Raw genomic sequence first — 46,159 nt, 5'->3', positions numbered from 1 at the left:
GATTGTCCTCTCAGGCACCATAACCGCCCCCGCGGCCCAAGGATTAAGGAATAAGAAATAAAAGCTAAGGTGCGGTGCAAACAGCGTAACCACTGTCGGAAGCGCTGAAGCTGCGAACGGCGCCGTTGCGCGAGTAGACAAAGAAGCCAGTGCTACCTGTTGCGTCGCTCGTCCACCAGTCGTCGCCGACGGAGCCCGCACCAGCGTAGTAGGAAATGGTGCCCCACTCCGTGAAAAAACCTGCACCTATGTGACGCTGATACCAATTGCCTGATGAACTAGGTACTGCGCCAGAAATAGGATAACTATCAGTTCTGACTGCATTGGTTAAATCCCTTACCCTAACAAGACGATAACCCAAACGACTACACCAAGTGGATTGGCTGGACTGATTATAGATATAATTACCCCGATGGACGAACCACTGCCTCAACACAAATCCATAACGAACCTCATTACCATTACTATCCCTACCGACCAACTCAAATGTCTGTGGCAAAGATGGCAACGGAGTAAGCCGACTAGGATTACTTGAGTTTATTTGAGCACTACTCGCCCTAGGACCCCTTAATGTTACCCGTGTGACATAACTAGATTTATCAGTAATCCATTTATCTTTGTCTGTGCCTTGGTTTGGCCGTCTCCAACTCACCGTTGCCCTTAAACGACCACTTGTATCAACTGTCCAACTCAACTGACTTGCATCTACCCCACCAACATCCAAATCAAAATACAATCCATCAGCACCTGTAGTTGGAAAGTTTAACTCGTAAGACGATGGACTTGTTGACTGAACCAAAAAGCCCTTTGTAGGACTCCATATGTTAGCAGGGCCGGCAAAGCGAGGATTATCATAAGAATCGATGCCAGTAGTGCCACCCAACAACAAATTCGGCCTGACCGAACAAATAACCGGCTGTGACGACAAAGTGATATAATACTCCGCCGTCCCTCCGTAAAATCGACTACCTCTTGGCACACCATAACGAGTCTCTAAAGTCCCCCCTGTACTACTTAAAGTTACCTTATAAGGCGCTTTACATAGACTTAATGTATCACTACGACTAACGGTAGTGCCATTTTTATCCTTTATTGTTAAATCTATACGCCCTGATGCTGTTACTCCATTAACCCCCTGTCCATCTCCATCATCATCTCCCCACTTCCCTTGGCTAACCAAATTATTTATATCTATTTTATACTCACCATTTACTAATGGGACCGATGCGGGAACCACCGTGTGTATATCATTAAATGTATAATTACCACTAGGTAACATTATCGGATTAGTAGCACTTGATGTGTTAGCTGACTGAGTGATACGTCTTCCATCTGGCAACTCAATTGCCAAGAAGGTGTCTGTATTGGTTGCCTTTGTCTGTCCCCCATCAAATGTTAAATATGGCGCACTTCCCTCTATTACCCTTGATGTCTGGGCCGTTAATGCCACAGAACCCTGTGAATACGACAACAAGAACAACAACGCGAAGAACAATGCCGATTTAGATAACAATGAAGGTCTAAACCATAATGGAGGTTTGGATAGCAATGGCGGCCCTAATAACCACTTGGATATCGACGATAATTTTACCGAACATGTGGCCGATGACCTGACCAAAGCGGTTTCCGACGATGTTTCCAAAGATGTTGCCGAAGTACCCGCCGAAAACATCGCCAGTAAAGACCTCGATGACGGCGTCCATTTCGCTACGCGAAATGACTTCGCTGATGAAAATAAGAACTGTGTCTGTTTTAGACTACGGTGAAATTGAAAAAGATTTTGAGCATAGGTTTGGCAGGCCAGATGCCAGATGCCAGATGCCAAGTATGATAGCGCATTTCGATCATCCTGTCAAGTAATTTTTTGTTTTATTTGAATTTTTTATAACTGACTGCTCGACTAATGAGCACTCCCTTGCTTTGAAAGCGCTTAAATTATAACCGTTTGAGTAATAATTCGCTACCTTTTTTGTTAAAAATTTGTAAAGTTTTGTTAAAGGATGAGTCAGCTTATGTTGGTGTGCTTTGGGAGGAGGGGGTTGGGGGGTGGTTTTTAGCTAAAAACCAATAAACAAAAACTTTAATAAAATCAATACCTTTCCTGACCGATTTTTACTATGTTATTTTTATAGATTGCCGTGGTTTTTTTTAACTTTGTTTTGAGGGCCAAGTCAGTTGGTGTTTTTTGATATAACTAAAATCAAAAACCATTCGCACCCCAGTCGGGAAGTTGCAACCTAAGACGCGTATGTCGCTGATTTAGCCATATCCCCCTAACTTTCTTCCTTTTTATTAGCAAGCTTGCATGACAATTTTAGGTTGAAAGTCTTGGGTGATGAATAAGTGCTGTGCTAGTAGTGCTAATTTTACTGTTAGGCATATTATGCCAAGTTTTAATTGATTCCATTCGTTAAATTAACACCACTATTTCAAAGTACACAACAAACACTTATCCACCAACTGCTTGGTTATTCTTATTTATTTCCCCCTGCCCCCACGCCAGCCACGCTTTTAGTGTGGGTGGTGGGGGCGCCGATTGTGGCTTCGCCGCAACAGCGCAACTCTAAGGGAAAATGCCCCAACTTACGGGGGGCTTTATTCTTTTTTATATTGTCCTCTCAGGCACCATCCCCCCCGCGGCCCAAGGATTAAGGACTAAGAAATAAAAGCTAAGGTGTGGTGCAAACAGCATAGAAGTTGGTTCTAACACTGGAGCCGAAGACCATGCCGTAGGACGATAAGATATAGAAGCCATTGCTACCTTTGACGTCGCTTGACCAGAAGTAGGTGATGAAGAAGCCCGCATCAGCGTAGGAGGACACTAAGCCCCACTCCGTTAAAAATCCTGCACCTATGTGACGCATGTAATAATTACCTGATGAACTAGGTGCTGCGCCAGAAATAGGAGGATTACTTGTTTTGACTGCATTGGTTAAATCCTTAACCTGTGGCAAACGATAACCCAAACTATTACACCATGCTGTTTGATCTGAAACGGTACCACCTTTATTACCCCGATTGACGAACCACTGCCTCAACACAAATCCATAACGAATCTCATTACCACTACTACTATCCCTTCCGACCAACTCAAAGGTCTGTGGCAAAGATGGACGTGCTAATGAACCTGGACTACTTGAACTTATTTGAGCACTATCAACTTTAGGACCATGCAACGTTACCCGTGTTACATTCTTGGATTTATCAGTAATCCATTGATCGGCTTGGACAGTATTTCCCAAAGGGTCTGTGAATGTCCCTGTTAGCGGCCTTGTCCAACTCACCGTTGCACCTAGACTGCCACTTGTGTTAACTGTCCAATTCAACTGACTTGCGTCAATACCTTCTATATCCAAATCAAAATACAATCCATCAGCACCCGTTGTAGGAAAATTTCGATCGTAAGATGATGGATTTGTAGACTGAACTAAAAAGCCCTTAGTAGAACTCCATATGTTAGATGGACCAGCATAGACGCCTATGCCATAGTTTAGATTCGGCCTGACCGATTGCACAAAGTAACAACCACCAGAAGAATCCGGCTTGATGTAATACTCTACACTGCCTCCAATAAATGTACTAATATTTGGTACACCATACTGTGTAGTTAAACTACCCCCTGTACTACTTAAGGTTATCTTATAAGGGGCACTACATTTACTTAATGTATCACCACGACTAACCGTAGTGCCATCTTTATCCTTTATTGCTAACGATATACTCCCTGATGCTGTTACTCCACCTGCTCCCTGTCCATCTCCATCATCATCTCCCCACTTCCCTTGTGTTATTAGACTATTTAAACTAATAGATGTTGTTCCCGACGGCAATACCGTATGAATATCATTAAATGTATAATTACCACTAGGTAACCTTATCGGATTTGTAGCACTTGATGTGTTAGTTGAAGGCGTGATAACTCTACCATCCGGCAACTCTATTGACAAAAAGCTGTCTGTATCCGTTGCCTTTGTCTGCCCACCATCAAACGTTAAATACGGTGCACTACCTTCTATTTCCTTTGATGTATTTGCCGTCAATGCCATAGAACACTGCGCATACGACAATAAGAGTAGCAACACAAAAAACAACGGCAATTTAGGTAATCTAAATAATTTAAGTAAGTCTGGTAATTTAGATAGAAAAGATAAGTGTCTCGGCCTTGGCGATAACCCTGCCGATAAACACGGCGACTTCGCTAAGTGCAATGATTTTGATAATTTAGGTGATAAAAATAAGAACTGAGTCTGATTTAGACTACAGCAAAAATGAAAAAGATTTAGGGCGTAGGTTTGGCAGGCCAGATGCCAGATGCCAGATGCCATACATGGTAACGCATTTCGATCATCCTGTCAAGTAAATTTTTGTTTTATTTGAATTTTTATAACTAATTGCTCAACTAACGAGCTTCCCCCTTTGCTTTGAAAGCGTTTAAATTATAACCGTTTGATTGATGGTGCGCTACTTTTTTATTAAATATTTGTAAAATTTTGTTAGATGTATAAGGTTAAGCTTTTGTCGGTGTTTTTTGGCTAAAACCACCAAACGAAAACTTTAATAAAATCAATACCTTTTCTGACCGATTTTTGGGTGGTAATTGTGTTGTTTTTTAACAAAAAAACTCACCAAAAAACACCCAAGGTTATGTTGTTTGCCTTGCTCCGGCATCAGAATATGCCGACAGCAAAGTGAGTTTGGCCATTGGCCACATTTGCAACCCAAGCATGAGTCGTTAGGGAGTTCGTTTTAATTCCCTGATTCGGTCAGGCCTTTGTCGCCATTTTGAGCACTTAATAATAAACATCCGAAACCACTCCCCCTAAACTAAACCGTCCCCTTTTGTTTAAAGATTCTTAATTAAGTTTCGGGTATAATTAGTGTTATTTTTCGATTATGGATGCAATACTTATGCCTAATGTCGCTAAACCATTAAATATTATTTTTGCCGGTACCCCTGATTTTGCCGCCACTCATTTAAAGGCGCTTGTTGGTTCTGAACATAATGTGATTGCCGTTTTTACCCAACCCGATCGTCCAGCGGGGCGTGGCAATAAGCTGACGGCTAGCCCTGTTAAGCAACTCGCGATGGAATATAATCTGCCCGTTTATCAACCTGTAACCCTTAAAAAAGAAGAAAATCAAAAAATCATTGCTGATCTCAATGCCGATATTATGATTGTGGTTGCCTATGGGTTGATTTTGCCACAAGCAGTATTGGATATGCCTAGATTAGGCTGTCTAAATGTGCACGGTTCGTTATTACCCCGTTGGCGTGGTGCAGCACCAATTCAGCGTGCATGTTGGGCAGGCGATGAGCAAACAGGTATTACCATTATGCAGATGGATGCTGGGCTTGATACGGGCGATATGTTATATAAGCTGACCTGTCCAATCGAGAAAACCGATACCAGTGCATCACTATACGATAAACTGGCAAAATTAGGACCGCAAGCGTTGCTCGATACGTTGGCGCTCATCAATGAACAAAAAATCCAACCCGAAAAGCAAGATCCGTTACAAGCAACTTATGCCGAAAAATTATCAAAGCAAGAAGCTAAACTCGATTGGAATTTGCCTGCCGAGCAACTTGAGCGTTGCGTTCGGGCTTTTAACCCATGGCCTGTTAGTTTTTTTGATGTTAACGGTGAATCGGTTAAGGTGTGGCAAGCTCATGTTGTGAAAATGGACTCAAAACAGCCGGTAGGGACGATTTTGCAAGCCAATAAAAATGGTATTTGTATTGCCACTAGCCAACATGCTTTGAATATGACGCTTTTACAACCTGCAGGTAAAAAACCGATGTCGGCACAAGATTTGTTAAACTCACGTCAATCTTGGTTTTCTGTTGGCAAAAAACTTAATACCGATTAGGCACGGCAATCTAACGGTGATAGTTGGTTATTGAGGTTGTAAACGATCGTTGATCACTTTGTTTTCAATTGAAAGCAATTTGCTAAAATTGAATTTATTGTGGCGAAGTTGACTTGATCAACATATAATCGTCACCATCCTAGACTATATAGTGAAAACATTAGAGGAATAATTTATGGGATTTTTAACAGGTAAACGTATACTCGTTACTGGTGTTGCAAGTAACCGTTCAATCGCTTACGGTATTGCACAAGCAATGCATCGTGAAGGTGCTGAACTTGCTTTTACTTACCAAAACGATAAATTAAAAGGTCGTGTTGAGGAGTTTGCCGCTGATTTCGGTTCAAAAATCGTGCTACCTTGTGATGTAGCGCACGATGAAAGCATTACTGAACTATTTACTGAACTTGCAAAAACATGGGATAAATTCGATGGTTTTGTTCATGCTATCGCTTTCGCACCAGGTGATCAATTAGATGGCGATTATGTTAATGCCGTTACCCGTGAAGGTTTTGCTATTGCTCACGATATTAGCTCTTATAGCTTTGTGGCTATGGCTAAGGCATGTCGTTCAATGCTAAATCCAAATTCAGCGTTAGTAACACTTTCTTACCTTGGTGCTGAACGTGCAATCCCTAACTATAATGTGATGGGTCTTGCTAAAGCATCATTAGAAGCCAATGTGCGCTATATGGCAAATGCAATGGGGCCTGAGGGTGTTCGTGTTAATGGTATTTCTGCTGGCCCAATCCGTACGCTTGCAGCATCTGGCATTAAGGACTTTAAAAAGATGCTATCTCACTGCGAATCAGTCACGCCAATTCGTCGCACTGTGACAACCGAAGATGTGGGTAATTCAGCGGCATTTTTATGTTCTAATTTAGCTTCAGGTATTACTGGTGAAGTCATTCATGTCGACGGTGGGTTTAGCATTGCGGCAATGAATGAGTTAGAACTTAAATAAGATTAATTTTTAAAACTCAAAAAAGGCATCAACCATTATTTTGATGCCTTTTTTAATGATAATAAATAACCAATTATTATCTTACTGCGTTATGTTATTCTTTTGTTAGTTTTGGGCAAAATAGAAAATTTAGAATACATAACTTCTTTTTTCCGCTAAAATCTAAAATAATTTGCTCAATACAAGTCTGTTGGAGAAAAAATGAAAATAGCAAAAAATAAAGTAGTCAGTTTAGCATACCAAGTGCGCACTAAAGATGGTGTGTTAGTTGATGAAGCTACAGCTGCTGCACCACTTGAATATTTACAAGGTGCCGGTAATTTATTACAAGATTTAGAAAAAGCATTAGAAGGCCATCAAGTTGGCGATAAATTTGATGTCGAAATCATTAACGCTTATGGCGATTTTAATGATGCACTGGTCCAAAATGTTCCACGCGATGTGTTTGTTGGTGTTGATGAGCTAGAAGTCGGTATGCGATTTTTTGCTGATACCGATCAGGGCTCTTTACCCGTTGAAATCACCGCTATTGATGGCGATACGGTGACTGTTGACGGTAATCATATGTTGGCAGGACAAGATTTGCAATTTAATGTTGAAGTGCTGGCTATTCGTGATGCAACCGAAGAAGAAATCGCACATGGTCATATTCATGGTGCTCACGGTCACGATCATGGACACGGTGGTTGCGGTTGTGGCGGTCATGATCACGATGATGATGATGAAGATCACGGTTGTTGTGGCGGTGGCCATGGCGGATGTGGCTGTCACTAGTTTTTATCATTTATTGATATTAAAAAGCGCTATACAGCGCTTTTTCTTTTTGTGCAAAACTGGTTAGTTTTTTGTGAAATAAGTCGTAATATTTTCTTTATTAGGTTTATAAATTAGCCATTCTATTAATAATTTACTTTTAGTCATTAAATAAAATAAAAGTACAATGTCATTAGAACATGCCCAATTAATGCCGCGTGAAAAGCTTTTGAAATTTGGTGTCGAAACATTAAGTGATGCTGAACTGTTGGCTTTATTTTTACGAACAGGCACTCATAATTCGCCTGTTTTGGAATTATCACAAAATCTATTAAATGATTTTGGCTCTTTGTATAATTTAATTAATGCAAGTCATCGTGATTTTTGCCAAAAGCATGGCCTAGGCACAGCTAAATATACACAGCTAAAAGCAGTTGTTGAACTCTCATCTCGTTATTTGAAAGTGAAAATGACGCACGAAAATTCACTTTCTTCACCATCTGTCACACACCACTATTTAGCAAGTCGATTAGCCAATAAAGATCGTGAAATTTTTATGGTGATTTTTTTAGATAATCAGCATCATGTCATTTCGTCAGAAGAGATGTTTGTCGGTACCTATAATTGTGTAGAAGTACACCCACGCGAAGTAGCAAGACGAGCATTACAACATAATGCAGCCGCATTAATTTTAGCCCATAATCATCCATCAGGTATGGCGGAGCCCAGTCAAGCAGATCGTCATCTTACTCAAAAAATAGAAGAAGTTTGTGAATTGATTGATATTCGAGTTATAGATCATATTGTTATTGGTAAGGGCGAATATGTCTCTTTTGCTGAACGCGGATGGATTTCGTAGCTGTTTTTACTTACAATGTAACTTGCTCGGCTAACTTATATATGAATCTATACTATGAACAAACAATTAGAATTACTTGAAACCAAAGTCGCTTTTCAAGAAGTCACCATTGAAGAACTTAATCAGATGGTTACCAATCTTCAAGCTGATGTGAGTAAATTAAAAGAACAATTGGTTTTATTGTCCCAAAAGTTACAAGCAACTCAACCATCAAATATTGCTAATTTATCTGAAGAAACACCACCGCCTCATTATTAATAACATTTGAATCGTCCATTATCACTGCTATTTAATAATTTGACTATCCAATAGCTAATCGTACCATGGTATTGCCATTGATAATAGCAAGTGGATGGATTGATAGCCTATCTTATGTAAGCTTATCAATCAGTCGATCAAGGTATAATAAATATAAATTTAGAAAATAAAAAACCGGCACAAAGCCGGTTTTAGTACACAATGATTTAAAACTATTCAGCTGCTGCTTCTGCTTCTACTGCAGGACGATCAACTAATTCGATATAAGCCATTGGAGCATTATCTCCATCACGGAAACCACATTTTAAAATACGTACATAACCACCAGGACGGGTAGCAAAACGTGGACCTAAATCTGAAAATAATTTTTTAACTGTATCTTTATCACGGATACGAGCAAAAGCCAGACGGCGATTAGCTACGCTATCGCTTTTGGCTAGCGTAATTAACGGTTCAACAACACGACGCAACTCTTTTGCTTTAGGCAATGTAGTTTTGATGATTTCATGTTCAACAAGTGAACTAGTCATGTTACGAAACATTGCTTGACGATGGCTGCTATTTCGGTTCAGTTGACGACCACTTTTACGATGGCGCATAACTTTATCCTTCTTATATAAATTTTATCTTAGTCTTCAACAATACTTGCTGGTGGCCAGTTCTCAAGACGCATGCCTAAAGATAAACCACGAGATGCGAGTACGTCCTTAATTTCAGTAAGTGATTTCTTACCAAGATTAGGGGTTTTAAGTAACTCAACTTCAGTACGTTGTACTAAATCACCAATATAATGAACTGCTTCTGCTTTTAAGCAATTAGCAGACCGAACAGTTAATTCCAAATCATCTACTGGACGTAATAGAATTGGATCAAATTCCGGTTTATCTTCTTTAACTTCTGGTTGACGTACATCTCGTAAATCAACGAAAGCTTCAAGTTGTTCAGCCAAAATAGTCGATGCACGACGAATAGATTCTTCTGGATCGATAGTACCATTGGTTTCCATATCAATAACCAGTTTATCTAAATCCGTACGTTGTTCCACACGAGCAGCATCAACAGAATATGCAATGCGCTCTACAGGACTATAACATGCATCAACTAACAGACGACCAATTGGTCGATCTTCATCTTCTGACTTAACGCGAGCAGAAGCAGGGACATAACCACGTCCTCGTTGTACACGAATACGCATACTAATTGAAGCATTGGCATCAGTAAGATGACAAATTACTAAATCAGGATTAACAATTTCAACATCACCATCATGAGTGATATCTGATGCGGTTACGGCACCAATACCTGATTTATTTAAAGTCAGCATAACATCATCTTTAGTATGTACACGCACTGCTAATTTTTTCAAATTAAGCAGGATATCAAGTACATCTTCTTGAACGCCTTCTTTAGTACTGTACTCATGCAGAACACCGTCAATTTCAACTTCGGTTACTGCATATCCCGGCATAGATGATAATAAAATGCGGCGTAGTGCATTACCTAAAGTATGGCCAAAACCACGCTCAAGCGGCTCTAAAGTCACTTTGGCATGTGTCTGACTGTATTGAACAACATCAACTAGGTGAGGTTTTAAAAACTCTGTTACAGAACCCTGCATTATGTCCTCTCTTAAGTGCTAAACTTTACTTAGAGTAAAGTTCGACGATCAAATGTTCGTTGATGTCAGCAGATAAATCTGAACGTTCTGGTAAGCGTTTAAATACACCTTCCATTTTGCTAGCATCAACTTCTAACCATGTTGGTTTTTCACGTTGTTCAGCTAGCTCTAAAGCGGCTTTAATACGTGCTTGTTTTTTTGATTTTTCGCGAACACTAATCACATCTTCAGGTGAAACTTGATAAGATGCAATGTTCACAACGCGACCATTAACAAGAACAGCTTTATGACTAACTAATTGACGAGCTTCAGCGCGAGTTGCACCAAATCCCATGCGATAAACAACGTTATCTAAGCGACGTTCTAAAAGACCAAGTAGGTTTTCACCAGTGTTGCCTTTAATACGCGCTGCACTTTTGTAGTAATTACGGAATTGACGTTCTAAAATTCCATAAATACGTCTAACTTTTTGTTTTTCACGTAACTGAACACCATAATCGGATAAACGCGGTTTACGCGCACCATGCTGTCCAGGAGCTTGTTCTAATTTACATTTACTATCAACCGCTCGGACGCCAGATTTAAGGAATAAATCTGTACCTTCACGACGACTTAATTTGAGCTTTGGTCCCAAATATCTTGCCATTTTATTTCTCCAATAATCCTAAACATTCAATGTTTAATAAAAAATTAAACACGACGTTTCTTTGGTGGACGACAACCGTTATGAGGAATCGGAGTAACATCAGTAATGTTAGTGATGCGATAACCCGCCGCATTTAATGCACGAATTGTTGACTCACGACCAGGACCAGGTCCTTTAACCATAACTTCCAGATTCTTAATTCCGTAATCTTTGACGGCTTCAGCACAACGTTCTGCGGCCACTTGAGCTGCAAAAGGTGTTGATTTACGAGAGCCACGGAAACCAGAACCACCAGCGGTTGCCCAACCTAACGCATTACCTTGACGATCGGTAATAGTTACGATTGTATTGTTGAATGATGCATGAATATGAGCTATACCATCAGAAACTTGCTTTTTTACACGTTTACGTGTACGAACAGGTGTCTTTGCCATTTAATTATACCTCAATTATTTCTTGATTGGCTTACGCGGTCCCTTGCGGGTACGAGCGTTAGTCTTTGTGCGTTGACCACGGACTGGAAGTCCACGACGGTGACGCATGCCACGATAACAACCAAGGTCTAATAAACGCTTGATACTCATAGTTACTTCACGACGTAAATCACCTTCAACTGTGAATTTAGCGACTTGTTCACGTAACTTTTCAATCTGATCTTCAGATAGTTCTCTGATCTTCACATGTTCAGCAATACCCGCTTCAGCACAAATTGTCTTAGCGCGAGTACTTCCGATACCATAAATCGCTTGTAAAGCAATTACAGCATGTTGTTGATCAGGAATGTTAATGCCTGCTATACGGGCCACTATGCACTCCTTTATTGTTAATGTTTAGTGAATTCACCATACTGAAAAGCCCGTTTTCAGGATACTCAAACAGTGAATTCACAAATAAATCTAGGCTGGCTATTCTAGCCAGCTTTACTATACTTTGGCAAGTAAAATATGCAAAAGCACAACTTTTCAGTTAAATAAATTAACCTTGACGTTGCTTGTGTTTACCTTCAACGCAAATAACACGAACGATGCCATTACGTTTGATGATTTTACAATTTCTGCATAATTTCTTGACTGAAGCACGAACTTTCATGTTTTTCTCCGTAACTTCTGGCTAACTTATCGGCCGTAGCCTTTAAGGTTCGCTTTCTTTAACACTGACTCATAACGATTTGGCATCATTAAAGTCTGTACTTGTGCCATAAAATCCATGATTACAACAACAACGATTAATAAAGATGTTCCGCCAAACTGAACAGGAACTTTCATCGCGCTTGTCATAAACATTGGAACCAAACATACAAAAGTAATGTAGATTGCGCCAATTAGCGTTAAACGAGTCATTACTTTGTCAATATACTTAGATGTTTGTTCACCTGGACGAATACCTGGAATAAATGCACCAGATTTTTTAAGCTGATCCGCTGTTTCTCTAGGATTGAAAACCAATGCTGTATAGAAGAAACAGAAGAAAATAATCGCTACTGCAAAAAAGATTATGTATAACGGTTGATCATGAGAGAAATATTGATTGATAAGTACCATAATATATCTCCATCCTTCACCATCTCCTTGGAACCAAGCAGCCATCATTGATGGTAACATAGCAATTGTTGAAGCAAATATTGCAGGAATAACGCCTGCCATATTGATCTTTAATGGTAAATGCGTACTTTGTGCAGCGTAAACACGACGACCTTGTTGTCGTTGCGCATAGTTAACAACAATACGTCGTTGACCACGCTCAACAAACACAACAAAATAAGTTACACCGGCCACTAATGCAGCAACAACTAATAATAAAATCGGATGCAATGAACCAGAGCGAGCTTGTTCAATTGTTTCATAAATAGCATGAGGAAGACTTGCCACGATACCTGCAAAGATAATGATTGAAATACCATTACCTACACCTCGTTCAGTGATCTGCTCACCCAACCACATAAGAAACATAGTGCCAGTAACTAAGCTAACCGATGCAATAAAATAGAAAGAAAATCCTGGATTAATCACAACTTTACCATAATCAGGAATATTCGGTAAACTAGTCGCAATACCAACAGCCTGTATAATCGCTAAAGCTAATGTGCCATAACGAGTATACTGACTAATTTTTTTACGACCAGATTCACCTTCTTTCTTTAATTCTGCTAATTTAGGGCTAATCGCTGTTAATAACTGCACAATGATTGATGCAGAAATATACGGCATTATCCCTAAAGCAAAAATTGAAGCACGGCTTAAAGCACCACCAGAGAACATATTGAATATACCCACAAGACCATTTGATGATGCTCGTGTTAGTAAATCCGATAACGCTTTAGTATCAATACCAGGAACAGGAATGTAAGAACCAAGACGAAAAACAATAAGCGCTAAAAGCACAAACATCAAACGCCTTTTGAGTTCACCACTGCCACCTCGTGCACTTTGAAAATCTAATCCTGGTTGCTTTGCCATCTTTCTAATTATTCCTCAATTTTTCCGCCAGCAGCTTCAATTGCAGCTTTAGCACCTTTAGTTACACGAATACCACGAACAGTTACTGGTTTAGTTACTTCGCCAGATAACATGATTTTTGCATATTCAATTTGTGAATTGATCACATTTGCAACTTTTAAGCTATTTAGGTCAACAATATCGCCTTCAACTTTCATTAAATCTGAAAGACGAACTTGAGCTGTAACTAGAGCTTTACGAGAGGTAAAACCAAATTTAGGTAAACGACGATATAAAGGCATTTGACCACCTTCAAAGCCGCGACGAACGCCACCGCCTGAACGAGATTTTTGACCTTTAACACCACGAGTACCTGTTTTACCTAGACCAGAACCGATTCCTCGGCCTAGACGTTTTGGTGCATGCTTTGAACCTTCAGCAGGAGATAAAGTATTTAAACGCATTACTATTACTCCTCTACTTTAACCATGTAATAAACTTGGTTTACCATACCACGAATCGCAGGAGTATCCTCACGCTCAACAGTATGACCAATACGACGTAATCCAAGACCAACTAACGTCGCTTTATGCTTCGGTAGACGACCAATAGAACTACGAGTTTGTGTAATTTTAATTGTTTTTGCCATGGCTAATTACCCCAAAATTTCTTCGACGGTTTTACCACGCTTAGCAGCAACCATTTCAGGTGATTTCATATTACCTAAGCCATCAATTGTTGCACGAACCACGTTAATTGGGTTAGTAGAACCATATGCCTTAGCTAAAACGTTACGAACACCTGCAACTTCTAAAACAGCACGCATTGCACCACCGGCGATAATACCAGTACCTTCTGACGCTGGTTGCATATAAACACGAGAACCTGTGTGAGCACCTTTAACAGGATGCTGTAAAGTATCGTTATTTAAAGCAACGTTAATCATGTTGCGACGTGCTTTTTCCATTGCTTTTTGAATTGCTGCTGGCACTTCACGTGCTTTACCATATCCAAAACCTACGCGGCCATTACCGTCACCAACAACTGTTAGTGCAGAAAAACTAAAAATACGACCACCTTTTACGGTTTTAGAAACTCGGTTAACTGCGATTAGTTTTTCCTGCAGTTCACCAGCTTGTTTTTCGATGTTTGACATCTTTAACTCCTACCTTAGAACTGTAGGCCAGCTTCGCGAGCAGCATCTGCTAGCGCCTGAACTCGACCATGATATTGGAAACCCGAACGATCAAATGAAACTTCTTTGATATCTTTCTCTAATGCACGTTCAGCAATTGCTTTACCAACCGCTGCTGCTGCATCTTTGTTTCCGGTGTATTTTAAACTTTCACTGATAGCTTTTTCTAATGTAGAAGCGGCTGCCAGTACTTCTGATCCGTTTGGTGCGATAATCTGCGCATAAATATGACGCGGAGTACGGTGAACCACTAAGCGAGTTGCAAGTAGTTCATGCATCTTGCGACGCGCTTTAGTTGCACGACGGATACGAGCTGATTTCTTATCCATAGTGTTACCTTACTTTTTCTTAGCTTCTTTAGTACGCACAACTTCATCTGCGTAACGAACACCTTTACCTTTATAAGGCTCAGGACGACGATAAGCACGGATATCTGCAGCTACTTGTCCAATTAACTGTTTATCAGCACTTTTTAGTACGATTTCAGTTTGAGAAGGACATTCAGCTGTTACACCTGCAGGTAATTGATGTTCAATTGGATGTGAATATCCAAGAGATAAACCAATTGCATTACCTTTTACTTGTGCACGATAACCGACACCAACTAGCTGAAGTTTTTTAGTAAAACCTTCAGTAACACCAATGACCATTGAATTAATCAATGCACGAGCAGTACCAGCTTGAGCCCAAGCATCTGCAAATCCATCACGAGGAGCAAATTTAATTTGACCTTCTTCTTGATTAATCACAACAGCATTATTTATTGTGCGAGATAACTCGCCATTTTTACCTTTAATCGTAATTACCTGACCATTGAGTTTTACCTCTACGCCAGCAGGAACAACGACAGGTGCTTTTGCAACACGAGACATCTTCTTCTCCCTTACGCTACGTAGCAGATAATTTCACCACCAAGACCTGCTTGGCGTGCTGCACGATCAGTCATAACACCTTTAGAAGTAGAAACAACTGCAATACCTAGTCCAGCCATAACTTTTGGCAATTCATCTTTACGTTTATAAATACGTAAACCTGGACGGCTAACACGTTTGATACTTTCTACAACAGCTTTACCTTGGAAATATTTTAAAGTGATTTCCAATTCTGGCTTAGTGTCACCAACAACTTTATAGTCCCCAATATAACCTTCTTCTTTTAGCACATTGGCAATTGCCACTTTTAGCTTAGAGGAAGGCATGGTGACTGCAACTTTATTCGCAGATTGACCGTTACGAATACGGGTCAACATATCTGCTATAGGATCTTGCATGCTCATCTATAACACTCCCCTGATTACCAACTTGCCTTTTTAAGACCAGGAATCTCACCACGCATGGCTGACTCACGAACCTTAATACGGCTTAAACCAAACTTACGAAGGACGCCATGAGGACGACCAGTTTGACGACAACGACGACGTTGACGTGATGGACTAGAATCACGAGGAAGCGTTTGCAATTTAAGCACTGCATTCCAACGATCTTCATCTGATGCATTAAGATCAGAGATAATCGCTTTTAATTCTTGACGCTTTGCAAAATATTTTTCTGCTAGCTTTACGCGTTTCTTATCGCGTTCAATCATTGATTGTTTAGCCATTATGCCCTACCTTACTTACGAAATGGGAAGTTAAAGGCAGATAATAAAGCTCGGCCTTCTTCATCTGATTGTGCACTTGTTGTGATAGTAATATCTAAACCACGAACACGATCAACTTTATCATAATCGATTTCAGGGAAAACGATTTGCTCACGAACACCCATGCTATAGTTACCACGACCATCAAAAGATTTTGCGCTTAAACCACGAAAATCTCGAGTACGAGGAAGAGCAATATAAACTAGACGTTCAAAAAATTCCCACATACGTTCGCCACGTAAAGTGACTTTACAACCAATAGGATACCCTTGACGGATTTTAAAACCAGCAACTGATTTGCGTGCTTTTGTGACAAGCGGTTTTTGACCACTGATTGCAGCTAAATCTGCAACCGCATTATCTAATAATTTCTTATCAGTAATTGCTTCACCCACACCCATATTCAAGGTGATCTTTTCGATCCGAGGGACTTGCATGACAGATTTGTAGCCAAACTGTTCTTGCAGTTTATTTACTACCTGTGCTTTGTAGTAATCATGCAGTTTCGCCATCGTACACTCCAAATTACTTAATTGATTAATTCATTAGTAGACTTATAAAAACGGACTTTTTTGCCGTCTTCAATACGAAAGCCTACGCGATCTGCTTTGCCTGTAGCTGGGTTGAAAATTGCCACGTTAGAAACATTAATTGCTGCTTCTTTTTCAACAATTCCACCTTCTTGATTTAATGCAGGTACTGGTTTTTGATGTTTTTTCACCAAATTAATACCTTCAACAATCACTTTCCCAGTAGACAAAACGCTTTTTACTTTACCGCGTTTACCTTTATCTTTACCGGTTAACACGATAACTTCATCTTCTCGACGGATTTTCGCTGCCATTACCCGCTCCTTACAGTACTTCTGGTGCTAATGAAATGATCTTCATAAACTTCTCAGAACGAAGTTCACGAGTGACCGGTCCAAAAATACGCGTACCAATCGGTTGCTCACTGTTATTGTTTAAAATAACACAAGCGTTACGATCGAAACGAATGACAGATCCATCAGGGCGACGAACACCTTTTCTAGTGCGCACTACAACAGCTTTAAGCACATCACCTTTTTTAACTTTACCACGTGGAATTGCTTCTTTAATGGTAACTTTGATGATATCACCAACCGCTGCATAACGACGGTGCGATCCACCGAGAACTTTGATACACATTACACTACGTGCGCCAGAGTTATCGGCAACATCTAGCCTTGTCTGTTCTTGGATCATTTTAATGCTCCGTATAAATAAATTATTGTCTAATCTACCTTCATCCACCTCAACTACCATGGATAAGAATAGACAACCAAAAACCCACTTACGTGAGGGCGCATAGTATAACACCACTCAAATAAAATGGATAGCATAAAATAAACGGCCGTTGAGCCGTTTATTATATTATGTACAGTTTTTAATCAAAAAAGATTAGATAACTGCTTTTTCAACGATTCGAACAAGAGTCCAAGATTTGGTTTTTGATAATGGACGACACTCTTTAATTTCTACAGTATCACCAATACCACACTCGTTGTTTTCATCATGTACATGCAATTTAGTCGTACGTTTAATGAACTTACCATATAACGGATGCTTCACTTTACGTTCAATAGCAACAGTAATAGATTTATCCATTTTGTCGCTAATAACACGACCTTGCTGAGTACGAATTTTTACTTCAGTAGTCATATTACGCACCCGCCTTCTCAGTTAATAACGTTTTAACACGTGCAATATTACGACGCACTTGTTTTAACATATGAGTCTGTGTTAACTGACCTCCAGCTAATTGCATACGTAAGTTAAATTGCTCACGTAATAAATTAAGAAGTTCAGTATTTAACTCTTCAACGCTTTTTTCGCGTAGCTCTTTTGCTTTCATTTACATCACCGTCTTAATCACAAAGGTGGTTTTAATTGGCAGTTTTGCAGCTGCCAACGCAAATGCTTCACGAGCAACTTCTTCCGGTACACCGTCCATTTCATAAAGGACTTTACCTGGTTGAATCTGAGCAACCCAGTATTCAACGTTACCCTTACCTTTACCCATACGCACTGCAAGTGGTTTTTCGGTAATCGGTTTATCAGGGAAAACTCGAATCCAGATTTTACCTTGACGCTTAACTGCACGAGTCATTGCACGACGTGCTGCTTCGATCTGGCGCGCAGTCAAACGACCACGACCTACAGCCTTAAGACCGAATGTACCGAAACTAACATCAGTACTTACAGCAAGACCACGATTGCGGCCCTTGTGCACTTTACGGAATTTTGTACGCTTTGGTTGTAACATCAGCGACGCTCCTTATTGTTTTCGGCCTTTTCGCTGCTTTTTCGGTTGAGCAGCAGGTTGTTTTTCTGCTTGTTCAACGGCAGCCATACCACCAAGGATCTCACCTTTGAAGATCCACACTTTAACACCAATAATACCATAGGTAGTTAATGCTTCAGACAAACCATAGTCGATGTCCGCTCGTAATGTATGTAAAGGTACACGACCTTCACGATACCATTCGCTACGAGCAATTTCAGCGCCGCCTAAACGACCACTTACTTCAACTTTGATACCTTTAGCACCCGCCTTCATTGCATTTTGAACCGCACGTTTCATAGCACGACGGAACATAACACGGCGTTCTAATTGAGAAGTGATACTATCAGCAACTAATTTTGCATCAAGTTCTGGTTTACGAACTTCAGCAATATTAATTTGGACTGCAACATCACGTTTTTCTCTTTTGTCTTTATATTTATTGACAATAGAAGCTACAGCATTACGTAATTTTTCAACGTCCTCGCCTTTTTTACCAATCACAATACCCGGACGAGCAGTGTGGATAGTAATACGAACGTTAGTTTCTGCTGAACGATCGATCACAATCTTAGAGATTGACGCTTGAGCTAATTCTTTATTCAAGAACTGACGCACTCTAAAATCACTTTCTAAATTATCAGCGAATGTCTTTGTACCCGAATACCATGTAGATGTCCAAGGCTTGACGATGCCTAAACGGATACCATTTGGATTTACTTTTTGACCCATTGCTATTCTCCAGCCTAGCGATCTGAAACGATCACGGTGATGTGACTCGTACGCTTCAAAATTCGATCTGCACGACCTTTCGCACGAGGCATAATACGCTTCATGGTTGGGCCTTCATCTACGAAAATTTTCGCAACTTTTAGATCATCAATATCAGCACCATCGTTATGCTCTGCATTAGCAATAGCAGACTCTAATACTTTTTTAACAAGTACAGCCGCTTTTTTATTGGTGTACGTTAAAATATCTAGTGCCTGAGACACATTCTTACCGCGAACAAGATCTGCAACTAAGCGAACTTTTTGTGCAGAAGAACGAGCGTGGCGGTACTTTGCAATTGTTTCCATCTCTTTCTCCTACTTATTTCTTCTTAGCTTTCTTATCAGCCGCATGGCCGCGATAAGTACGAGTCGGCGCGAATTCACCCAATTTATGACCAACCATTTCGTCGGAAACATAAACTGGAACGTGCTGACGACCATTATGGACAGCGATGGTCAAACCGATCATGTTAGGAAAGATCGTTGAACGACGGGACCAAGTACGAATTGGTTTCTTGTCCCCGCTTTCCACCGCTTTCTCTACCTTCTTCAGCAAGTGTAGGTCAATAAAAGGACCCTTCTTGAGAGAACGTGGCATAGCTAATCCTCTATATTAATTATTTCTTATTGCGACGGCGAACAATATACTTATCAGTACGTTTGTTGCTACGCGTTTTCAATCCTTTGGCTTTTTGACCCCATGGAGACACAGGATGTTTACCAAAGTTACGACCTTCACCACCACCATGTGGATGGTCTACCGGGTTCATTGCTGTACCACGAACAGTAGGACGAATACCACGCCAACGCGATGCACCCGCTTTACCTAATACGCGAAGCATATGCTCTGAATTACCCACTTCACCAACAGTGGCGCGGCAATCAGATAATACTTTACGCATTTCACCTGAACGTAGACGTAATGTTACATAAGCACCATCACGCGCAACGATTTGAACATAACTACCAGCAGAGCGAGCAAGTTGTCCGCCTTTACCTGGTTTCATTTCAATATTATGCACGGTAGAACCGACTGGAATATTGCGCATTGGTAAACAGTTACCTGTTTTAATCGATGCATCAACACCAGATTGGATCTGATCACCTGCTTTTAAGCCTTTAGGCGCTAAAATATAACGACGTTCACCGTCTTTATATAAAACCAATGCAATATTTGCACTACGGTTTGGATCATATTCCAAACGCTCAACAACCGCTGGAATACCATCTTTATTACGCTTAAAATCGACAATACGATAATGTTGTTTATGACCACCACCGATATGACGGGTAGTGATACGACCATTATTATTGCGACCACCAGTTTTGCTTTTTGAATCAAGCAACGGTGCATAAGGCTTACCTTTATGCAACTCTGGGTTAACCACTTTAACAACGTGGCGACGACCCGGAGATGTAGGTTTACACTTAACAACTGCCATTGTTCTTACTCCTCCGAATTACTCAGCGACGCCAGCAAGGTCTAAATTTTGACCTTCTGCTAAAGTAACGTAAGCTTTTTTCCAGTCGCTACGGCGACCGATTTGTTGACCACGACGTTTAACTTTGCCTTTAACAACAAGAGTATTAACGTCATCTACTTTAACTTCAAATAGTTGTTCAACTGCGGCTTTAATCTCTCTCTTAGTAGCATCTTTAGCAACTTTCAATACTAATGTATTTGTTTTTTCCATTGAAATAGATGCTTTTTCAGAAACATGTGGTGCTCGCAGGACTTTAAGCAGACGCTCTTCACGAATCATGCTAACATCTCCTCTACTTGTTTAACGGCATCAACAGTGATAACCACTTTGTCAAATGCAATCAAACTAACTGGATCAATACCTGCCACATCACGCACATCAACTTTATGCAAGTTGCGTGCTGCTAAGAAAAGATTTTCATCAACTTCAGAAGCGATAATAAGAACATCATTCAGGTTCATATCATTTAATTTCTGAGTTAATAATTTAGTCTTAGGTGCTTCAACAGTAAATGTTTCAACCACAACTAAACGTTCTTGACGCACTAATTCAGAGAAAATACTCTTTAATGCACCACGATACATTTTACGGTTAACTTTTTGGCTATGATCTTGTGGTTTTGCTGCAAATGTTACACCACCACTACGCCAAATTGGGCTCTTAACAGAACCTGCACGAGCACGACCTGTGCCTTTTTGACGCCATGGTTTTTTGCCTGAACCAGCGATTTCTGCACGAGTTTTTTGTGCGCGAGAACCTTGACGAGCAGCAGATGCATAAGCAACAACTACTTGATGAACTAACGCTTCATTAAACTCACGTCCGAAGGTAGTTTCGGAAACAGAAAGCGCTTGCGCGTCTTTTACTACTAATTCCATCTCTATCTCCTCGACGTTAAGCCTTGATTGCCGGTTTAACAATTACGTCACTATTGATTGCGCCAGGAACTGCACCTTTAATTAATAAAAGATTACGTTCTGCATCAACACGTACAATATCTAAGTTCTGAACAGTTACACGTTCATTACCTAAGTGACCTGCCATTTTACGACCTTTAAACACTTTACCCGGAGTTTGGTTTTGACCGATAGAGCCATGACCACGGTGTGCCAAAGAGTTACCATGAGTTGCATCTTGAGTACGGAAATTCCAACGCTTAGTTACGCCAGCAAAACCTTTACCTTTAGATGTTCCAGTAACATCAACTTTTTTAACGTCTGCGAAAATATCAACGTTAATACTTTGACCTACAGTAAATTCGCCTTCTTCAAAACGGAATTCCCATAGACCACGACCAGCTTCAACGCCAGCCTTAGCGAAATGACCTGCTTCAGGCTTGTTTACGCGACTTGCTTTTTTGCTGCCAGTAGTAACCTGAATAGCTTGATAACCATCATTCTCAAGTGTTTTAACTTGAGTAACACGGTTGCTTTGAACTTCAACTACGGTGACAGGAATAGAAACACCCTCTTCGGTGAAGATGCGTGTCATTCCTACTTTACGACCGATTAAACCAATCATTGTTTCGACCTCTCAATCATTCAGCTCAGGATTAACCTAAACTGATCTGCACATCAACACCGGCAGCAAGATCTAGACGCATTAAAGCATCAACTGTTTTTTCAGTTGGCTCAACGATATCAACTAGACGTTTATGAGTGCGAATTTCGTATTGATCACGCGCATCTTTATTAACGTGCGGAGAAATCAATACAGTAAAACGCTCTTTGCGTGTCGGTAATGGAATAGGACCACGAACTTGCGCACCAGTGCGCTTCGCAGTTTCTACAATTTCAGCAGTTGATTGATCAATCAAACGATGATCAAACGCTTTTAACCGGATACGGATTCTTTGGTTCGACATGAGACCAGAGCTCCATTATTTAAAAGTTATAACAAAAGACTACTCCTCTTGCTCTGTTTCGATTGACAGGAGAGTGTAATCCGTTCTTTTTCGTAACCCCCAAATCGGGAGTATTGTTGATATAATTAGCTATTTTCTACATAACGATTATATCTTTTCATCATTTGCTTATATAAAGGCAATAAACAAAGTGGATGGATTATACTCCTTTAGTTAACTAACGGCAAGAAATAAATACAGATATTTGGGTTTAAAAATAAAGCGATTTTTCTGGTTAGTGATTTACCGACATCAGATTTCAATCATCTAACCAGATTTAATATTTATTTTATATAGTGAGGTAATCATTCGTCATCATGATAACGAGTTAATGATCTTCTTTGGCGTGATTAAGGCTATATCTCGGGATCTCGACCTCTAGATCTTGATTCGTAACTCGAGCTTGACAACTTAAACGGCTATGTGGTTCAACCCCCCAAGCTTTGTCTAACATGTCGTCTTCTTGCTCATCACTTTCGTCTAAAGAATCGAACCCCTTGCGAACAATACAGTGACATGTAGAACAAGCACATGACATTTCACATGCATGCTCAATTTCAATATCATTGCGCAATGCCACTTCTAAAATAGATTCGCCTTCTTGTGCCTCAACAGTTTTTCCATCTGGGCAAAGATCGGCATTCGGTAAAAAAGTAATTTTTGGCATAATAATCTCGTTAGTTAAATCTCATCAACTCTATGACCAGTTAAAGCATGACGTATTGACCTATCCATTCGCTTAGCAGCAAAATCTTGTGTTACGTTATCAACAATTTTTATTTGCTTTTCAATTGCGTAACTATCATCTGATTCACTTGCTACTTGTAATTGATGCTTAGCTGTTAAAATCTGGCTAAGTTCATTTTCATTTAATAAGTCAGCATCTTTATCTAAGGCGCTTTGTAAGCTTTCAAGCACTCTAGCTGCCTCAACTTTTTGTTCAGCAAGCATTCGAATCTGTTTATCTTGCTCTGCATAACTGATTGAATCTTGAATCATATCAGCAATTTCATTGTCAGTTAATCCATATGAAGGTTTTACTTGGATAGTCGCTTCAATACCCGTTGATTTTTCCATTGCTGTAACATTTAATAAACCATCGGCATCAACTTGAAAAGTTACCCTAATGTGCGCGCCACCGGCCGGCATCGGTGGAATACCTTGCAGTGTAAAACGAGCCAAAGATCGGCAGTCAGCGACACTTTCACGTTCTCCTTGTAAAACATGAATCATCATTGCAGTTTGACCATCTTTAAAAGTAGTAAATTCTTGAGCCCTTGCACACGGGATCGTGCTATTACGTGGAATGATTTTTTCAACCAATTCCCCCATGATTTCAATGCCTAACGACAATGGGATTACATCAAGTAATAGCATCTCTGAATCAGGCTTATTTCCAACCAAAATATCAGCTTGAATAGCTGCACCAATGGCAACCACTTTATCCGGATCAATAGAGGTTAACGGATTCGTTTTGAAATAATGTCCCACTGATTCTCTTACTAATGGCACACGAGTAGAGCCACCAACCATAACAACTTCAACCACTTCATCTACACTAATCTCGGCATCTTTTAACGCTCGGCGACAAACGGCCAAAGTACGTTTAACCAATGGCTCAATTAATTGTTGAAATTGCTGGCGGGTAATAGTCAATGACTGATTATCAAGCGACAATACAACCGAATCTTGACGACTCAGTAAAATCTTTATTTCAGTCGCTTGGTTACTAATTTTTTGATTAATATAAGGGTCTATATTATTAACTAATCCTAATTCCCTCTTTATATAGTCAGCCAGTAACCGATCAAAATCATCACCACCAAGTGCCGAATCACCACTGGTTGCTAGAACTTCAAACACACCTTTATTTAAGCGCAAAATAGAAATATCAAAAGTACCACCACCTAAATCATAAACAGCGATAACCCCTTCCTTTCCTGAATCTAAACCATAGGCAATCGCAGCTGCTGTCGGCTCATTGAGTAAACGCAGTACATGCAAGCCAGCTAATTTTGCAGCATCTTTTGTTGCTTGCCGTTGTGCATCATCAAAATAGGCTGGCACGGTAATAACTACCCCATCAATTTCACCTTGTAAGCTCTCTTTTGCTCGCTCAGCTAAAGCGGTCAAAATTTCTGATGAAACTTGTATTGGATTGACTTGATCATTAGGCAAATTTAATAAAGGAACACCATTTTCAGTTTTTGAAAAACTATAAGGAAAATGTGATAAATCTATATCAGATAAACTTCGCCCCATTAATCGCTTAATAGAGCTGACAGTATTTTGCGGATCATTAACGGCATTGTCTTTGGCATTTTTTCCAATCGTAATAATGGGGTTATCATCATGATCAACACCATAATGCACAACGGATGGCAACAGTGAATTACCTTCTAAATCAGGCAATACCTCTGCTTGTCCGCTTCTAACTGTTGCTACTAATGAATTGGTTGTGCCAAGATCAATCCCCACCGCAAGGCGACGCTGATGTGGTAGTGGAGTTTGCCCTGGTTCACTGATCTGTAATAATGCCATTTAATCTATCTCTATCGATACGTTACTTATTTTAAATTATAAATCAAATTGCTTTTCTTGTAACTTTTCGATTTGTTCAATCAACCTAGCAAGATAGCGGATTTTATAGATCTGGTTAAGTGCAGTTGACCAATCTTGATTAGCAATAAATTGTAATAATTCATTATAAACGGTATTTTGACGCGCAATAATTTCAGCATGAAAATCATCTAATAACTCAAAATTACCTTTGCTTTCGATATCATCAAGTCTTTCACGTAAAACGAATTGCTCCATTAAAAAATCGGCATCATGAATAATATTTTGTTCAGTTGCCACATCAAAACCTTGTAGAGATAAAAAATACTCGGCCGCTTTGATTGGATTTTTTAACGTATGGTAACCATCATTAATGGTTGCAGATTTTTGAACAATTGCCACTTTATCGTTATCGGTTGCAACGGCAAAATTATCTGGATGATATTGCCTTTGCAATTGCTGATAATGATTTGTTAGCTCAGCGATATTCACAGGTAATTGAACCGGCAAATTAAATAGCTCAAAGTAATTAACCATAATTATTGTGTCCAATTACACATTAAAGCTTTCACCACAACCACATTCGTGTTGTACATTGGGATTATTAAACTTGAAACCTTCGTTTAATCCTTCTTTAACAAAATCAAGTTCAGTACCATCAATATAAACTAAGCTCTTTTTGTCCACAATAACTTTGACATGTTTGTCTTCAAAGACACTATCATCATCATTAATCACATCGGCAAACTCTAAAACATACGCCATACCAGAACAACCTGATGTTTTAACACCTAATCGTAACCCAACACCTTTTCCTCGATTGGCAAGGAAAGCTTGGACACGATTAGCTGCGCTATTAGTCAATGTGATTGCCATCAGCGTTGTCCTTTTTTGGTTTTATAGTCTTCAATAGCTGCTTTAATTGCATCTTCCGCTAAAATCGAACAATGAATTTTTACTGGAGGCAAAGCAAGTTCCTTAGCAATATCCGTATTTTTGATCGCTCCTGCTTCGTCTAATGATTTACCTTTTATCCATTCTGTAACCAAGGAACTTGATGCAATTGCACTACCACAACCATAAGTTTTAAACTTAGCATCTTCAATAATTCCATTATCATTCACTTTGATTTGTAGACGCATCACATCCCCACACGCTGGCGCGCCAACCATACCGCTACCGACATTAGGATCATTTTGATCAAATGAACCAACATTACGTGGGTTTTCATAATGATCAACAACTTTTTCACTATATGCCATAATTTACTCCTAATTTTAATGTGCTGACCATTTAATTTTTGTTAAATCAACGCCATCTTTAAACATTTCCCAAAGTGGCGATAAATCTCTTAGTTTATCTATAGAATCTTTAATTAATTTAATGACATAATCAACTTCTTCTTCAGTACTAAATCGCCCAAATGAAAAACGAATTGAACTATGTGCAAGCTCATCATTAAGACCTAATGCTCTAAGTACATAAGAGGGTTCCAAACTTGCAGATGTGCAAGCTGAGCCAGATGAAACAGCTAAATCTTTTAAAGCCATCATCAATGATTCACCTTCAATATAAGCAAAGCTCACATTTAAGATATTTGGCACACTGTGCTCTAAAGATCCATTAAGATAGACTTCTTCGATATCTTTTAAACCATTCCATAAACGATTTTTTAAGGCTAATAAGCGTGGCATTTCGGTTGCCATCTCTTCTTTAGCGATACGGTATGCTTCGCCCATACCCACAATTTGGTGTACTGGTAAAGTGCCTGATCGCATCCCACGTTCATGACCACCACCGTGCATTTGTGCTTCAATGCGCACACGTGGTTTGCGTCTTACATAAAGGCCACCAATACCTTTTGGCCCATAAATCTTATGACCCGAAAATGACATTAAATCAACTTTTAAGTTAGCCACATCAATGGGTAATTTACCAACCGATTGTGTTGCATCAACATGAAAAACAATGCCTCGCTCACGACACATCTCACCAATTTTTTCGATGTCTTGTATTACACCTGTTTCATTATTGACGTGCATAATTGATACAACGGTTGTATCACTACGCATTGCTGCTGCAAGTTTATCTAGATTGATTATACCATTAGATTCTGGTGCTAAATAAGTCACTTCATAGCCTTCCCGCTCAAGTTGGCGACAAGTATCAAGCACAGCTTTATGTTCGGTTTTACAAGTAATAATGTGCTTACCTTTGGCTTGATTAAAATGAGCAGCACCTTTGATTGCTAAATTATCCGCTTCAGTTGCACCTGATGTAAAAACGATTTCGCGAGAATCTGCTCCGATAAGATCAGCTATTTGATTACGTGCAATATCAACTGCTTCTTCAGCTTGCCAACCAAATTTGTGGGAACGAGATGCCGGATTACCAAATATACCGTCTGGCGTTAAATATTGCATCATTTTTTCAGCAACTCTAGGATCTACAGGGGTTGTCGCTGCATAATCCATATAAATAGGTAGTTTCATTAATGACTCCCAATGACAAATTCTGTATTGTATATTGTATTTTATTAATTAATTTGAAGGTGTTGTATATTACTTTGTCGATTAGCTACGGCTTTAACTTCTTTATTATTGACCAATTCGCTCAGTGTAATACTAGTTAAAAAGTCCTCAATTCGTTCACTTAAATCATTCCATAGTGTATGAGTTAAACACCTAACACCGCCTTGGCATCCGTCTTGCCCATGACATTTTGTTGCATGGACTGTCTCATCGACAGCTTTAACAATTGAACTAATAGCAATTTGATCCATAGAACGACTCAGAATATAACCACCGCCAGGACCTCTGACACTTAGAACCAAACCATTTTTTCGTAATCGAGCAAACAATTGTTCCAGATAAGAAAGTGAAATTTCTTGACGCTCTGAAATATCAGCAAGTGATACCGGTCCTGAATCAGCGTGTAGAGCAACATCAAGCATTGCCGTAACCGCATATCGTCCTTTTGATGTCAGTTTCATTGATTATTCCCCTATATTTATTAATACTTATTGTATATATCCTTTTAATTTAGTCAAGTATTTAGTTGAGTGTTTTAGTAGGAATTAGGCCGTAGTTCATCATCGACGAATCATAGCTTAATATGCTAATCTAATAAAATGAGTTCTGATAAGGATTAAAGGATGAAATTAGTTTTACATTATTTTTTAATAATAGGCCTACTGTTTACCAGTAACACTTACGCCGCTGATTCTCAAAAGGCTTTACGAGAACATTATCAAAAATGGCTTAATTCTTATCAATCACTGACTTTTGAAGAACAGCAAACATTGCTCGCGGACATAAAAGATTATCCTTTATACCCTTATGCTGCCATGCAGTTTTTTCAGAATAATATTAGATTAGTTTCACCACAAATGGTAAGTGATTTTGTCAACCAATACAGTGATTTTCCGCTAACGGCTTCATTAACACAATCTTATCTAACGGAATTAAGTAATCGTCAAGATTGGAATGCAATCATTTCGTTTCCCAAAGATAACTCCACACTCTCTAATTGTCGCTATCAATATGCATTACTACAGCAAGGAAATAACGAAGCGGCCTTTAGCGCTATTGAATCACTTTGGATGACCAGCAAAGAACTTCCTTCTGCGTGCGATCCATTACTTGATGCATGGGATCAAGCAGGTAAGCTAACAGCCAATTTAGTACTATCACGTATTGAACTAGCTATTGAAGCAAATAATTTAAAATTAGCCAAACATCTAGCTAACTTACTTGATGACAACTACAAAACAATCAAAAGTAATTTACTAGCTGTACTTGATAATCCTAAAAAATTAGAAAGTTTTTCAAAAAATATTAAAGCTAGCCCTTTCACTAAAAAGATTGTCTTAGCATTATTTCCTCGCTCAGTAAAAGCAGATATGAATTTAGCTGCATCACTATTGCCAAAATTGGTTAAGCAGCAGGCTTTAAATGAAGTGGAGCAAGTTACATTACAAAAAAGTTTGGCTAACAGTTACTTTAATGATTCTGCAACTGATGAACAAATTAAATGGCGTGATAACTATATTGCCAAATATCATGATACAACATTAGTCGAAAAGCGTATCCGCCTTGCTATCGATAACTATAACTTTACTGACATTGCTTATTGGATAGCACAATTATCGCCAGAAGATCAATTAAAAGAAGAATGGCAATATTGGCAAGCCCGAGTATTGCTAAATAATAATCAAAAACAAGAAGCTAACAACATTTTACAAACACTGACAGCCAAACGTGGGTTTTATGGCATGATAAGTGCACAAACACTTAATCAACCTTATTCGCTCAATAACCAATCTAAAACGGTTACACCATCTGAAATATCAACACTAAAGTCTAAATATGATAATCAACCCTATATAAAAAGAATTAACGAGTTATATTATTTTGGTATGGTGTCAGAATCAAGCAACGAATGGCGATATATGTTAAATAAGCAAACCAATAAAAATGAATATTTAGCATTAGCTCAATATGCCTTACAAAAAGGCTGGGGTAATCTTAGTATTCAAGCAACCATTGTTGGCAAGCTTTGGAATAATTGGACTGAACGTTTACCAGTTATGTACAAAGACTTATATAACAACGCATTAAAAGATAAAGCGATCGCATTATCCTATGCTTTAGCTATTTCTCGTCAAGAAAGTGCACTTGATACTACCGTCAAATCACCTGCAGGTGCTCGAGGATTAATGCAATTAATGCCGGCTACAGCTAAAGAAACAGCAAAAAAAGTCAATTCAGTCACTTATGTTTCATCTGCACAATTGTTTGACCCTCAAACGAATATACAGCTAGGTACTTCCTATCTAAACACTGTGTATCTGCAAAACGATAATAATCGTATATTATCTTCAGCAGCTTATAATGCAGGTCCAAATAACGTTAAACGCTGGTTAAAAGCGAGTGACGGAAAACTTGATGCTATCGCATTTATTGATAGTATACCGTTTACTGAAACGCGTAATTATGTCAAAAATGTATTGGTATATGACTATATTTATCAAATAATTTTAGGGCAAAAAAATGTCAGTATTCTTAATTCAAATGAATTTAATAAACAATATTAATGGTGATTCTAATGAAAACTAACGAATGGAAACAAACAGTTGAAATATTACACCAAGCATTTAACGATGGCTATTCACTTGACATATTGAAATTATTAATGACCGCTGATGAGCGCGATGCTTTAATTACTCGTGTTAAAATTGTACATTCACTACTTGATGGTTCAATCAATCAGCGACAACTTAAAGAACAATTGAAAATTGGTATTGCAACAGTCACTAGAGGATCTAATAGCCTTAAAGAAGCGACGCCTGAATTCAAAAAATGGTTAGAAAATATTTTATTAAAATCATAAAATTAAATAAACCAGTCAATATCTATCAACAAGTTGGTATATTTCGTTATAACGATGAATTTGATTGGATATTGACATCATTTTCAGCCACAACCGGCACACAATAATCGCACTCCATATGTGTGATATCCTTAACCGACTCAGCGGTACCATCATGATGGTTATGATGAATTTCAATTACACAACTAGAGCTACGTAAACGTACTTTTAAAGCTGGCATAGCGGCTAAATGCACTTGCGAAATAAAATCACAAAACTCATCAGGAGAGCCAATATATTTAAAACAAAGATACAATCCCCCTTCACTCACAACCTGTTCAATATTTTCAAGATTATTATTATGATCTAAAGCGATGGTATAAAGAAGCTCTTGTTCATTGGCATTATCTTTGCTTTTTAATATCCTGCTAAAAGCATAAATTTTGTCTGGTAGGGTTTCACATGTATGACCACAACGAGATATATAATTATAAAAGAATTGCGATCTTAGTTTATTTTCTTCATCCAATAATTGACTCAAATTGCAGTTATTCTTAAAGGTAATACCCCAAAAAGTTTTTTGAGGCATATTCACAAACTTTGGCTCGGGCAATGAAAGCCGGTTTTTATTAAGTTCAATAGCCGGTGTTAACCCTGTAGGATCCCAAAATTCCCCCCGACGGTAACTTGCTGGAGTTTCATTAAATTGTTTTTTAAAAGATCGGGTAAAAGTTTGTTGGGAATCAAAACGATATTGCATCGCAATATCTAAAATAGGCTTACTTGTCATACGCAAAGCAAGTGCGGCATAAGTTAAACGACGATGGCGAATATAAGTACCAAGAACTTGACCGGTTACATCTTTAAACATACGTTGTAAATGCCACTTAGAATAGCCTGATTTTTGTGCAACATGATCAATAGATAATGGCTGTTCCAAATTTTTTTCAATCCAAACGATAAGATCTGAAATAATACTAACTTGATTCATAAAACTCCATCACAATATCAAATGGCAAACATCTATCGATTATGACTTAATCTTAGTAATAAGCAAGGTTTAAATAAAAATTCTAGCTATTTCTAACAAAAAGAATGCGCTCCTGCTTGATGTTCAGTGATATCTTTTACACCAGCCAGTTCAGGAAACTCTGCCATTAATTGTTTTTCAATACCTTCTTTCAAAGTATAATCGACCATTGAACAACCATTACAACCACCACCAAATTGTAATATAACATAATTATCTTCGGTCAACTCAACTAAACTCACATGCCCACCATGGCTAGCTAATTGTGGGTTAACCTGTGCTTGAATTGCATAATTAACACGCTCAATGAGTGGTGCATCATCTGCCACTTTTTTCATTTTTGAATTTGGTGCTTTTAATGTTAATTGCGAACCTAATTCATCCGTCACATAATCGATAACGGTCTCTTCTAAAAATGGCGCACTAATTTCATCGATATAAACTGAAAAATCAGCATGTTTTTCTTCTATATCGCCATCTTCTACTGTATCAGCCGGACAATACGAAACACCACATTCTGCGCTTGGCGTACCGGGGTTAATAACAAATACCCGAATTTGAGTTCCATCGGGTTGATTAGCAAGCAATTTTTTAAAGTGCTGTTGAGCTGATTCAGAAATAGTGATAATAGACATAACCCCTCACTTCAATGTAATTAGGCAATAAACAGACCTAACATCATTTATAATAATAGTTGACTAACTTTCTTGGTTATTATAGAGGGTGTTTAGGATTTTACAATACTGTACGACATAAACAAAGGACATAAACACGTATTGCACCACATTTTTTTAGTTGCTGACTAATGACATTAATTGTATTACCCGTTGTAACGATATCATCAATAAGCATGACCGATTTATTTGAAAGATCTTGGTGGCACATAAAAAGCGTTTCGACATTAGTGATTCGTTCAGTAAGAGTCAGATTTTTTTGGTCTAACCCACTTTTCTTTCGAGACAACAAATGAGGATAAAAGTCACAATCTAACCATCTAGCAATAGGCTTAGCTAATAACTCAGATTGATTAAAACCACGTGACCAATAACGAATATGATGTAACGGCACACAAGTGACCAAATCAGGTTTAATTAAAGCATCAATTTCTCGCCGTTGATACCAAGCTAAAAACATTAATCTTGCTAATGCCGTATTTAGTTCAATTTTGTTATAAAATTTTAAATGATGAATCAACTTTTTCAGAGGATTAATATATTCAGAAACAGCAATAAGCTCATCCCAGTACGGTTTTTTTACACGGCAACGATAACATATATCAGTCGATAAAGAATGCGGCAAACAGCACTGATGACAGACCTTATTAAATTTAGGTAGATTTTTAACACATTGACTACAAATACCATGATGAGGCAAAGATAAAGGCATATCACATAAAATGCATCGCATAGTATCACATACTTGTTTGTAAAAATAATTTCAGGTTATATGACGTTTAAATATAAAAACTGAAGTCATAAAAACCATTTTTTTATAAACCACTGACTTTTGTTTTTCTTATCAAGAAACAAAAATATAATAGACAAACTAATCTTGTAACTGCATACAATTAAATACTTCTACGATCTACAACACAAAAAATTATCAGATTTTTCATAATAATTATTCAAAATAATTAAATATTCGGTATAATCAGCCCCACGCCTAGATTCAAGGAATTAATATATGAAAAAAATCAAACTATTATTTATTACAATATTACTAACTTTGCTTTCTACTGTTGCGTTAGCAGACACTAAGGTGTTATTACAAACTAGCATGGGCGATATTGAAATTGAACTAGATAGCGAACATGCCCCAATTACCACTAAAAACTTTCTTGATTACGTTAATAGTGGATTTTATGAGAATTTAACTTTCCATCGAGTCATTCCTGGATTTATGATTCAAGGTGGTGGCGCTGATGATCAACTACAATTCAAAGACAATAACCCACCTATCAAAAATGAAGCAGATAACGGCTTAAAAAATGATCGTGGCACTATTGCAATGGCAAGAACCAGTGAAGTAAACAGTGCTACTAGCCAATTTTTTATCAATGTCGTTAACAATGACTTTCTTAATTACCAATCTCCAGAACAATATGGTTATGCTGTGTTTGGTAAAGTGATTAAAGGAATGGAAGTCGTTGACAAAATTGTTAATGTGCAAACTAAACGCGTCGGACCACATAAAAATGTACCCGTTGAGCCGATTTACATTAAAAAAGCGACTGTTATTGAAAGTAATTAACTAATTGATAATATCGAAATAAAAAAAACCACTTTTTCAAGTGGTTTTTTTTCGGTCTTATTTAAGTTTGCTAAGTAAATTAGCAATTGTTCTAACCCCAACGCCTGTTGCACCCGTTGCCCATAAAGCGGTCGCACTTTTGCGGAATGTTGCAGAGCAATCAATATGTAACCAGTTTTGTTGATAGTTTTTAATAAAATGTGATAAGAAAGCCGCAGCGGTACTGGCACCAGCGGTATTAGGTAAACCTGAATTTGCCATATCTGCAAATGATGATGGAAACTGAGTGCGATGAAATTCAGCCAATGGTAATCGCCAAAAAGCTTCATGTTCCAGATCGCTACTCGCTAGCAATTGGTGAGCAAAGTTATCATCGAATGAGAGCAAGGATTGGTAATCGTTCCCCACTGCAATTTTAGCAGCACCCGTGAGCGTTGCGCAGTCAATAATATAATGGGGTTTGTCATTATCGGCACAAATCAAACCATCAGCTAAAACAAGGCGTCCTTCGGCATCGGTATTATCAACTTCAACCGTTTTGCCATTACGATAACGAATAATATCGCCAAGTTTAAAGGCATTGCCGCTCACTAAATTATCTGCGCAACATAAATAAAGTTTAATACGATGAGTTATCCCTCGTGCAATAGCCAATGCTAAAGCACCTGTAACCAGTGCCGCCCCCCCCATATCAGAACGCATTGACTCCATAAAGCTACTTGGTTTTAAACTGTACCCTCCCGAATCAAACGTAATTCCTTTGCCGACTAAACAAGCAATAATAGGTGCGTTAGGGTCTTGAGTGGGATTATAATCAAGCTCAAGTAATGCCGCTGGCCTATCTGACCCCTTACCTACCGTATAAATCCCCATATAATCGTGCTCTTTTAAAACGTCACCTGAAATAATTTTATAAGTCACATCAGATGAATAAGTGCTAACTAACTTAGCGGCTTTTGTTGCTAACTCAATAGGACTTAATGTTTCGGCTTGCTCATTAACAATATCACGACACCAATCAATAATTGCCAAACGATGTTTTAGTTCCTGTTTATCTTTGGTATTCAGTTTTGGCCAATTGACCTTCGTGCTTTTTTTGGCATTACGATAACCTAACCAAAAATGCCAACAAGCTTCAAGATCCCAATTTTCACCACTTAATTTAACTGAACTTATCCCTTGGTTATCTAGCTTTCGTCCTGCGCGTTGAATTGCACCTAAGCGATGTTCCGATTTATAGTGAATAGTAATAATATTATCGGAAAAACTGAGAAGAGCATCCTTTCCCCATTGCGTTGGAGCTGATTGATCAGAAAGTAAAATAGATAACATTGACATAATAAATACCTTAATTATGAGTTAAGCCAAAACAGTGGCTTAATTCTAATCAGAAACATGTTAATATAGCAAGAGAAGTTAAGAATAAATAAGGGTGAACTGATGACAACCGTTGTACCAATAAAAAATGGGATTAATTTTCGTGATTTAGGTGGAATCAAAACAACCGACGGTCGTCACATTCGCTCTGGTAGGCTATACCGTTCTGGTGCATTCTCACTGATCACGCCAGAAGAGCAGACTTTTTTATCTGATAAGTTAAATCTGCACTATATTTTAGACTATCGTGATCAAGATGAAATTGCCCGAAATCCCGACAAGCTGTGGCATAACGCAAAATATATTAATGTACCAGCTAATCCTTTGAGCGATACGGTCACGGCAAGTTTAACAAGTGACTTAAGCAATCACAGCCAAACACTGAAAAAAAATGCACCATTTGATTTTATGGTTAAGCTTTATCAACTACTCCCATTTAATAACCCGGCATACCAGCAACTTTCTTCAATCCTATTGAGTTCACAAGGTAAACCATTAGTGCAACATTGTGCGGTGGGTAAAGATCGTACAGGCGTTGGCGTCGCATTAACGTTGTTTGCTTTAGGTGTGAGTGAAGAGGCTATCATGCAAGATTATTTACTGACTGAACAGCTATTGTCGGATTATCGTGAAAATCTATTACGCCAATACCAACATAAGATTACTCCTGAGGAGTTTGAAAACCGCAAACTAATTTTTGCCGCCAAAAAAGAGTATTTAACAGCCTCATTTGACGCAATTAAAACACGTTACGATACCATTGACAATTGGTTATCACAGGAATATCAATTAAACGCAAACAATAGAAAAATAATCCAAGATATCTATTTAATTTAATAAATAGCAATAATTTATTTTACCCTAATAGCCTAATAGATAATAGAAAAACACTATATTAAGATAACAAAATCAATTTAGAAATTGGTTGATTACTATTTACAGACAGATGAACATCGCCTACTTGACGATATTGATAATAAAATTCTTGCCCAAAAGGGGCTATAATCATCTGCTGGTTTAAGTCAACTTTAACCGATTTTATTTGCCAAACCCCTTTGGCATATAGTTTTAATGCCGACTCTTTCAACGTCCATAATTGCCAAAAAGCCGCTAAGGTATCGTCTTGCTTAAGCATCCATTGATATTCATCATCCGCAAAAAAGTTTTTAGCCACATTCATATAATTTTTACGCGGGCGTGCCACTTCAATATCAAGTCCAATCATCCCCGTTAATGAAATGGCTACCGCCACCGCATCTTGGCTATGGCTAATATTAAAATCGGGTAAATGACGTTCTAAAAAACGAGGGCGACTATTATCGCCAATGACCATGGCTGGTAAAGTTGGAATATGACAGTACTGCTTAAGCAAATTGGCTAATATTGAGCGACACACTAAAAACTGTTTTTTGCGTTCATCATTGAATTTTTCAGCTTCATCAACAATCTGCGGAGGCAATAACGAAAAATCAATTTCGGTATGATTTAAATTAGCAAGTTGAATTATTAGTGTCATCAGTCAGCGAGCATTCACAAAAATTATTTTTTACTATTTTAACAGCATGCTATTCTAACTGTTATAAAAATATAAAAATTTATAAAATTGCAAAAGGAATTATCATGTCATTACCAACAAAATTAGTTCATGCAGGACGTAAAAAGCGTTATACACAAGGTGCGGTTAATTCAGTTATTCAACGTGCATCATCACTGGTTTTTGATTCTATTGAAGCCAAAAAAGAGGCCACAAAAAATCGTGCTAATGGTGCATTATTCTACGGTCGCCGCGGCACATTGACTCATTTTGCACTACAAGATGCGATGGTTGAAATTGAAGGCGGTGCCGGTTGTTACCTTTATCCATGTGGTGCAGCAGCTATTACTAATGCTATTTTGGCTTTTGTGAAAACGGGTGATCATATTTTAGTATCAGAAGCCGTTTACGAACCCACTCAAGATTTTTGCCAGCACATTTTAAAAGATTTTGGTGTTCAAACCGATTACTTCTCGCCATTAATTGGTCGCTATATCACAAATCACATTAAGCCAAATACTAAAGTCGTGTTTCTTGAATCGCCAAGTTCAATAACCATGGAAGTTCAAGACATACCTGCCATTGTGAAAGCTATTCGCAGTGTTAATCCTGAAATTATCATTATGATAGATAACACATGGAGCGCCGGGATTTTATTTAAAGCGTTAGAGCATGATATTGATATTTCAATACAAGCCGGTACCAAATACCTGATCGGTCATTCGGATGCCATGATAGGTACCGCGGTGGCTAATGAGCGCTGTTGGGAAACTTTGCGCGAACGTTCTTACTTAATGGGACAAATGTGTGATGCGGACACCGCCTATATGGCTGCACGCGGTTTACGCACATTAGCAATAAGATTAAAACAGCATCACGAAAGCGGTTTAAAAGTGGCAAAATGGCTGGCCAGTCACCCAAAAGTAGCAACTGTCAATCACCCCGCATTAGAAAGTTGTAAAGGACACGAATTTTTTAAACGTGACTTTTCGGGCGCAAGTGGCTTATTTTCATTTATACTCAAAGAACGATTAACAGACGTACAATTATCTGAATTTATTGATCATTTAACTTACTTCTCAATGGCCTATTCATGGGGTGGGTTTGAGTCATTAATTTTAGCTAATCAACCCGAAGAACTCGCAAACATTAGACCTGTATCTGGGATAGATTTTGCAGGAACACTTATTCGACTACATATTGGTCTTGAAGATCCTGATGATTTAATTGCCGATCTTGCAGCGGGTTTAGATAGAATCAAACTACATAAAAATAAAGCCAATGCATTACAAAGCTTGATGTAATTAAATAAAAGATGAATAACCCACACCAAACAATGTTTGATGAAAGCATCAAACAAACAATTATGCATAAAATCACACACCACAAAGCACTACTGGTTGCTTATAGTGGTGGGGTTGATTCAACCGTATTAATTGATGCACTAGTTGCACTCAAACAGCAATTGTTACCCGATTTAAAGCTAAGAGCGATTTATATTCACCATGGTTTAAGCAACAATGCTGACAACTGGGCAATCCATTGCCAAAAACAATGCCAAGCATGGCAAGTACCGCTGATCATTGAAAAAGTCAAACTCGACCCTAGCGCAGGAAATATCGAAGAACAAGCCAGAAATGCACGTTACCAAGCTATCTATCGTCACTTAACAGATGATGAAACTTTATGCACTGCACAACACCTTGATGATCAATGTGAAACGTTCCTTTTAGCATTAAAACGCGGAAGTGGTCCTGCGGGGTTAGCCGCCATGCCACAGGAAAATCAGCGACATCTTCGCCCTTTATTAACCATTTCACGCGCACAAATTGAAACTTATGCTAATCAGCATCAACTCAACTGGATAGAAGATGAAAGCAACCAAGATGATCGTTACGACCGCAACTTTTTACGCTTAAAGGTCTTACCGACGCTTAATCAACGCTGGCCACATTTTTCGCAAATGGTGGCACGCAGTGCTGAGTTATGTCAGCAGCAAGAAGCGTTAATTAATGAATTATTATTAGCTGATTTTCAACAAATGGTTAGCCAACAAGGACAGCTAAATCTAACCCCTTTAATGGCGTGTTCAGAATATAAACGCAATGCCATAATGCGCATGTGGCTACGATCCCAACAAATAACTATGCCAAGCCAAAAACAATTAGCACTCATTTGGCAAACCGTTGGCCTAGCAAAAGAAGATGCCAATCCTAAATTCATACTACATGACAGGCAAATTCGTCGCTATCAAAATCAACTCTATTTATTACCGTTATATCAAGATATTGAACAACAAATCCTTAATTGGAATTTGGCTTTGCCCTTAATTCTTCCTGATAGTATTGGTAAATTACAGGCTAATTATCAAACTGATTTATCTTGCCGTTTACCCCATGCAGATGAACAAGTCACTGTACGATTTCATGCTCAAGGACAATTTCAAATTATCAATCGCCATGGTTCACGATCAATAAAAAAGCTATGGCAAGAACATAATATTCCACCGTGGATGCGTACACGAATCCCGTTGATTTACTATAATGAACAACTGATTTGCGCGGTTGGCGTGTTTGTTACCGAACAAGGAAAAGGCACACAAATCGGTTTTAGCCTAATTTAATTATCTATACAGTCAAACGCACAAATAACTAAGGCGGTAATTAGCCGCCTTAGTGTCAAAATTAAAATTCTAACTATTACCCTACAAAATTAAACTCTTGCTTTCCAACGTTTAAGTAACAATGCATTAGTAACCACACTCACGCTACTTAATGCCATAGCGGCACCAGCTATCATTGGATTTAAAAAACCGAATGCCGCTAGCGGAATACCAATCAAATTATAGAAAAATGCCCAAAATAGATTTTGTTTGATTTTATTATAGGTTCGGCGCGAAATATCGATTGCATCAGCAATTAAAAACAGATTGCCACGCATAAGGGTAATACTTGCTGCATGCATAGCCACATCAGTACCCGTGCCCATGGCTATACCAATATCCGCAGCAGCCAATGCTGGCGCATCATTAATTCCATCCCCCACCATTGCCACTCGATGATGGGTATCAACATGACTTTCTTTTTGTAACTGATAAATATAATTGGCTTTATCTTGCGGTAACACTTCAGCAATGACTTTATCCAAGCCTAACTGCTGTCCAACGTAATTCGCCGCTTTCTGGTTATCGCCAGTTAACATAACGTTTTTTACATTTAACTGGTGCAATGCTTCAATGGCGGTTTTCGCTTCTGGCTTGATTACATCAGCAAAACCAAATAGCGCTAATATCACCACATTACCTTCTAATTGCTGTTTGGCTAAAAATGAAATGGTGTAACCTTTGCTGGCTAACTCATTAATCTTATCGTCCATACCAACAAAATAGGCATTTAATGATTTCATCCATCGCAAGCTACCTAAATAATACTGCGTATTATCAACAGTTGCCATCACCCCCGATCCCGCTACCGAGGTAATATTTTGAGCATAACCATACTCTTTAGCCTTACTTAAAATGGCTTTGGCTAGTGGATGCTCACTACCAGCTTGTAATGATGCGGCGAGCGATAATATTTGATCGGGCGTCTCACTGCCTATAATATCCATTTCAACCAATTCAGGCTTACCAATGGTGAGGGTACCGGTTTTATCAAATGCGACCGTATTAACATTGTGCAACGTTTCTAACGCTTCGGCGTCTTTAATTAAAATACCATGGCGAGCAGCCACCCCAGTCCCCACCATAATCGCGGTTGGTGTTGCTAAGCCTAACGCACATGGGCAAGCAATCACTAACACCGCAACAGCATAAAGTAATGCTTGCTGCCAATCATGCAATATTATTCCCCAAGCCAATAGCGTAACTAGTGCAATCAATAAAATCACCGGCACAAAAATCGCACTAATGCGATCAACAATTCGTTGAATCGGCGCTTTCTTGGCCTGAGCCGATTCAACCATTGCAATGATTTTGGATAACGTAGAATCGGCCTGAATAGCTGTGGTTTTAACAAGCAGTAAGCCTTCACCATTAATAGTGCCACCAGTCACCATATCATTAATCGATTTATTTACAGGAAAGCTCTCACCGGTTAACATCGACTCATCGCTACTTGATGCGCCTTCAATCACAATACCATCAACCGCAATGCGCTCGCCGGGCTTAACAATAACAATATCCCCCACATTCACTTGGCTAATGGGTAAACTCACTTCTTGATCACCTTGCTTGACTAACGCAACATCAGGCCGTAGCGAAGAAAGCGCTGCAATTGCTTGGGTGGTTTGATGTTTAGCGCTTGATTCTAGCCATTTACCGATCAAGATTAAGGTAATAATAATAACTGACGATTCAAAATAAAGATGTTCACTATTGCCAGTCATTAGCTGATAAACCGATAATCCATACGCAGCACTTGTGCCGATGGCAACCAATAAATCCATATTGCCAGCCCCTGCTTTAACCGCACTAAAGCCACTTCGATAAAATTTAGCCCCCAAGCCAAATTGTACAACCGATGCAATTCCCCATTGCAACCAAGCAGGCATCATCCAATTTATCCCAAACGGCGCTAATAGCATAGGCAGCACAAAAGGCATAGCCAGTATTACAGCAGTGACAATAGTCCAGTGAGGTAATTGTTTGTTCGATTTTTGTTGATCACCTGCTGACTCAGTGATTTTAACCGCATGATAACCCGCTTGATCAACCGCAGACATCAATGTTTCGAGCTTTACATGAGCATCAGCATCAATGGTTGCTTTTTCAGTCGCCAGATTAACGCTAACATCAATCACACCATCGACTTTTTTGAGTGCTTTTTCAACGCGCCCAACACAAGATGCGCAGCTCATATCTTCAACAATAAAATGATATTGGACCGTTTTCATGATATATACCTTATATGGTTTATCGAGTTTAAAGTTAGTATATACTGAATATTAAAGGTTATGCACAAAAATAAAGCGGTGATCACAGGGCTTAAATAACCCTGTGAAAAAGGAAAGGAAATTAGTTACGTAATTTTTCTGGCCAATCGTTTTGGGTAGAAACCAATAAATCTTTTACAATTCTAGGATTACCAGCCACAACATTGCCCGAAACCAGATAATTATTACCACCAGCAAAATCGGTAATAACTCCACCAGCCTCGCGCAAAATCAGCTCACCAGCAGCGATATCCCATGGTTTTAAGCCAATTTCAAAAAAGCCATCTAAACGACCTGCGGCAACATAAGCCAAATCTAAAGCGGCCGAGCCTGCGCGACGAAAATCACCACACTTAACAAACAACTTTTGCAAAACGGCAAAATAGCTGTCGCTGTACTGTTTAGCTTTAAATGGGAAAGCTGTTGCTAGTACGCTACCTTCTAAATCTTTGGCATTACTCACACGAATACGGTAACCATTAAGTTGAGCACCTTTACCACGAGCAGCCGTAAACAGCTCATTACTCATTGGGTTATAAACCACGGCAATTTCGGTTTTACCTTTAACTCGCGCCGCGATTGACACAGCAAAATGAGGGATATTTTTGATAAAATTGGTCGTACCATCAATTGGGTCGATTATCCATTGTGTATCGGCATCATTACCTTTAACAAGGCCACTTTCTTCGGCAATAATAGTGTGGTCAGGATGAGCTTTTTTGATTGTTTCAACAATTAAAGCCTCGGCCGCACGGTCCACATTAGTGGCAAAATCATTAGCGCCTTTGGCTTCGATCTCGATTGAACTAGGGTTTTCATAAGCCTTAATGGCCACATTGCCTGCTTTACGAGCAGCGCGAATAGCAATATTAAGCATCGGATGCATAATTTTCTTCCAATTGATGATGTTAAAGAACGGGTTGATTTAGTAAGACTGATTTAGAGATACTAAATATTACCGCATAGTATAAAGGTTTTGCTACTTTATTGCCAGAGTATAAGGGAATTGATAGGTAAAATAGTTTTGGCGGGGCGTTTTTACAAAAACCGCCTTATAAAAACACAATAACCTATCCCAAAAACAATGATTATGTTATTTGTCCTATTCCGGCGTCAGAATGTGCCGACAACAGAGCGAAGTTAGCACGCCAAACAGGACGTTTGGCGAGTTTGTGGTGCGCCGGGAGCGCGTCCACAAACGGTGCGTTAAGACCGAGCGCCGGCGTCGGACAAATTTGTAGGAACAAATTTGAACATCTGAGCACAGCGAAGATGGCCTCGTAGAGGCGAGTATCAGGATGGTACGAGTAGCGTAGCCGTAGGCCACATTCTGTAGCCAAAGCGTGGGATTGCAAAGGGAATTCGCTTTAATTCCCTTTGCTCGGACGTGGTCACTGTAGCTATTTTGTTCACCAAAGGTCAAAACGTCCGAAACCTTGCCGTACTATAAATAGACCACGAATTTAAACCGCAACAGCGCAACCCTAAGGGAAATGCCCCAACTTACGCGGGGGCGTTATTCTTTGTTAGATTGTCCTCTCAGGCACCATAACCGCCCCCGCGGCCTAAGGATTAAGGACTAAACGCTAAAAACTAAGGTACGGTGCAAACAGCGTAATTATAGTTGGAACTGCCGCCGTCGCTGAAGTAGCGGAGGACAACTCTGCCGTCGAGCGAGTTGACAGTGAAGCCTTTGTAATTTATTACGTTGTCTGCCCAGTAGCCGGCGCGGAGGACGAAGCCCGCATCAGCGTAGCTGCTCATGTTGCCCCATTCCGTGAGAAGCCCAGTAGCCACGAGACGCGAGTGATAATTACCAAATGATTGAGGCCCGGCGCCATTTACGCCAATACATGGGAAAGACCTATCACCACACCTCGCGTTAGTTAAACTAGCTACCCCAGCAAGACGATAACCCAAACGACTACACCAAGATTTTTGGTTAGACTGAATGTCCCTTTTATTACTCCGATGCACGAACCACTGCCTCAACACAAATCCATAACGAACCTCATTACCATAACTATCCCTACCGACCAACTCAAATGTCTGTGGCAAAGAGGGTACATCTAGAGGACTAGGATTATTTGAATTTATCTGAGCACTATCAGCCCTAGGACCTCTTAACGTTACCCGTGTTACATAACTAGATTTATCTCTAATCCATTCATCGGCTCGGATAGTATTTCCAGCTGGGTCTGTGAATGTACCAGAACGCGGCCTTGTCCAACTCACCGTTGCCCCTAGACGACCACTTGTATTAACTGTCCAACTCAACTGACTTGCATCGATTCCATCTATGTCCAAATCAAAATACAACCCATCTGCACCCTTTGTAGGAAAATTTCGGTCGTAAGATGATGGATTTGTAGACTGAACAGAAAAAATCTTACTAGAATTGAACCAATTCGGACTTGCGTAACAAACACGAGGACCATTATACGGATTAATATAATAATCCACCGTAGCTTCACTAAAACTGGTTCTATTAGGAACACCGTACCGTGTAGTTAAACTTCCCCATGTACTACTTAAGGTTACCCTATAAGGCGCTTTACATAGACTTAATGTATCATTACGACTAACAGTTCTGCCATCTTTATCCTTTATTGTTAAATCTATACGCCCTGATGCTGTTACTCCATTAGCACCCTGTCCATCCCCATCATCATCTCCCCACTTCCCTTGGCTAACCAAATTATTTATATCTATTGCATACTCACCATTTACCAATGGGACCGATGCGGGAACCACCGTGTGTATATCATTAAATGTATAATTACCACTAGGTAACCTTATCGGATTAGTAGCACTTGATGTGTTAGCTGACTGCGTAATACGTCTTCCATCTGGCAACTCAATTGCCAAGAAGGTGTCTGTATTGGTTGCCTTTGTCTGTCCCCCATCAAATGTTAAATATGGCGCACTACCTTCAATTGCTCTTGATGTCTGGGCCGTTAATGCCACAGAGCCCTGTGAATACGACAACAAGAGCAACAGCGCGAAGAACAATGCCGATTTAAATAACAATGAAGGTCTAAACCATAATGAAGGTTTGAATAGTAATGACGGCCCTAATAACCACTTGGATATCGACGATAATTTTGCCGAACATGCGGCCGATGACCTGACCAAAGCGGTTTCCGACGATGTTTCCAAGGATGTTGTCGAAGTACCCGCCGAAGACATCGCCAGTAAAGACCTCGATGACGGCGTCCATTTCGCTACGCGAAATGACCTCGGTGATGAAAATAAGAACTGTGTCTGTTTTAAACTACGGTGAAATTGAAAAAGATTTTGAGCATAGGTTTGGCAGGCCAGATGCCAGATGCCAGATGCCATAAATGGTAACGCATTTCGATCATCCTGTCAAGTAAATTTTTGTTTTATTTATATTTTTTATAACTAACTGCTCGACTAACGAGCATTCCCTTGCTTTGAAAGCGATTAAATTATAACCGTGTGAGTAATAATGCGCCACCTTTTTTGTTAAAAAATTGTAAAGTTTTGTTAAAGCTTGAGTCAGCTTATGTGTGTGTGCTTTGGGGAAGGGTTTTGGGTGATGATTTTTAGCTAAAAACCACCACATAAAAACTTCAATAAAATCAATACCTTTTCTGACTGATTTTTGTGCTCTTTAAATAGTGGTAATTAAATAAGTTCTGTTGATTAAATGTAATGTTTGAAAATAAGCTAGCGTAGTTTTATTTAGGGTTTGATGCTAGTGTGTAGGTTGTATATAAAAACGTTTAATGGAAACTTAATGGTGAGTGCTATGACTTAATAGCATTTTTTGCTATAGTAAGCGCCATTTTATTTAATTTGGAAGAATAATAACCCATGGAATCTATACCTAATTGCCCTGCTTGCCAATCAGAACATACTTATCACGATGGCACCTTTTATGTTTGTCCTGAATGTGCACATGAATGGGATCCAAACGAAGTTGCTACTTCTGAGGCTGGATTACAAGTTAAAGACAGTAACGGTAATTTACTGACTGATGGTGATGATATTATTTTGATCAAAGATCTTAAATTAAAAGGCTCATCAACTGTCCTAAAAAAAGGCGCCAAAGCTAAAGGTATCCGTTTAGTCGAAGGCGATCACGAAATCGATTGTAAAGTTGACGGCATGAAAATTATGCTAAAAGCCTGCTTTGTTAAAAAGGCTTAATAAACACAAAAATATAAATACTGTATCAATGTGGGTTTATCGGCATTGATATAAGTATTTTTAGATATAACAACTTAATATGATTTATTACCAATAAAAAACGGTCAGGAAAGGTATTGATTTTATTGAAGTTTTTATTTTTAGCTTCCTAGATTACACCATGAAGTGCAATTTTTCTTAGCTCCTTTGAATAAAAGGAGGCAGGGCTTTTAAACTTATGCCGTTTTCTT

At 39.0% G+C, this 46,159-nt stretch carries 57 protein-coding genes; 12 read left to right on the top strand and 45 right to left on the bottom strand.

The window, feature by feature from the left end; all coding sequences use genetic code 11:
• Window positions 1–64: 64 nt before the first annotated feature.
• Window positions 65–1,825 carry a hypothetical protein gene (locus GQ598_RS06670; RefSeq protein WP_160403076.1) on the bottom strand — a complete coding sequence of 587 codons (1,761 nt, stop codon included), beginning with the start codon at window positions 1,823–1,825 and terminating at the stop codon, window positions 65–67.
• 844 nt (window positions 1,826–2,669) lie between these two features.
• The gene (locus tag GQ598_RS06665; protein ID WP_160403075.1) at window positions 2,670–4,325 is read right to left on the bottom strand and encodes a hypothetical protein; all 1,656 of its coding nucleotides are present in this window, start codon (window positions 4,323–4,325) and stop codon (window positions 2,670–2,672) included.
• 583 nt (window positions 4,326–4,908) lie between these two features.
• Here GQ598_RS06665 and fmt point away from each other — a divergent pair.
• The 5 genes from fmt (at window position 4,909) to GQ598_RS06640 (ending at window position 8,705) form a co-directional block, all read left to right on the top strand.
• Window positions 4,909–5,871, top strand: coding sequence for a methionyl-tRNA formyltransferase (gene fmt, locus GQ598_RS06660; protein ID WP_160403073.1), 963 nt, complete (start codon window positions 4,909–4,911; stop codon window positions 5,869–5,871).
• A gap of 175 nt (window positions 5,872–6,046) precedes the next feature.
• Window positions 6,047–6,835: an enoyl-ACP reductase FabI gene (fabI, locus tag GQ598_RS06655; protein WP_091347759.1), complete on the top strand. Its 789-nt coding sequence runs from the start codon at window positions 6,047–6,049 to the stop codon at window positions 6,833–6,835.
• A gap of 201 nt (window positions 6,836–7,036) precedes the next feature.
• Window positions 7,037–7,609 carry a peptidylprolyl isomerase gene (gene slyD / locus GQ598_RS06650; RefSeq protein WP_091347762.1) on the top strand — a complete coding sequence of 191 codons (573 nt, stop codon included), beginning with the start codon at window positions 7,037–7,039 and terminating at the stop codon, window positions 7,607–7,609.
• A 166-nt stretch (window positions 7,610–7,775) separates the two neighbouring features.
• The gene (gene radC, locus GQ598_RS06645) at window positions 7,776–8,447 is read left to right on the top strand and encodes a DNA repair protein RadC (RefSeq protein ID WP_202112707.1); all 672 of its coding nucleotides are present in this window, start codon (window positions 7,776–7,778) and stop codon (window positions 8,445–8,447) included.
• A 54-nt stretch (window positions 8,448–8,501) separates the two neighbouring features.
• Window positions 8,502–8,705, top strand: a complete 204-nt coding sequence (locus GQ598_RS06640) for a SlyX family protein (protein ID WP_091347767.1) — start codon at window positions 8,502–8,504, stop codon at window positions 8,703–8,705.
• 212 nt (window positions 8,706–8,917) lie between these two features.
• On the opposite strand, the gene rplQ is transcribed toward GQ598_RS06640, so the two are convergent.
• From rplQ to iscR, 35 genes are all read right to left on the bottom strand, one after another.
• Complete coding sequence (rplQ, locus tag GQ598_RS06635) at window positions 8,918–9,304, bottom strand: 50S ribosomal protein L17 (protein WP_034884211.1); 387 nt, start codon at window positions 9,302–9,304, stop codon at window positions 8,918–8,920.
• 29 nt (window positions 9,305–9,333) lie between these two features.
• Complete coding sequence (gene rpoA, locus GQ598_RS06630; RefSeq protein WP_091347769.1) at window positions 9,334–10,323, bottom strand: DNA-directed RNA polymerase subunit alpha; 990 nt, start codon at window positions 10,321–10,323, stop codon at window positions 9,334–9,336.
• A gap of 25 nt (window positions 10,324–10,348) precedes the next feature.
• Window positions 10,349–10,969 carry a 30S ribosomal protein S4 gene (gene rpsD, locus GQ598_RS06625; RefSeq protein WP_065567150.1) on the bottom strand — a complete coding sequence of 207 codons (621 nt, stop codon included), beginning with the start codon at window positions 10,967–10,969 and terminating at the stop codon, window positions 10,349–10,351.
• 44 nt (window positions 10,970–11,013) lie between these two features.
• Window positions 11,014–11,403 carry a 30S ribosomal protein S11 gene (gene rpsK, locus GQ598_RS06620; protein ID WP_025314405.1) on the bottom strand — a complete coding sequence of 130 codons (390 nt, stop codon included), beginning with the start codon at window positions 11,401–11,403 and terminating at the stop codon, window positions 11,014–11,016.
• Window positions 11,404–11,418: 15 nt separating this feature from the next.
• Window positions 11,419–11,775 carry a 30S ribosomal protein S13 gene (gene rpsM, locus GQ598_RS06615; protein ID WP_091347772.1) on the bottom strand — a complete coding sequence of 119 codons (357 nt, stop codon included), beginning with the start codon at window positions 11,773–11,775 and terminating at the stop codon, window positions 11,419–11,421.
• A gap of 169 nt (window positions 11,776–11,944) precedes the next feature.
• Window positions 11,945–12,058: a 50S ribosomal protein L36 gene (gene rpmJ / locus GQ598_RS06610; protein ID WP_025314403.1), complete on the bottom strand. Its 114-nt coding sequence runs from the start codon at window positions 12,056–12,058 to the stop codon at window positions 11,945–11,947.
• A 26-nt stretch (window positions 12,059–12,084) separates the two neighbouring features.
• Window positions 12,085–13,425 carry a preprotein translocase subunit SecY gene (gene secY / locus GQ598_RS06605; protein ID WP_160403071.1) on the bottom strand — a complete coding sequence of 447 codons (1,341 nt, stop codon included), beginning with the start codon at window positions 13,423–13,425 and terminating at the stop codon, window positions 12,085–12,087.
• Between the two features lie 8 nt (window positions 13,426–13,433).
• Window positions 13,434–13,868: a 50S ribosomal protein L15 gene (rplO, locus tag GQ598_RS06600; protein WP_160403070.1), complete on the bottom strand. Its 435-nt coding sequence runs from the start codon at window positions 13,866–13,868 to the stop codon at window positions 13,434–13,436.
• Window positions 13,869–13,873: 5 nt separating this feature from the next.
• Window positions 13,874–14,053, bottom strand: a complete 180-nt coding sequence (gene rpmD / locus GQ598_RS06595; protein WP_025314400.1) for a 50S ribosomal protein L30 — start codon at window positions 14,051–14,053, stop codon at window positions 13,874–13,876.
• A gap of 6 nt (window positions 14,054–14,059) precedes the next feature.
• Window positions 14,060–14,560: a 30S ribosomal protein S5 gene (gene rpsE / locus GQ598_RS06590; protein WP_065586689.1), complete on the bottom strand. Its 501-nt coding sequence runs from the start codon at window positions 14,558–14,560 to the stop codon at window positions 14,060–14,062.
• A 14-nt stretch (window positions 14,561–14,574) separates the two neighbouring features.
• Entirely contained in the window at window positions 14,575–14,928 is a 354-nt protein-coding gene (gene rplR / locus GQ598_RS06585; protein ID WP_160403068.1) for a 50S ribosomal protein L18, read from the bottom strand.
• A gap of 9 nt (window positions 14,929–14,937) precedes the next feature.
• Entirely contained in the window at window positions 14,938–15,471 is a 534-nt protein-coding gene (gene rplF, locus GQ598_RS06580) for a 50S ribosomal protein L6 (protein WP_160403066.1), read from the bottom strand.
• A gap of 11 nt (window positions 15,472–15,482) precedes the next feature.
• Window positions 15,483–15,875 (bottom strand): 30S ribosomal protein S8, encoded by a 393-nt coding sequence (gene rpsH / locus GQ598_RS06575; protein WP_065567155.1) that lies wholly within the window; start codon window positions 15,873–15,875, stop codon window positions 15,483–15,485.
• Window positions 15,876–15,892: 17 nt separating this feature from the next.
• A complete protein-coding gene (gene rpsN, locus GQ598_RS06570) occupies window positions 15,893–16,198 on the bottom strand; it encodes a 30S ribosomal protein S14 (RefSeq protein ID WP_025314395.1) in 306 nt (101 codons plus the stop codon).
• Window positions 16,199–16,209: 11 nt separating this feature from the next.
• Entirely contained in the window at window positions 16,210–16,749 is a 540-nt protein-coding gene (rplE, locus tag GQ598_RS06565; protein ID WP_065558584.1) for a 50S ribosomal protein L5, read from the bottom strand.
• Window positions 16,750–16,766: 17 nt separating this feature from the next.
• Window positions 16,767–17,081 (bottom strand): 50S ribosomal protein L24, encoded by a 315-nt coding sequence (gene rplX, locus GQ598_RS06560; protein ID WP_065561017.1) that lies wholly within the window; start codon window positions 17,079–17,081, stop codon window positions 16,767–16,769.
• Window positions 17,082–17,091: 10 nt separating this feature from the next.
• Window positions 17,092–17,463 carry a 50S ribosomal protein L14 gene (rplN, locus tag GQ598_RS06555; protein ID WP_025314392.1) on the bottom strand — a complete coding sequence of 124 codons (372 nt, stop codon included), beginning with the start codon at window positions 17,461–17,463 and terminating at the stop codon, window positions 17,092–17,094.
• A gap of 195 nt (window positions 17,464–17,658) precedes the next feature.
• A complete protein-coding gene (gene rpsQ / locus GQ598_RS06550) occupies window positions 17,659–17,919 on the bottom strand; it encodes a 30S ribosomal protein S17 (protein WP_034911151.1) in 261 nt (86 codons plus the stop codon).
• Window position 17,920: 1 nt separating this feature from the next.
• Window positions 17,921–18,112 carry a 50S ribosomal protein L29 gene (gene rpmC, locus GQ598_RS06545; RefSeq protein ID WP_034902373.1) on the bottom strand — a complete coding sequence of 64 codons (192 nt, stop codon included), beginning with the start codon at window positions 18,110–18,112 and terminating at the stop codon, window positions 17,921–17,923.
• Window positions 18,113–18,523 (bottom strand): 50S ribosomal protein L16, encoded by a 411-nt coding sequence (rplP, locus tag GQ598_RS06540; protein WP_034911153.1) that lies wholly within the window; start codon window positions 18,521–18,523, stop codon window positions 18,113–18,115.
• A 12-nt stretch (window positions 18,524–18,535) separates the two neighbouring features.
• Complete coding sequence (gene rpsC, locus GQ598_RS06535; protein ID WP_065557248.1) at window positions 18,536–19,273, bottom strand: 30S ribosomal protein S3; 738 nt, start codon at window positions 19,271–19,273, stop codon at window positions 18,536–18,538.
• Between the two features lie 14 nt (window positions 19,274–19,287).
• Window positions 19,288–19,620, bottom strand: coding sequence for a 50S ribosomal protein L22 (gene rplV / locus GQ598_RS06530; RefSeq protein ID WP_034947997.1), 333 nt, complete (start codon window positions 19,618–19,620; stop codon window positions 19,288–19,290).
• A 13-nt stretch (window positions 19,621–19,633) separates the two neighbouring features.
• Window positions 19,634–19,912 (bottom strand): 30S ribosomal protein S19, encoded by a 279-nt coding sequence (gene rpsS, locus GQ598_RS06525; protein ID WP_024496505.1) that lies wholly within the window; start codon window positions 19,910–19,912, stop codon window positions 19,634–19,636.
• Window positions 19,913–19,931: 19 nt separating this feature from the next.
• Complete coding sequence (rplB, locus tag GQ598_RS06520) at window positions 19,932–20,756, bottom strand: 50S ribosomal protein L2 (protein ID WP_091347782.1); 825 nt, start codon at window positions 20,754–20,756, stop codon at window positions 19,932–19,934.
• An 18-nt stretch (window positions 20,757–20,774) separates the two neighbouring features.
• A complete protein-coding gene (rplW, locus tag GQ598_RS06515; protein WP_034885052.1) occupies window positions 20,775–21,077 on the bottom strand; it encodes a 50S ribosomal protein L23 in 303 nt (100 codons plus the stop codon).
• The gene (gene rplD / locus GQ598_RS06510; protein WP_065586696.1) at window positions 21,074–21,676 is read right to left on the bottom strand and encodes a 50S ribosomal protein L4; all 603 of its coding nucleotides are present in this window, start codon (window positions 21,674–21,676) and stop codon (window positions 21,074–21,076) included. The genes rplW and rplD overlap by 4 nt, the downstream gene beginning before the upstream one ends.
• Window positions 21,677–21,692: 16 nt before the next feature.
• On the bottom strand, window positions 21,693–22,319 hold the full coding sequence (gene rplC / locus GQ598_RS06505) for a 50S ribosomal protein L3 (RefSeq protein WP_160403064.1): 627 nt from the start codon (window positions 22,317–22,319) through the stop codon (window positions 21,693–21,695).
• A 31-nt stretch (window positions 22,320–22,350) separates the two neighbouring features.
• Window positions 22,351–22,662 (bottom strand): 30S ribosomal protein S10, encoded by a 312-nt coding sequence (gene rpsJ / locus GQ598_RS06500; RefSeq protein WP_006120582.1) that lies wholly within the window; start codon window positions 22,660–22,662, stop codon window positions 22,351–22,353.
• 367 nt (window positions 22,663–23,029) lie between these two features.
• Entirely contained in the window at window positions 23,030–23,368 is a 339-nt protein-coding gene (fdx, locus tag GQ598_RS06495; protein ID WP_160403062.1) for an ISC system 2Fe-2S type ferredoxin, read from the bottom strand.
• Window positions 23,369–23,382: 14 nt separating this feature from the next.
• The gene (gene hscA, locus GQ598_RS06490) at window positions 23,383–25,242 is read right to left on the bottom strand and encodes a Fe-S protein assembly chaperone HscA (RefSeq protein ID WP_160403060.1); all 1,860 of its coding nucleotides are present in this window, start codon (window positions 25,240–25,242) and stop codon (window positions 23,383–23,385) included.
• Between the two features lie 36 nt (window positions 25,243–25,278).
• A complete protein-coding gene (hscB, locus tag GQ598_RS06485; protein ID WP_160403058.1) occupies window positions 25,279–25,797 on the bottom strand; it encodes a Fe-S protein assembly co-chaperone HscB in 519 nt (172 codons plus the stop codon).
• Between the two features lie 15 nt (window positions 25,798–25,812).
• A complete protein-coding gene (gene iscA / locus GQ598_RS06480) occupies window positions 25,813–26,136 on the bottom strand; it encodes an iron-sulfur cluster assembly protein IscA (protein ID WP_160403056.1) in 324 nt (107 codons plus the stop codon).
• On the bottom strand, window positions 26,136–26,522 hold the full coding sequence (gene iscU, locus GQ598_RS06475) for a Fe-S cluster assembly scaffold IscU (protein WP_065586702.1): 387 nt from the start codon (window positions 26,520–26,522) through the stop codon (window positions 26,136–26,138). The genes iscA and iscU overlap by 1 nt, the downstream gene beginning before the upstream one ends.
• A gap of 15 nt (window positions 26,523–26,537) precedes the next feature.
• Window positions 26,538–27,752, bottom strand: coding sequence for an IscS subfamily cysteine desulfurase (locus GQ598_RS06470; protein ID WP_160403054.1), 1,215 nt, complete (start codon window positions 27,750–27,752; stop codon window positions 26,538–26,540).
• A 44-nt stretch (window positions 27,753–27,796) separates the two neighbouring features.
• Complete coding sequence (gene iscR / locus GQ598_RS06465; protein WP_160403052.1) at window positions 27,797–28,252, bottom strand: Fe-S cluster assembly transcriptional regulator IscR; 456 nt, start codon at window positions 28,250–28,252, stop codon at window positions 27,797–27,799.
• Between the two features lie 162 nt (window positions 28,253–28,414).
• On the opposite strand from iscR, the gene sltY reads away from it, so the two are divergent.
• Window positions 28,415–30,355: a murein transglycosylase gene (gene sltY / locus GQ598_RS06460; protein WP_160403050.1), complete on the top strand. Its 1,941-nt coding sequence runs from the start codon at window positions 28,415–28,417 to the stop codon at window positions 30,353–30,355.
• Between the two features lie 11 nt (window positions 30,356–30,366).
• Window positions 30,367–30,651, top strand: a complete 285-nt coding sequence (gene trpR, locus GQ598_RS06455) for a trp operon repressor (RefSeq protein ID WP_202112706.1) — start codon at window positions 30,367–30,369, stop codon at window positions 30,649–30,651.
• 46 nt (window positions 30,652–30,697) lie between these two features.
• Here trpR and robA read toward each other — a convergent pair whose 3' ends face one another.
• From robA to GQ598_RS06440, 3 genes are all read right to left on the bottom strand, one after another.
• Window positions 30,698–31,621 (bottom strand): MDR efflux pump AcrAB transcriptional activator RobA, encoded by a 924-nt coding sequence (robA, locus tag GQ598_RS06450; protein ID WP_160403049.1) that lies wholly within the window; start codon window positions 31,619–31,621, stop codon window positions 30,698–30,700.
• Window positions 31,622–31,713: 92 nt separating this feature from the next.
• Window positions 31,714–32,295 (bottom strand): Fe-S biogenesis protein NfuA, encoded by a 582-nt coding sequence (gene nfuA / locus GQ598_RS06445; protein ID WP_202112705.1) that lies wholly within the window; start codon window positions 32,293–32,295, stop codon window positions 31,714–31,716.
• A 100-nt stretch (window positions 32,296–32,395) separates the two neighbouring features.
• Complete coding sequence (locus GQ598_RS06440; RefSeq protein WP_160403047.1) at window positions 32,396–33,067, bottom strand: phosphoribosyltransferase family protein; 672 nt, start codon at window positions 33,065–33,067, stop codon at window positions 32,396–32,398.
• A gap of 276 nt (window positions 33,068–33,343) precedes the next feature.
• Here GQ598_RS06440 and GQ598_RS06435 point away from each other — a divergent pair, with 276 nt between their 5' ends.
• On the top strand, window positions 33,344–33,910 hold the full coding sequence (locus GQ598_RS06435; protein WP_160403045.1) for a peptidylprolyl isomerase: 567 nt from the start codon (window positions 33,344–33,346) through the stop codon (window positions 33,908–33,910).
• Between the two features lie 57 nt (window positions 33,911–33,967).
• Here the strand turns inward: GQ598_RS06435 and pepB are convergent, their stop codons facing one another.
• Window positions 33,968–35,248 carry an aminopeptidase PepB gene (pepB, locus tag GQ598_RS06430; protein WP_160403043.1) on the bottom strand — a complete coding sequence of 427 codons (1,281 nt, stop codon included), beginning with the start codon at window positions 35,246–35,248 and terminating at the stop codon, window positions 33,968–33,970.
• 102 nt (window positions 35,249–35,350) lie between these two features.
• Between pepB and GQ598_RS06425 the strand changes: the two genes are divergently transcribed.
• Complete coding sequence (locus GQ598_RS06425) at window positions 35,351–36,124, top strand: tyrosine-protein phosphatase (RefSeq protein WP_160403041.1); 774 nt, start codon at window positions 35,351–35,353, stop codon at window positions 36,122–36,124.
• Between the two features lie 58 nt (window positions 36,125–36,182).
• Here the strand turns inward: GQ598_RS06425 and GQ598_RS06420 are convergent, their stop codons facing one another.
• On the bottom strand, window positions 36,183–36,803 hold the full coding sequence (locus GQ598_RS06420) for a 4'-phosphopantetheinyl transferase superfamily protein (RefSeq protein WP_160403039.1): 621 nt from the start codon (window positions 36,801–36,803) through the stop codon (window positions 36,183–36,185).
• A gap of 104 nt (window positions 36,804–36,907) precedes the next feature.
• Between GQ598_RS06420 and metC the strand changes: the two genes are divergently transcribed.
• A complete protein-coding gene (metC, locus tag GQ598_RS06415; RefSeq protein ID WP_160403038.1) occupies window positions 36,908–38,125 on the top strand; it encodes a cystathionine beta-lyase in 1,218 nt (405 codons plus the stop codon).
• Window positions 38,126–38,157: 32 nt separating this feature from the next.
• On the top strand, window positions 38,158–39,444 hold the full coding sequence (gene tilS, locus GQ598_RS06410) for a tRNA lysidine(34) synthetase TilS (RefSeq protein WP_160403078.1): 1,287 nt from the start codon (window positions 38,158–38,160) through the stop codon (window positions 39,442–39,444).
• 89 nt (window positions 39,445–39,533) lie between these two features.
• Here tilS and GQ598_RS06405 read toward each other — a convergent pair whose 3' ends face one another.
• From GQ598_RS06405 to GQ598_RS06395, 3 genes are all read right to left on the bottom strand, one after another.
• Window positions 39,534–41,714: a cation-translocating P-type ATPase gene (locus GQ598_RS06405; RefSeq protein WP_160403036.1), complete on the bottom strand. Its 2,181-nt coding sequence runs from the start codon at window positions 41,712–41,714 to the stop codon at window positions 39,534–39,536.
• A gap of 121 nt (window positions 41,715–41,835) precedes the next feature.
• A complete protein-coding gene (gene suhB, locus GQ598_RS06400; RefSeq protein ID WP_160403034.1) occupies window positions 41,836–42,639 on the bottom strand; it encodes an inositol-1-monophosphatase in 804 nt (267 codons plus the stop codon).
• A gap of 707 nt (window positions 42,640–43,346) precedes the next feature.
• On the bottom strand, window positions 43,347–45,095 hold the full coding sequence (locus GQ598_RS06395; protein ID WP_160403032.1) for a hypothetical protein: 1,749 nt from the start codon (window positions 45,093–45,095) through the stop codon (window positions 43,347–43,349).
• 498 nt (window positions 45,096–45,593) lie between these two features.
• Between GQ598_RS06395 and GQ598_RS06390 the strand changes: the two genes are divergently transcribed.
• Window positions 45,594–45,929: a zinc ribbon domain-containing protein YjdM gene (locus GQ598_RS06390; protein ID WP_160403030.1), complete on the top strand. Its 336-nt coding sequence runs from the start codon at window positions 45,594–45,596 to the stop codon at window positions 45,927–45,929.
• Window positions 45,930–46,159: the final 230 nt, after the last annotated feature.

It is taken from the genome of Gilliamella sp. Pas-s95, assembly GCF_009795795.1.
Taxonomy (GTDB): Bacteria; Pseudomonadota; Gammaproteobacteria; order Enterobacterales; family Orbaceae; genus Gilliamella; species Gilliamella bombicola.
Note: the sequence above shows the minus strand (reverse complement) of the source record. Positions and strands in the feature narration are given on the sequence as shown.

Excerpts from the sequence above, each read along its gene's own strand:
- GQ598_RS06665 (WP_160403075.1), bottom strand. The coding sequence starts at position 4,325 with ATGGCATCTGGCATCTGGCATCTGGCCTGCCAAACCTACGCCCTAAAT.
- fmt (WP_160403073.1), top strand. The coding sequence starts at position 4,909 with ATGCCTAATGTCGCTAAACCATTAAATATTATTTTTGCCGGTACCCCT.
- fabI (WP_091347759.1), top strand. The coding sequence starts at position 6,047 with ATGGGATTTTTAACAGGTAAACGTATACTCGTTACTGGTGTTGCAAGT.
- slyD (WP_091347762.1), top strand. The coding sequence starts at position 7,037 with ATGAAAATAGCAAAAAATAAAGTAGTCAGTTTAGCATACCAAGTGCGC.
- radC (WP_202112707.1), top strand. The coding sequence starts at position 7,776 with ATGTCATTAGAACATGCCCAATTAATGCCGCGTGAAAAGCTTTTGAAA.
- GQ598_RS06640 (WP_091347767.1), top strand. The coding sequence starts at position 8,502 with ATGAACAAACAATTAGAATTACTTGAAACCAAAGTCGCTTTTCAAGAA.
- rplQ (WP_034884211.1), bottom strand. The coding sequence starts at position 9,304 with ATGCGCCATCGTAAAAGTGGTCGTCAACTGAACCGAAATAGCAGCCAT.
- rpoA (WP_091347769.1), bottom strand. The coding sequence starts at position 10,323 with ATGCAGGGTTCTGTAACAGAGTTTTTAAAACCTCACCTAGTTGATGTT.
- rpsD (WP_065567150.1), bottom strand. The coding sequence starts at position 10,969 with ATGGCAAGATATTTGGGACCAAAGCTCAAATTAAGTCGTCGTGAAGGT.
- rpsK (WP_025314405.1), bottom strand. The coding sequence starts at position 11,403 with ATGGCAAAGACACCTGTTCGTACACGTAAACGTGTAAAAAAGCAAGTT.
- rpmJ (WP_025314403.1), bottom strand. The coding sequence starts at position 12,058 with ATGAAAGTTCGTGCTTCAGTCAAGAAATTATGCAGAAATTGTAAAATC.
- secY (WP_160403071.1), bottom strand. The coding sequence starts at position 13,425 with ATGGCAAAGCAACCAGGATTAGATTTTCAAAGTGCACGAGGTGGCAGT.
- rplO (WP_160403070.1), bottom strand. The coding sequence starts at position 13,868 with ATGCGTTTAAATACTTTATCTCCTGCTGAAGGTTCAAAGCATGCACCA.
- rpmD (WP_025314400.1), bottom strand. The coding sequence starts at position 14,053 with ATGGCAAAAACAATTAAAATTACACAAACTCGTAGTTCTATTGGTCGT.
- rpsE (WP_065586689.1), bottom strand. The coding sequence starts at position 14,560 with ATGTCAAACATCGAAAAACAAGCTGGTGAACTGCAGGAAAAACTAATC.
- rplR (WP_160403068.1), bottom strand. The coding sequence starts at position 14,928 with ATGGATAAGAAATCAGCTCGTATCCGTCGTGCAACTAAAGCGCGTCGC.
- rplF (WP_160403066.1), bottom strand. The coding sequence starts at position 15,471 with ATGTCTCGTGTTGCAAAAGCACCTGTCGTTGTTCCTGCTGGCGTAGAG.
- rpsH (WP_065567155.1), bottom strand. The coding sequence starts at position 15,875 with ATGAGCATGCAAGATCCTATAGCAGATATGTTGACCCGTATTCGTAAC.
- rpsN (WP_025314395.1), bottom strand. The coding sequence starts at position 16,198 with ATGGCTAAACAATCAATGATTGAACGCGATAAGAAACGCGTAAAGCTA.
- rplE (WP_065558584.1), bottom strand. The coding sequence starts at position 16,749 with ATGGCGAAACTGCATGATTACTACAAAGCACAGGTAGTAAATAAACTG.
- rplX (WP_065561017.1), bottom strand. The coding sequence starts at position 17,081 with ATGGCAGCGAAAATCCGTCGAGAAGATGAAGTTATCGTGTTAACCGGT.
- rplN (WP_025314392.1), bottom strand. The coding sequence starts at position 17,463 with ATGATCCAAGAACAGACAAGGCTAGATGTTGCCGATAACTCTGGCGCA.
- rpsQ (WP_034911151.1), bottom strand. The coding sequence starts at position 17,919 with ATGACTACTGAAGTAAAAATTCGTACTCAGCAAGGTCGTGTTATTAGC.
- rpmC (WP_034902373.1), bottom strand. The coding sequence starts at position 18,112 with ATGAAAGCAAAAGAGCTACGCGAAAAAAGCGTTGAAGAGTTAAATACT.
- rplP (WP_034911153.1), bottom strand. The coding sequence starts at position 18,523 with ATGTTACAACCAAAGCGTACAAAATTCCGTAAAGTGCACAAGGGCCGC.
- rpsC (WP_065557248.1), bottom strand. The coding sequence starts at position 19,273 with ATGGGTCAAAAAGTAAATCCAAATGGTATCCGTTTAGGCATCGTCAAG.
- rplV (WP_034947997.1), bottom strand. The coding sequence starts at position 19,620 with ATGGAAACAATTGCAAAGTACCGCCACGCTCGTTCTTCTGCACAAAAA.
- rpsS (WP_024496505.1), bottom strand. The coding sequence starts at position 19,912 with ATGCCACGTTCTCTCAAGAAGGGTCCTTTTATTGACCTACACTTGCTG.
- rplB (WP_091347782.1), bottom strand. The coding sequence starts at position 20,756 with ATGGCAGTTGTTAAGTGTAAACCTACATCTCCGGGTCGTCGCCACGTT.
- rplW (WP_034885052.1), bottom strand. The coding sequence starts at position 21,077 with ATGATTCGTGAAGAGCGTCTGCTTAAAGTCCTGCGAGCACCACATGTT.
- rplD (WP_065586696.1), bottom strand. The coding sequence starts at position 21,676 with ATGGAATTAGTAGTAAAAGACGCGCAAGCGCTTTCTGTTTCCGAAACT.
- rplC (WP_160403064.1), bottom strand. The coding sequence starts at position 22,319 with ATGATTGGTTTAATCGGTCGTAAAGTAGGAATGACACGCATCTTCACC.
- rpsJ (WP_006120582.1), bottom strand. The coding sequence starts at position 22,662 with ATGTCGAACCAAAGAATCCGTATCCGGTTAAAAGCGTTTGATCATCGT.
- fdx (WP_160403062.1), bottom strand. The coding sequence starts at position 23,368 with ATGCCAAAAATTACTTTTTTACCGAATGCCGATCTTTGCCCAGATGGA.
- hscA (WP_160403060.1), bottom strand. The coding sequence starts at position 25,242 with ATGGCATTATTACAGATCAGTGAACCAGGGCAAACTCCACTACCACAT.
- hscB (WP_160403058.1), bottom strand. The coding sequence starts at position 25,797 with ATGGTTAATTACTTTGAGCTATTTAATTTGCCGGTTCAATTACCTGTG.
- iscA (WP_160403056.1), bottom strand. The coding sequence starts at position 26,136 with ATGGCAATCACATTGACTAATAGCGCAGCTAATCGTGTCCAAGCTTTC.
- iscU (WP_065586702.1), bottom strand. The coding sequence starts at position 26,522 with ATGGCATATAGTGAAAAAGTTGTTGATCATTATGAAAACCCACGTAAT.
- GQ598_RS06470 (WP_160403054.1), bottom strand. The coding sequence starts at position 27,752 with ATGAAACTACCTATTTATATGGATTATGCAGCGACAACCCCTGTAGAT.
- iscR (WP_160403052.1), bottom strand. The coding sequence starts at position 28,252 with ATGAAACTGACATCAAAAGGACGATATGCGGTTACGGCAATGCTTGAT.
- sltY (WP_160403050.1), top strand. The coding sequence starts at position 28,415 with ATGAAATTAGTTTTACATTATTTTTTAATAATAGGCCTACTGTTTACC.
- trpR (WP_202112706.1), top strand. The coding sequence starts at position 30,367 with ATGAAAACTAACGAATGGAAACAAACAGTTGAAATATTACACCAAGCA.
- robA (WP_160403049.1), bottom strand. The coding sequence starts at position 31,621 with ATGAATCAAGTTAGTATTATTTCAGATCTTATCGTTTGGATTGAAAAA.
- nfuA (WP_202112705.1), bottom strand. The coding sequence starts at position 32,295 with ATGTCTATTATCACTATTTCTGAATCAGCTCAACAGCACTTTAAAAAA.
- GQ598_RS06440 (WP_160403047.1), bottom strand. The coding sequence starts at position 33,067 with ATGCGATGCATTTTATGTGATATGCCTTTATCTTTGCCTCATCATGGT.
- GQ598_RS06435 (WP_160403045.1), top strand. The coding sequence starts at position 33,344 with ATGAAAAAAATCAAACTATTATTTATTACAATATTACTAACTTTGCTT.
- pepB (WP_160403043.1), bottom strand. The coding sequence starts at position 35,248 with ATGTCAATGTTATCTATTTTACTTTCTGATCAATCAGCTCCAACGCAA.
- GQ598_RS06425 (WP_160403041.1), top strand. The coding sequence starts at position 35,351 with ATGACAACCGTTGTACCAATAAAAAATGGGATTAATTTTCGTGATTTA.
- GQ598_RS06420 (WP_160403039.1), bottom strand. The coding sequence starts at position 36,803 with ATGACACTAATAATTCAACTTGCTAATTTAAATCATACCGAAATTGAT.
- metC (WP_160403038.1), top strand. The coding sequence starts at position 36,908 with ATGTCATTACCAACAAAATTAGTTCATGCAGGACGTAAAAAGCGTTAT.
- tilS (WP_160403078.1), top strand. The coding sequence starts at position 38,158 with ATGTTTGATGAAAGCATCAAACAAACAATTATGCATAAAATCACACAC.
- GQ598_RS06405 (WP_160403036.1), bottom strand. The coding sequence starts at position 41,714 with ATGAAAACGGTCCAATATCATTTTATTGTTGAAGATATGAGCTGCGCA.
- suhB (WP_160403034.1), bottom strand. The coding sequence starts at position 42,639 with ATGCATCCGATGCTTAATATTGCTATTCGCGCTGCTCGTAAAGCAGGC.
- GQ598_RS06395 (WP_160403032.1), bottom strand. The coding sequence starts at position 45,095 with ATGGCATCTGGCATCTGGCATCTGGCCTGCCAAACCTATGCTCAAAAT.
- GQ598_RS06390 (WP_160403030.1), top strand. The coding sequence starts at position 45,594 with ATGGAATCTATACCTAATTGCCCTGCTTGCCAATCAGAACATACTTAT.